The 57,671-nt window shown below is 62.3% G+C and carries 42 protein-coding genes and 5 pseudogenes (1 of these 47 running past the window's edge); 16 read left to right on the plus strand and 31 right to left on the minus strand.

The window, feature by feature from the left end:
* Positions 1-17 carry the end of a urocanate hydratase gene (hutU, locus tag X771_RS141635; protein ID WP_023689635.1) on the plus strand. 1,654 nt of this gene lie to the left of the window's left edge, so the window shows 17 of its 1,671 coding nt (coding positions 1,655-1,671); its start codon lies off the left edge, out of view; it ends in the stop codon at positions 15-17.
* Positions 18-29: 12 nt separating this feature from the next.
* A complete protein-coding gene (locus tag X771_RS141630; protein WP_023715241.1) occupies positions 30-608 on the plus strand; it encodes a HutD family protein in 579 nt (192 codons plus the stop codon).
* A 310-nt stretch (positions 609-918) separates the two neighbouring features.
* Here the strand turns inward: X771_RS141630 and X771_RS1000000169385 are convergent, their stop codons facing one another.
* Positions 919-2,001, minus strand: coding sequence for a hypothetical protein (locus X771_RS1000000169385; protein WP_023689637.1), 1,083 nt, complete (start codon positions 1,999-2,001; stop codon positions 919-921).
* A gap of 402 nt (positions 2,002-2,403) precedes the next feature.
* Positions 2,404-2,727 (minus strand): hypothetical protein, encoded by a 324-nt coding sequence (locus tag X771_RS1000000169390; protein ID WP_023689640.1) that lies wholly within the window; start codon positions 2,725-2,727, stop codon positions 2,404-2,406.
* 84 nt (positions 2,728-2,811) lie between these two features.
* Here X771_RS1000000169390 and X771_RS01000000165330 point away from each other — a divergent pair.
* The 5 genes and pseudogenes from X771_RS01000000165330 to X771_RS141610 all read left to right on the plus strand — a co-directional run bounded on the left by X771_RS01000000165330 (position 2,812) and on the right by X771_RS141610 (position 15,171).
* Positions 2,812-9,589, plus strand: a pseudogene (locus X771_RS01000000165330) (glucoamylase family protein).
* A 344-nt stretch (positions 9,590-9,933) separates the two neighbouring features.
* Positions 9,934-11,706, plus strand: a complete 1,773-nt coding sequence (locus tag X771_RS141625; RefSeq protein ID WP_023672897.1) for a glucan ABC transporter ATP-binding protein/ permease — start codon at positions 9,934-9,936, stop codon at positions 11,704-11,706.
* 172 nt (positions 11,707-11,878) lie between these two features.
* A complete protein-coding gene (locus X771_RS141620; RefSeq protein WP_023689642.1) occupies positions 11,879-12,640 on the plus strand; it encodes a heme ABC transporter permease in 762 nt (253 codons plus the stop codon).
* A 192-nt stretch (positions 12,641-12,832) separates the two neighbouring features.
* Positions 12,833-13,504 (plus strand): outer membrane beta-barrel protein, encoded by a 672-nt coding sequence (locus X771_RS141615; RefSeq protein WP_023689643.1) that lies wholly within the window; start codon positions 12,833-12,835, stop codon positions 13,502-13,504.
* A 35-nt stretch (positions 13,505-13,539) separates the two neighbouring features.
* On the plus strand, positions 13,540-15,171 hold the full coding sequence (locus X771_RS141610; RefSeq protein WP_023689644.1) for a sulfotransferase: 1,632 nt from the start codon (positions 13,540-13,542) through the stop codon (positions 15,169-15,171).
* Between the two features lie 47 nt (positions 15,172-15,218).
* Here X771_RS141610 and X771_RS141605 read toward each other — a convergent pair whose 3' ends face one another.
* From X771_RS141605 to X771_RS141600, 3 genes and pseudogenes are all read right to left on the minus strand, one after another.
* Positions 15,219-15,515, minus strand: a complete 297-nt coding sequence (locus tag X771_RS141605; RefSeq protein ID WP_023689645.1) for an addiction module antidote protein — start codon at positions 15,513-15,515, stop codon at positions 15,219-15,221.
* Positions 15,508-15,812, minus strand: a pseudogene (locus X771_RS1000000167250) (type II toxin-antitoxin system RelE/ParE family toxin). The gene X771_RS141605 and the pseudogene X771_RS1000000167250 overlap by 8 nt, the downstream one beginning before the upstream one ends.
* A gap of 69 nt (positions 15,813-15,881) precedes the next feature.
* Entirely contained in the window at positions 15,882-16,940 is a 1,059-nt protein-coding gene (locus tag X771_RS141600; protein WP_023689646.1) for a D-TA family PLP-dependent enzyme, read from the minus strand.
* Positions 16,941-17,090: 150 nt separating this feature from the next.
* Between X771_RS141600 and X771_RS141595 the strand changes: the two genes are divergently transcribed.
* Positions 17,091-17,777: a D-lyxose/D-mannose family sugar isomerase gene (locus X771_RS141595; RefSeq protein ID WP_023689647.1), complete on the plus strand. Its 687-nt coding sequence runs from the start codon at positions 17,091-17,093 to the stop codon at positions 17,775-17,777.
* A gap of 15 nt (positions 17,778-17,792) precedes the next feature.
* Here the strand turns inward: X771_RS141595 and X771_RS1000000168885 are convergent, their stop codons facing one another.
* From X771_RS1000000168885 to X771_RS141560, 8 genes are all read right to left on the minus strand, one after another.
* Positions 17,793-17,969: a hypothetical protein gene (locus X771_RS1000000168885; protein WP_023689648.1), complete on the minus strand. Its 177-nt coding sequence runs from the start codon at positions 17,967-17,969 to the stop codon at positions 17,793-17,795.
* 123 nt (positions 17,970-18,092) lie between these two features.
* Positions 18,093-18,491 carry a hypothetical protein gene (locus X771_RS141590; RefSeq protein WP_023689649.1) on the minus strand — a complete coding sequence of 133 codons (399 nt, stop codon included), beginning with the start codon at positions 18,489-18,491 and terminating at the stop codon, positions 18,093-18,095.
* Positions 18,492-18,553: 62 nt separating this feature from the next.
* Positions 18,554-19,414, minus strand: coding sequence for an RDD family protein (locus tag X771_RS141585; RefSeq protein WP_023689650.1), 861 nt, complete (start codon positions 19,412-19,414; stop codon positions 18,554-18,556).
* Positions 19,401-20,420: a stage II sporulation protein M gene (locus X771_RS141580; RefSeq protein ID WP_023689651.1), complete on the minus strand. Its 1,020-nt coding sequence runs from the start codon at positions 20,418-20,420 to the stop codon at positions 19,401-19,403. Before X771_RS141580 ends, X771_RS141585 begins: the two co-directional genes overlap by 14 nt.
* Positions 20,417-21,727 carry a DUF58 domain-containing protein gene (locus X771_RS141575; protein ID WP_023689652.1) on the minus strand — a complete coding sequence of 437 codons (1,311 nt, stop codon included), beginning with the start codon at positions 21,725-21,727 and terminating at the stop codon, positions 20,417-20,419. Before X771_RS141575 ends, X771_RS141580 begins: the two co-directional genes overlap by 4 nt.
* A complete protein-coding gene (locus tag X771_RS141570; RefSeq protein WP_023689653.1) occupies positions 21,724-22,680 on the minus strand; it encodes a MoxR family ATPase in 957 nt (318 codons plus the stop codon). The genes X771_RS141575 and X771_RS141570 overlap by 4 nt, the downstream gene beginning before the upstream one ends.
* A complete protein-coding gene (locus X771_RS141565) occupies positions 22,667-23,872 on the minus strand; it encodes a hypothetical protein (protein WP_023689654.1) in 1,206 nt (401 codons plus the stop codon). The genes X771_RS141570 and X771_RS141565 overlap by 14 nt, the downstream gene beginning before the upstream one ends.
* A complete protein-coding gene (locus X771_RS141560) occupies positions 23,869-24,501 on the minus strand; it encodes a DUF4129 domain-containing protein (protein WP_023689655.1) in 633 nt (210 codons plus the stop codon). The genes X771_RS141565 and X771_RS141560 overlap by 4 nt, the downstream gene beginning before the upstream one ends.
* A gap of 151 nt (positions 24,502-24,652) precedes the next feature.
* Here X771_RS141560 and X771_RS141555 point away from each other — a divergent pair, with 151 nt between their 5' ends.
* Together X771_RS141555 and X771_RS141550 are read left to right on the plus strand one after the other, a co-directional pair.
* Positions 24,653-25,435, plus strand: coding sequence for a hypothetical protein (locus X771_RS141555; protein WP_023689656.1), 783 nt, complete (start codon positions 24,653-24,655; stop codon positions 25,433-25,435).
* Positions 25,436-25,498: 63 nt separating this feature from the next.
* A complete protein-coding gene (locus X771_RS141550) occupies positions 25,499-26,377 on the plus strand; it encodes a hypothetical protein (protein ID WP_023689657.1) in 879 nt (292 codons plus the stop codon).
* Between the two features lie 72 nt (positions 26,378-26,449).
* On the opposite strand, the pseudogene X771_RS1000000169395 reads toward X771_RS141550, so the two are convergent.
* From X771_RS1000000169395 to X771_RS141525, 6 genes and pseudogenes are all read right to left on the minus strand, one after another.
* Positions 26,450-26,677, minus strand: a pseudogene (locus X771_RS1000000169395) (hypothetical protein); the annotation flags it as partial.
* A gap of 123 nt (positions 26,678-26,800) precedes the next feature.
* A complete protein-coding gene (locus X771_RS141545) occupies positions 26,801-28,441 on the minus strand; it encodes an ABC transporter substrate-binding protein (RefSeq protein ID WP_031203031.1) in 1,641 nt (546 codons plus the stop codon).
* 199 nt (positions 28,442-28,640) lie between these two features.
* A pseudogene (locus tag X771_RS1000000167260) lies at positions 28,641-29,615 on the minus strand (alpha/beta hydrolase); the annotation flags it as partial.
* Between the two features lie 3 nt (positions 29,616-29,618).
* Complete coding sequence (locus tag X771_RS141535) at positions 29,619-30,296, minus strand: isochorismatase family protein (protein WP_023672542.1); 678 nt, start codon at positions 30,294-30,296, stop codon at positions 29,619-29,621.
* Positions 30,297-30,633: 337 nt separating this feature from the next.
* On the minus strand, positions 30,634-31,896 hold the full coding sequence (locus X771_RS141530) for a Xaa-Pro peptidase family protein (RefSeq protein ID WP_023689660.1): 1,263 nt from the start codon (positions 31,894-31,896) through the stop codon (positions 30,634-30,636).
* Positions 31,897-32,221: 325 nt separating this feature from the next.
* Positions 32,222-33,118, minus strand: a complete 897-nt coding sequence (locus tag X771_RS141525) for a GlxA family transcriptional regulator (protein WP_245262749.1) — start codon at positions 33,116-33,118, stop codon at positions 32,222-32,224.
* A gap of 183 nt (positions 33,119-33,301) precedes the next feature.
* Between X771_RS141525 and X771_RS141520 the strand changes: the two genes are divergently transcribed.
* A complete protein-coding gene (locus X771_RS141520) occupies positions 33,302-33,799 on the plus strand; it encodes a GAF domain-containing protein (protein ID WP_023689662.1) in 498 nt (165 codons plus the stop codon).
* Here the strand turns inward: X771_RS141520 and X771_RS141515 are convergent.
* Both X771_RS141515 and X771_RS0134780 read right to left on the minus strand, forming a co-directional pair.
* Positions 33,796-34,872, minus strand: coding sequence for a YeiH family protein (locus tag X771_RS141515; protein WP_023689663.1), 1,077 nt, complete (start codon positions 34,870-34,872; stop codon positions 33,796-33,798). The genes X771_RS141520 and X771_RS141515 overlap by 4 nt on opposite strands.
* Before the next feature lie 206 nt (positions 34,873-35,078).
* The gene (locus tag X771_RS0134780) at positions 35,079-37,805 is read right to left on the minus strand and encodes an autotransporter domain-containing protein (protein ID WP_023689664.1); all 2,727 of its coding nucleotides are present in this window, start codon (positions 37,803-37,805) and stop codon (positions 35,079-35,081) included.
* A gap of 808 nt (positions 37,806-38,613) precedes the next feature.
* Between X771_RS0134780 and X771_RS141510 the strand changes: the two genes are divergently transcribed.
* From X771_RS141510 to X771_RS1000000165985, 5 genes are all read left to right on the plus strand, one after another.
* Entirely contained in the window at positions 38,614-39,084 is a 471-nt protein-coding gene (locus X771_RS141510; protein WP_023689666.1) for a GNAT family N-acetyltransferase, read from the plus strand.
* A 13-nt stretch (positions 39,085-39,097) separates the two neighbouring features.
* Complete coding sequence (locus X771_RS141505; protein WP_023689667.1) at positions 39,098-39,481, plus strand: ACT domain-containing protein; 384 nt, start codon at positions 39,098-39,100, stop codon at positions 39,479-39,481.
* Positions 39,482-39,603: 122 nt separating this feature from the next.
* Entirely contained in the window at positions 39,604-41,037 is a 1,434-nt protein-coding gene (locus X771_RS141500; RefSeq protein ID WP_023689668.1) for an aldehyde dehydrogenase family protein, read from the plus strand.
* Between the two features lie 145 nt (positions 41,038-41,182).
* Positions 41,183-41,836 carry a hypothetical protein gene (locus tag X771_RS141495; RefSeq protein WP_156936029.1) on the plus strand — a complete coding sequence of 218 codons (654 nt, stop codon included), beginning with the start codon at positions 41,183-41,185 and terminating at the stop codon, positions 41,834-41,836.
* A 746-nt stretch (positions 41,837-42,582) separates the two neighbouring features.
* The gene (locus X771_RS1000000165985) at positions 42,583-44,835 is read left to right on the plus strand and encodes a nucleoside triphosphate pyrophosphohydrolase (protein WP_198025856.1); all 2,253 of its coding nucleotides are present in this window, start codon (positions 42,583-42,585) and stop codon (positions 44,833-44,835) included.
* Between the two features lie 383 nt (positions 44,836-45,218).
* Here X771_RS1000000165985 and X771_RS141490 read toward each other — a convergent pair whose 3' ends face one another.
* The 10 genes and pseudogenes from X771_RS141490 to X771_RS1000000165990 form a co-directional block, all read right to left on the minus strand.
* Positions 45,219-46,529: an HlyD family type I secretion periplasmic adaptor subunit gene (locus X771_RS141490; RefSeq protein ID WP_023689671.1), complete on the minus strand. Its 1,311-nt coding sequence runs from the start codon at positions 46,527-46,529 to the stop codon at positions 45,219-45,221.
* Positions 46,526-48,262 carry a type I secretion system permease/ATPase gene (locus X771_RS141485; protein ID WP_023689672.1) on the minus strand — a complete coding sequence of 579 codons (1,737 nt, stop codon included), beginning with the start codon at positions 48,260-48,262 and terminating at the stop codon, positions 46,526-46,528. Before X771_RS141485 ends, X771_RS141490 begins: the two co-directional genes overlap by 4 nt.
* A gap of 35 nt (positions 48,263-48,297) precedes the next feature.
* Positions 48,298-48,720: a hypothetical protein gene (locus X771_RS141480; protein WP_023682883.1), complete on the minus strand. Its 423-nt coding sequence runs from the start codon at positions 48,718-48,720 to the stop codon at positions 48,298-48,300.
* Positions 48,721-48,792: 72 nt separating this feature from the next.
* On the minus strand, positions 48,793-52,134 hold the full coding sequence (locus X771_RS141475; RefSeq protein WP_023689674.1) for a M10 family metallopeptidase C-terminal domain-containing protein: 3,342 nt from the start codon (positions 52,132-52,134) through the stop codon (positions 48,793-48,795).
* 288 nt (positions 52,135-52,422) lie between these two features.
* The gene (locus tag X771_RS141470; RefSeq protein WP_023689675.1) at positions 52,423-52,926 is read right to left on the minus strand and encodes a hypothetical protein; all 504 of its coding nucleotides are present in this window, start codon (positions 52,924-52,926) and stop codon (positions 52,423-52,425) included.
* A gap of 285 nt (positions 52,927-53,211) precedes the next feature.
* Positions 53,212-53,388, minus strand: a complete 177-nt coding sequence (locus X771_RS0134795) for a hypothetical protein (RefSeq protein ID WP_023689676.1) — start codon at positions 53,386-53,388, stop codon at positions 53,212-53,214.
* A gap of 249 nt (positions 53,389-53,637) precedes the next feature.
* Positions 53,638-53,850 carry a hypothetical protein gene (locus X771_RS141465; protein ID WP_023672559.1) on the minus strand — a complete coding sequence of 71 codons (213 nt, stop codon included), beginning with the start codon at positions 53,848-53,850 and terminating at the stop codon, positions 53,638-53,640.
* A gap of 106 nt (positions 53,851-53,956) precedes the next feature.
* A complete protein-coding gene (locus X771_RS0134800; protein WP_031203038.1) occupies positions 53,957-54,583 on the minus strand; it encodes a hypothetical protein in 627 nt (208 codons plus the stop codon).
* A 1,691-nt stretch (positions 54,584-56,274) separates the two neighbouring features.
* Positions 56,275-56,802, minus strand: coding sequence for a DedA family protein (locus X771_RS141460; protein ID WP_023672568.1), 528 nt, complete (start codon positions 56,800-56,802; stop codon positions 56,275-56,277).
* 47 nt (positions 56,803-56,849) lie between these two features.
* Positions 56,850-57,156, minus strand: a pseudogene (locus tag X771_RS1000000165990) (CorA family divalent cation transporter); the annotation flags it as partial.
* Positions 57,157-57,671: the final 515 nt, after the last annotated feature.

Below are 57,671 nucleotides of genomic sequence, written 5' to 3' on the forward strand. Positions count from 1 at the left end.
CCGGTATTTTAGGCTGATTGGCTTAAATGATGCGCATCCTACGGGCCGCCGACTACCGGGTCATGCCGTGGAAGAATGGCGGCGGCACGACCACCGAGATCGCCGTCTCGCCGGACGGCGCCGGCCTGGACGATTTCGACTGGCGCGTTTCGATGGCGCGAGTCGAGGATAGCGGGCCGTTCTCGGGCTTTGCCGGCGTCGACCGCACGCTGGCCGTGCTGGAAGGCGAGGGCATCGTCCTCGACATTGCTGGCCGGCCGCCGGCCGAAGTGACGGCGGCTTCCGCCCCGCTGTCCTTCCCGGCCGATGTGCCGACCTCGGCGGCGCTGATCTCCGGTCCGATCACCGACCTCAACGTCATGACCCGCCGCGGGCGGGCCATGCACACGGTCGAGCGCCTGGTGATCTCGGTTCCGACCGATACCCGGCCGACCAGCGCTATGACCCTGATCCTGCCGTTCGACGGTGAGGTCGGCGTGACCGGCGCGACATCGTCGCGCCTTGGACCTCGCGACACGCTGTTGCTCGGACCGCAGGCCGCGAAACTGCGGCTTGAACCGGTGCGGCCGACGATCGTGTTCGTCGTCCGGATAGCCAGCCTGGGCTAGCCGCACCGCCAGCACAACGATTAACGCCTGTTGCCAAACATGATCGCACGCCGGAGAAATCTGGCGTAAGCTGTTGTCTGGATCACGAAAAAGCCCGAATCCTTCCGTCGTTCCAAGGCGGACGGGAGGGCAGGGGTGCTCGTCCTTGAGTTGTCGAAAGCCCCACTTAAAATGTCGAAGGGATAACGCCTCTGGCGTGGTGAGAAGCAAAACTTTCGGCCAGTGTAATCATGCAACCAATTGCATTTGAATCGGTTTTAGGGACATTGCCGTGGCGGTGGCGCCGCATCGCGTCCCCCATGCGGAATTTTCAATGAATATCCAGACAAATCCTGCCCATATCGAAAAGTCCAGCGCCGGCTTCCCGGTCATCACCGAAGAGCCGATACGCTCCAATTTCCTGCCCGAAGAGCGGCTGCGCGCGCTGGGCGAAAGCCTCGCCAAGGGCGACATCAAGGACCTGTTCGGCCTGACGCAGTTCGATTTCCAGGCCCGCATCCGCGACAGCGCCAAGAAAATCCTCGAAGTCTACCGCTCGACCAATGCCGCCCAGGCCAAGGGCGAAACCATCACGCCTGCCGCGCAATGGCTGCTCGACAACAATTATCTCGTCGAGGAGACCATTTTTCAGGTGAAGCGCGACCTGCCGCGTCGTTTCTACCGGCAGTTGCCGACCCTGGAAGTGGCCAACCGCGCCGCGGTGCCGCGCGCGCTGGCCCTGGCCTGGAGCTATGTCGCCCATTCCGACAGTTCGGTTTCGGCGACCATGTTCAAATCCATCGTCGAGGGTTTTCAGTCGGTCGAGCCGCTCAAGATCGGCGAATTGTGGGCGCTGCCGTCGCTGCTGCGCTTCGTTTTGATCGAGAATCTGCGCCGCATCGCCGTGCGCGTCGACCGCACCAGGCAGATGCGCCATATCGCCAACGAGGTCGCCGACCGCGTGCTGGCGACCGACGACAATGCAGACCGCCGGAAGATCCTGTCGGGCTACGGCGCGCATGCGCAGGACACCACCTTCGCCACCCAGTTGCTCTACCGCCTGCGCGACGGCTCGCAGAATGCCGGCAGGGCGCTGGAATGGCTGGAGGTCGAGCTCGAGAAAACCGGCTCCGACGCCGAGGAAATCATCATTTCCGAGCATCGCACGCTGTCCAGCGGCAATGTCACCACCGGCAACATCATCCGCGGCCTGCGCCTCATCAACGACGTCGACTGGACGGTGTGGTTCGAGGGCGTCAGCCGCATCGACACGCTGTTGCGCGAGCGCACCGATTTCGCCGCGCTCGATTTCTTTTCGCGCGACCAGTACCGCACGTCGATCGAGCAACTGGCGCGGCGCTCCGACCTGTCCGAATTCCGTGTCGCCGAAAAGGCCATCGAGCTGGCCAGCCATGTTCCCGGGGTCACCGATGCCTCCGGCGTGCCGGATGCATCAGCCGATCCGGCCATGCATACCGATGTCGGCTTCTTCCTGGTCGGCCCGCGCCGGCCGGATCTGGAAAAGGCGATCGGCTATCGGCCGCCCTTCCATGTGACCTTCAAGCGCGCCTTCACCGCCACGGGCTGGCTCGGCATCGTTGTGCCGGTCTTCCTGCTGACGGTGCTACTGCTGGTTGTCTCCGGCAATGCGCTTGCCCATCTCGGCCTGTCGGTGGAATCCATCACGCTGATGCTGGCGCTGTTTGCGGTGCCTGCCAGCGAAGGCGCGCTCGCCTTCTTCAACACCGTTGTTTCACTGTTCCTGAAGCCGACGCGGCTCGTCGGCTATGACTACAAGCACGGCATTCCGGCGGCATCACGCACCTTGGTCGTGGTGCCGTCGCTGATCGGCTCGCGCGATGATGTCGAGGAAAACATCCGCAACATCGAGGTGCATCACCTCGCCAACACGGCCGAAGAAATCCATTTCGCGCTGCTGTCCGACTGGCCGGATTCCAAGACCGAGATCGACGCCGCCGACATCGAGATCCTGCAATATGCGCGCGACGAGATCGCCAGGCTCAATGCCCGTTATCCCTCGGAAGGCGCGCCGCGTTTCTATATCCTGCATCGCCGCCGGCTCTACAACCAGGCGCAGGGCGCCTGGATGGGCTGGGAGCGCAAGCGCGGCAAGCTGCATGAGCTGAACCTTCTCTTGCGCGGCGACAGCGACACCACCTTCCTGCCGCTCGACGTGCCGCTGCCGGAAAAGGTCGTCTATGTCATGACGCTCGACGCCGACACGCGCACCACGCGCGACGCCGTGTCGTCACTGGTCGGCAAGCTCGCCCATCCGCTCAACCGCCCGCATTTCGACGCGACAAAGCGCGTCGTTACCGCCGGCTACACCATTCTGCAGCCGCGCATCACAGCCTCGCTCACCAGCGGCGACGACGCTTCTTTCTTCCAGCGCGTCTTCTCGTCCAACAGCGGTCTCGATCCTTACGTCTTTGCCGTCTCGGATCTCTACCAGGACGTCTTCAGCGACGGCNGACGTGTGCTCTTCCGATCTGTCCAACAGCGGTCTCGATCCTTACGTCTTTGCCGTCTCGGATCTCTACCAGGACGTCTTCAGCGACGGCTCCTTCACCGGCAAGGGCCTTTATCACGTCGACGCTTTCGAGGCGGCGCTGCAGGGCCGCATCGAGGAAAACACCGTCCTCAGCCACGATCTGCTCGAAGGTGCGCTGGCGCGCGCAGCACTTGTCACCGACGTCGAACTGGTCGAGGACTATCCTACCCGCTACTCGGTCGACGCCTCGCGCCACCACCGCTGGGCGCGCGGCGACTGGCAGCTGCTGCGCTTCATCTTCTCGCCGCGTTCCGGCGTGCCGGCGCTGTCGCGCTGGAAGATGGTCGACAATCTGCGCCGCTCGCTGACCCCGATCTTCTGGGTGATGGCGGCGATCGCCGGCTGGACGCTGCTGCCCTTCACGCAGGCCGCGCAGTGGCAGGCGCTGCTGATCCTGTCGCTGTTCATGGCGCCGACCTTCGATGTCGTCAACGCCATCCTGCCCAAGAGCGGCGACCAGACGCCGCGCGGCCATTTCTCCGCACTGGCGCACGACACCGTCTTCGGCACGGCCCTTGTGGCGCTGAAAGTGCTGTTGATGGCGCACAATGCCTGGATGATGGGCGACGCCATCGTGCGCACGCTCTACCGCCTGTTCGTCAGCCGCCAGAACCTGCTGGAATGGCGCACCGCGTCGCAGGCGCACAAGGGCGGCGACAACGATATCGGCTCCTATTACAGCATGATGTATGGCGCCGTGATCATCGGCGTCGTCGGTCTCGCTATCCCCGTGCTGGCCGATTCCACCGGTGCCTTCGTCGCCTTCTTCTTCGCTCTGTTCTGGATCGGTTCGCCGGCGGTTGCCTGCTGGATCAGCCGCTCGGCCGAGACCGAGGACCGCCTGCGCATATCGCAGGCCGACATCCACGCGCTGCGCACCGTGGCGCGCCGCACCTGGCATTATTTCGAAACCTTCGTCACGGCCGAGCACCACAATCTGCCGCCCGACAATTTCCAGGAAAGCCCGGCGCCGGTTGTAGCGCCGCGAACGTCGCCGACCAATATCGGCGTCTACCTGCTGTCGGTGGTGTCGGCACGCGATTTCGGCTGGATTGCGCTCTCCGACGCCATCACCCGGATCGACGCCACGATGACGACCATCGAGAGCATGCCGCGCAACCGTGGCCACCTCTTCAACTGGTACGACACCACGACGCTCAAACCGCTCTATCCGCTCTACATCTCGGCCGTCGACAGCGGCAATCTCGCCGGACACCTGGTCGCGGTGGCGGCTGCCTGCGCCGAATGGGCGGAAGCCCCGTCCGTTCACCTGCAGGGCGATTTCGAAGGCGTCCTCGACACGGTGAGCATCCTCGACGAGAGCCTCGAGGAATTGCCTGACGACCGCCGGCAACTGCGGCCGTTGCGCCAGCGTCTGGCCGATCGCCTCGATGGCATGCGGCGCGCCGTCATGACCATCAAGGCGCAGCCGGAGATGGCCTCGATCCGCACCATTAACCTGGCCGTGCTTGCCGGCGAGATACGCAAGCTCGCCACCGCCATCCACACCGAGGCCGGATCGCAGCGCAGCGACATTATCGCCGACTGGGCGGCACGGCTGGAAGCGACCTGCGAGGCGCATGTGCATGACTCGCACAGCGACGAAAACGCCGTCGAAGCCTTGCGCGCCAAGCTGCTGGCGCTGCGCGAACGCTGCCGCCGCTATGCCTTCGAGATGGATTTCTCTTTCCTGATGCGTCAGGAGCGCAAACTGCTCTCGATCGGCTACCGGGTCGAGGAGCACCAGCTCGATGAGAGCTGCTACGATCTGCTCGCCTCCGAGGCGCGGCTGACCAGCCTGTTCGCCATCGCCAAGGGTGACCTGCCGACGGAGCATTGGTTCCGGCTTGGAAGGCCGATCGTCGAGATCGGCTTCCAGGGTGCGCTGATGTCCTGGTCGGGCTCGATGTTCGAGTATCTGATGCCGCCTTTGGTAATGAAGGAGCCGCAGGGGTCGATCCTCAACCAGACCAGCAAGCTGATCATCAAGCGCCAGATCCAGTACGCGCGTTCGAAGAACGTGCCCTGGGGCATTTCGGAAGCGGCCTACAATGCCCGCGACCGCGAACTGACCTACCAGTATACCAATTTCGGCGTGCCCGGACTTGGCCTCAAGCGCGGCCTTGGCCAGAACACGGTGATCGCCCCTTACGCCACGATCCTCGCGGCGCAGTTCACACCGCGCGAATCCGTCCAGAATCTGGCCAGGCTGCGCTCCATCGGCGCTCTCGGCCGGCATGGCTTTTACGACGCCGTCGACTTCACGCCGCAGCGCGTGCCGGAAGGCACCGACCACGCTGTTGTCCTGAACTACATGGCGCATCACTCCGGCATGTCGATCGCCGCCGTTGCCGACGCCATCTTCGAGGGCCGGCTGCGCGACCGCTTCCACAGCGATCCGGTGATCGAGTCTGCCGAACTCCTGCTGCAGGAGAGGGCGCCGCGCGACATCCCGACCGCCACCGTCAGGACCGAAGCCGACGAGCGCTCGAAGGACGAGACCGAGGTCGAGAGCCCGGATTCGCGCATCGTCCTCGACCCGCTGAGGGCGTTGCGCGCCACCAGCGTCATGTCCAATGGCCGCTACTCCGTCATGGTCTCGGCCACCGGTTCCGGTTACAGCCGCTGGGGCGAACTCGCCGTCACCCGTTGGCAGCCCGACCCGACCGAAGAACGGCTCGGCTCCTACATCTTCCTGCGCGACGCCGGCAGCGGCGACTGGTGGTCGGCCACCGCGGAGCCGAAGCAGGCGACCGGCGAGAGAGTGCAGACGCTGTTTTCCGACGACAAGGCGAGCTTCGTCAAAACAGTGGGCTCGCTGCGTTCGGAGGTCGAATGCATCGTCATCTCGGAAGGCAATGGCGAGGGACGGCGCGTCACGCTCTACAATGACGGCGCCACTGACCGGCATATCGAGGTGACCTCCTTTGCCGAGCTGGTGCTGGGCAACGAAGCCTCCGACAATGCCCATCCTGCGTTCTCGAAAATGTTTATCGAGACCGAGATCGCTGCCAACAACGGTGCCATCTTTGCCACCAGGCGCAAGCGCGACAAGAACGAGCCTGACGTCACCATGGTGCATTTCGTCACCGATCCCTCCGGATTGGCGCGCGATGCCGAGGCCGAAACCGATCGCCGTGCCTTCATCGGCCGTGGCCGTACCATCGCGGAAGCGGCGGCCTTCGATCCCGGCGCCAAGCTTGGCGGTCACCACGGCTTCACCCTCGATCCGGTAGCGGCCCTGCGCCGCCAGGTGCGGGTGCCGGCCAACAAGAAGATATCGCTGACCTTCTGGACCGCCGTCGGCGCCAACCGCGCCGAACTGGAGGAGGCCATCGCCAGGCTCGACCATCCCGAAAGTTTTGCCCGCCAGGCGATGCTTGCCTGGACGCGTTCGCAGGTGCAGACCCGCCATCTTGGTCTCAGCCTGACCGACGCCGCCAATGTGCAGAAGCTGGCGCGTTTCCTGATCTATCCCGATCCGTTCCTGCGCCTGCCCGGCGAATCCATCGCTTCGGGGCTGGGCAAGCAGTCCAGCCTGTGGCCGACCAGCATTTCGGGCGATTTCCCGATCTTCCTGGTCCGCATCGGCGACGTGGCTGACCTCGAAATTGTCGCCCAGGCGCTGCGCTTCCAGGAGTATATGCGCGCCCGCGGCATGATGATCGACTTCGTGGTCGTCAACGAGCAGGCATCGTCCTATGTCCAGGACCTGCAGCGCGCGGTCGAGACGCTGTGCGAAAACAGCCGCCTGCGCGGCAAGGAACTCGGGCCGCGCCAGCACATCTTCGCCGTGCGCCGCGACCTGATGGACGAGGCGACCTACAAGACGCTGCTGGCGGTTGCCCGCGTGGTTCTGCACACGCGCAACGGCACCATCTTCGACCAGATCGAACGCGCCGAGGCGGCAGCCTTGCAAGCACGCGATGCCCTGCAGCCGGCCCCCGCGGCGCCGCGCGAGCCGTCTCTGCCGGTGCCGGCGGCGCCTGCATACCCTGCCGCGTCCGACAGCAGCGCCGACGGCAGCGGCCTCAGCCAATGGAACGGCTTTGGCGGTTTCGAGGGCGACGGCCGCCACTATGTCACCCGTCTTGCCGGCCGGCGCTCGACGCCGCAGCCCTGGATCAACGTCGTCTCGAACGCCTCGTTCGGCTTCCATGTCTCGGCCGAAGGCGCTGCCTTCACCTGGAGCCGCAACAGCCGCGATTACCAGCTGACGCCATGGTCGAATGATCCGGTCACCAACCGGCCGGGCGAGGGCATCTACATCTACGATCAGGCCAGCGGCAAGGCATTCTCGCCGCTGGCTGCCGTGGTCCGCGATCCCTCGATGACCTATGAGACATGGCACGGCCAGGGCTTCTCGACCTTCCGGTCCAAACGCGGCCCGCTGTCGATGGATCTGACGCACGTCGTCGATCCCGTCGATCCCGTGAAGATCACGCGCCTGCGCATCCAGAACTCGGGCTCGGCGCCGGCGCGGCTGCGCGTCTATGCCTATGCCGAATGGGTTCTCGGCAGCCATCGCTCGAGCACGGCTGCGACCATCATCCCGTCCAGGGATCCAGCGACCGGCGCGCTTCTGGCGCAAAACCCCTACGGTCTCGATTTCGGCGACCGGGTGGCCTTCCTGGCCGCCACCGGTCCGGTGCATTCGGTGACAGCCGATCGTGGCGAGTTCATCGGCAGGCACGGCACCAGCGCCTTCCCGCACGCTGTCGTCAGCGGCGCCGGCCTGTCGGGCCGCGTCGAGGCCGGCGACGATCCGTGCGCAGCTGTCGCCAGCGACATCGACATCCCTGCCAGCGGCGACGTCACGCTGGTCTGGCTGCTTGGCGACGCCGCCACATCAGCCGAGGCGAGCGCGTTGGTGCAGACCCATTCGGGCAAGGATTTCGACCAGCGGCTGGCCGACAATGAACGCGTCTGGCGCGGCTTCCTCGACACCATCCAGGTCGAGACGCCCGACAAGGCGCTCGACGCCATGGTCAATCACTGGCTGCCCTATCAGAGCCTGGCCTGCCGCATCCGCGCCCGCTCGGCCTTTTATCAGGCAAGCGGCGCGTTCGGCTTCCGCGACCAGCTGCAGGACACGCTGGCCCTGCTTGCGCATGATCCGAAACTGGCGCGCGACCAGATCCTCAATGCGGCGCGCCGGCAGTTCCCCGAAGGCGATGTCCAGCATTGGTGGTTGCCGCGCACCGACGCCGGCGTGCGCACCATGATCTCCGACGATGTGGTCTGGCTGGCGCATGCCACCAATCGCTACATCGAGGTGACCGGCGATACAGGGATCCTGAAGGAGCAGCTGCCTTTCATCGACGGGCAGGTGTTGGGCGAGGGCGAGCACGACGCCTTCTTCACGCCGGAAATCTCCAAGACGAGCGCTTCGCTTTACGACCATTGCGCGCGCGCGCTCGACCTTGCGGTCAAGCGCAGCAGCCCGGCCGGGCTGCCGCTGATCCTCGGCGGCGACTGGAACGACGGCATGAACCGCGTCGGCGAAGCCGGCAAGGGGGAGAGTGTCTGGCTCGGCTGGTTCCTTTTGAAGACGCTGGGCGACTTTACCACCGTGGCCAAGGGGCAGGGCGACACCAAGCGGGCGCAGGCCTGGACAAAACACGCCGATGTGCTGAAGCGGGCGCTGGAAAGCACCGCCTGGGACGGCCAGTGGTATCGCCGCGGCAGCTACGATGACGGCACGCCGCTTGGCTCGCACAATTCGGACGAGTGCAAGATCGACTCCATCGCGCAGTCGTGGAGCGTGCTCTCCGGCGAGGGCGACCCCGCGCGCTCGACCACGGCGATGCAGCAGGCGACGAACCTGCTGGTCGACGACAAGCTCAAGATCGTCAAACTGTTTACCCCGGCCTTCCAGAACACGAGAAAGGACCCTGGTTACATCAAGAGTTATCCGCCGGGCGTGCGCGAGAACGGCGGCCAGTACACCCATGCGGCGACCTGGTTCGTGATCGCGCTCGCCGAAATGGGCCGCACCGACGATGCCTATCGCTGCTTCTCGATGCTGAACCCGGTCAACCATGCGCTCGACGATGCATCGGCCGAGCATTATCGCGTCGAGCCGTACGTCGTCGCCGCCGACATCTATTCCGGTGAGGACAAGGGCGGTCGCGGCGGCTGGACCTGGTATACGGGCTCAGCGGGATGGCTCTACCGTGCTGCGGTCGAAGGCATTCTGGGCATTGAGCGGCGGGGCAAGCAGATCACGTTCCGGCCGAAACTGCCCAGCCATTGGGACGGCTATTCTGCAACGCTGAAGATGCTGGGGGCGGAGGTCAAGGTTCGCGTCATCCGCGACAAAAAGGCCAAATCCATCTCGCTCGAAGTCAATGGAACCAAGACAAAGTCTTCCGGTTTTCAGCCGAAGGCCGGCGACAAGACCGAGGTGGTCGTCAAGATACCCGCGTAAAATCAAGGGCTTCAGATTGTTGACGGACGCCTTTCGAGGCGCGCGTTTTCTACTTGGGCATGCTCCTGGCGCAGTACGGCGTGCCTTCCCGGATACCGGCGGGCCAAGCGTGCAGTGATTAAAAATGTGGCAGCGCTAGATGCTGCCATGATTTTGCCGCAAGACTGACATTTCACCTTTTATCTCAAACCGTTAGGTGATCACGGCAGATTTCGCAACGTCGTCATCTTTTGTTCGCAGAATGGGAACGGAAGAGGTAGACGGGCATTGTTTTGCGACCCGTTAACCGGTACGTGTCAAGAAATGGTGCGGTGCACAATAATGTTTTGGGCGGAGTAGCTGAAGTGTCACTTCTGCAAATCTACTGGAGAGCGCTGGGTTATCTCGCAGCCGACAGGAAGCGCGTTGCGTTTATCTGCGGTGCGAATGTCGCGCTCGCCATTATCGCCATCCTCGAGCCGATCATGTTCGGCCGGGTAATCGACGCCATCTCCGATAAGGGTTCGGTGTTTTCGACGCTGGCGCTGTGGGCCGGTCTCGGCGCCTTTAACATCGTCGCCTTCGTGCTGGTGGCGCGCGGCGCCGACCGTTTTGCCCACAAGCGGCGCAGCGAGGTGCTGTGCCAGTCGTTCGAGCGCGTGATCACCATGCCGCTCGCCTGGCACCACCAGCGCGGCACCTCCAACGCGCTGCACACGCTGCTGCGCGCCGTCGAGACGCTGTTCAGCCTGTGGCTTGAATTCATGCGCCAGCATCTGTCGACGGCGGTTGCGCTGGCTCTGCTGATTCCGACCGCGATAAGCATGGATCTTCGCATGTCGCTGGTGCTAATGGCGCTGGGCGTTCTCTATGTCGGCATCGGCCGGCTTGTGATGAAGCGCACCAAGGCGGGCCAGGCCGCGGTCGAGCGTCACTACCATCAGGTCTTCGCGCATGTGACCGACTCGGTCAGCAATGTCGCCGTGCTGCAGAGCTACAACCGTCTCGGCCACGAGGCCGATACGCTGCGCCGCTATGTCAAGAACCTGCTCGACGCGCAGAACCCGGTGCTCGACTGGTGGGCGATGGCCAATGCGCTGCACCGCCTGTCGTCGACCATTTCGATGATGGTTGTGCTTTTGATCGGCGCCTATCTCGTCACCCATGGCCAGCTCAAGATCGGCGACGTTATCGCCTTCACCGGCTTTGCCACGCTGCTGATTGCCCGCCTCGACCAGATGTCGGCTTTCGCCAACCAGATTTCGGAAGCCCGCGCCAAGCTCGAGGACTTTTATCACCTCGAGGATTCGGCCGCCGACTCCGCCGAGCCGGATGGCTTGCGCGACCTCACCAACGTCACCGGCCACGTCCGCTTCGAGAATGTCGGCTTCGAGTTTGCCAATTCGAGGCAGGGCGTCGACGACGTCTCCTTCGAAGTCCAGGCCGGGCAGACGGTTGCCATCGTCGGCCCGACCGGCGCCGGCAAGACGACGCTGATCAACCTCTTGCAGCGCGTCTTCTCGCCGTCTCATGGCCGTATCCTGATCGACGGCATCGACACCCGCACGGTGACCCGCAAGTCGCTGCGTCATTCGATCGCCACCGTCTTCCAGGATGCCGGCCTGCTCAACCGCTCGATCGAGGACAACATCCGCGTCGGTCGTGCCGAGGCGACTTATGACGAGGTTCACGCCGCCGCCAATGCGGCTGCCGCGCAGGATTTCATCCTTGCCAAGAGCGCCGGCTATGACACCGTCGTTGGCGAGCGCGGCGGCCAGCTTTCAGGCGGCGAGCGTCAGCGCATCGCCATTGCCCGCGCCGTGCTCAAGGACGCACCGATCCTGGTGCTCGACGAGGCAACGAGCGCGCTCGATGTCGAGACCGAGGACCGCGTCAAGGAAGCCATCGACGAACTGAGGCGCAACCGCACCACCTTCATCATCGCCCACCGCCTGACCACCGTCCGCGACGCCGACTTGGTCGTGTTCATGGACAAGGGCAAGGTGGTCGAGATGGGCGGCTTCGCCGAACTGTCGCTGCGCAATGGCCGTTTCGCCAGCCTGCTGCGCGCCGGCGGCCTGCTCAACGACGAGGAAGTCCGCCGCCTCAGCCGCACCGTGAATATCGAAGCGGCGTAGCTTTTTTACCTCCCCCTTGTGGGGAGGTCGGACCCGTAGGGTCCGGGTGGGGGTAGTGCCCCACCACCCCACCCCGCTGCTTCGCAGCGACCCTCCCCACGAGGGGGAGGGTAAATAAGACTGCGACACTCCCTCGATTGCCCCGAACGCGCCGCCGGTCTATCTAGACCTTATGAGCGATACCTCCTCACGCCTCGCCGGCTGGACCGACCTCGCCAACCCGACGCGCTTTGTCGGGCTGGCCGACAGGCTGGTGCCGTGGCTGGCGTCGATCGCCGCGATCCTGCTCGCCATCGGTCTCTATATGAGCTTTGCCGCGCCTGAGGATTTCCAGCAAGGCATCACGGTGCGCATCATGTATATCCACGTGCCTTTCGCCTGGCTCGCCATGATGTGCTACACGTTGATGGCGGTCGCCGCGCTCGGCACGCTGGTCTGGCGCCATCCCTTGGCCGATGTCGCCCTGAAATCGGCAGCCCCGATCGGCGCCACCTTCACCGCGCTTGCGCTGGTCACCGGCTCCATCTGGGGCAAGCCGATGTGGGGCACCTGGTGGGTCTGGGACGCGCGTCTGACCTCGGTCTTCATCCTCTTTCTTATGTATCTCGGCATCATCGCGCTGACGCGCGCGCTGGATGACGCCAGCCGCGCCGCCTGGGCTGCCGCCATCATCACGCTGGTCGGCTTCATCAACATCCCGATCATCAAATTCTCGGTCGACTGGTGGAACACGCTGCACCAGCCGGCCTCGGTGTTCCGGCTCGGCGGGCCGACGATCGATCCCAGCCTGCTATGGCCGCTGCTGGTGATGGCGCTCGGCTTCACCGTGCTGTTCTTCGCGCTGCATTTGACGGCGATGCGCACCGAGATCCGCCGCCGGCGGGTCATTGCCATGCGGCGCATCGCGGCGCGGCAGGCAGAGCAACGCGACTAGGCGGTTCTCTTTTCCGGCACTCGAATGACAACCGAAACAGCAGCCTTTGCCTGTCTCCGTCTAAATTAGAATGTGCTGCTATGTTGCTGTATAGCAACGAGGGTTCCTGAAAGAGTGCCCTGACTGCGTCTGCTTATTGACAGCTCCAACCGCAGGCGAGCAAGTAGCTGGAAGGCTACGAGGGAATCGACGATGAAACTGCTTCTACTGGCTGGTGTGTCGACAACGGCATTGGTGCTTGGCTGGAGTTCGGCGTACGCCGCCGACGCGATCGTCGACGTTCCGAGGGCAGAGGATCTCTGGTACGTCACGCTCTTCGGCGGCGCCAGTTTCCCGAACCATGTGAAAACGGACTACAATGGTACTGGGTATTCAGTCGATCTTGATACCGGGTTCGTAATCGGCGGCGCTGTCGGTCGGCGCATCAACGATGTGTTTCGTGTCGAAGGCGAACTGTCCTACGCGCGCTACAAGGCAAGCGAATACAGCTACACGGGCGTCGGCAACTATCCGGCTTCCGGCAATCTGTCGGCCACCTATCTTCTCGCCAACGTCTGGGCCGATGTTGCGCATTTTGGTGATGCCAAACTCTATGTCGGCGGCGGTCTCGGCGCGGCCTATGTTACCGCCGATACTCACTTTGATGGCCACGCCTTTGGATACGGGCCTGGCGGCTGGGGTTTCGCCGGCCAGGTGGGCGCCGGTGTTACCTACGCGGTAACGCAGAATGTCGACCTCGATTTCGGTTACCGCTTTAAGGCCGTGACAAGCGTGGATCTAGACGACAATGATGGCGGCGGCACATACGAGAACGCCAAATTGTACTCCCACAATCTCCAGCTTGGCGTTACCCTGAAGTTCTGATTGGTTCGTCGCAGGCCGCGACCGGGATTTGACGGATGCCGCTCTTGCCACGCCGGCAACCCCTGGGCCTGCCGGCAATGATCCCAGCCTCGCTGCCGACCGCCGGTGAGCCGGCGGAAAAGACATTGCAGCGCGGCATCGACCTGCAACGGCGCAAGCGTTTTCGCGAGGCCGAGTTCTGCTACCAGACGGTGCTTCGCACGCAGCCCAAAAATGCCATGGCGCTGAACCTGATGGGCACGCTCGCCATCGAGGCCGAGCATCATGACGCCGCCATTGCCTATATGGAAAGGGCGGTCAAGCTCGAACCGGACAACGCCATCTTCCGCAACAATCTCGGCAATGCCTACAATGTCACCGGCAACGTCGACAAGGCGCGCAGACATCTGAGAAAGGCGATCGAGCTCGACGGAGGGCTCATCGAAGCGCTGTGCAATCTCGGCCGCTCCTACCGCAGCCAGCTCGAGGGCGACATTGCCGAAGGGTTCTATCGCCAGGCGCTGGCTATCGACGGCCAGTCGGTGATGGCACTTGCCGGTATGGGCGATTTGCTCACCGACATTGGCCGGCCGGCCGAGGCGGTCGAATGCTTCAGCAAGGCCCTTGCCATCGACCCGGGCCATGTCGAGGCGCTGGCTGGAATGGCGCTTGCGCGCCGGGCGGTCAAGGACGATCCGACGTTGCCTTTGGTGCTGAAACGCCTGGAATTGCCGACAACCACCGATCGCGAGCGGGTAGTGCTGCACCACGCCGCCGGCAAGATGCTCAATGATCAGCGCGATTATGGCCCGGCCATCCGCCATTTCGCGAGGGCCAAGGCGATTTCCGGCAATGACTTCGACATCGACCGGCACACCCAGCTTTACGACAGCTTCATCGACACCTTCGACGCCGGCTTCTTCGAGGCGCGAGCCAATTTGGGAAATCCATCCAGACGCCCGGTCTTCATCGTCGGCATGCCACGGTCGGGAACGACGCTGACCGAGCAGATATGCGCCAGCCATCGCGATATCCATGGCGCCGGCGAGTTGTCGACCATTCGTTCACTTGCCGGCGAACTTGGGTTCGACAAGCTCGACCCAGCCATTTTCACCGAGGCCATGGCGGCGCTCACTGCGGCCAAGGCCAAGGAGCTTGGATCGAAATATCTCGACGCTCTCAAAAAGCGCAACAACACGGCGCGGCTTGTCGTCGACAAGATGCCGCATAATTTCGAGCTGCTGGCCTTCATCAGCCTGATCTTGCCGAATGCCCGCATCATCCATTGCCGGCGTGACCCGATGGACAATTGCGCGTCCTGTTTCATGCATAATTTTTCCGAGGCGCACGGCTACAACGCCGATCTGACCAAGCTTGGGCAGTATTACCGGCAGTATGAGCGCCTGATGCGCCATTGGGCCAAGGTCATCCCGCTGGATATCCACGACATGCCCTACGAAGAAACGGTCGCCGATTTCGAAAATCGCGCCCGCGGATTGATCGGATTCCTCGGCATCGAGTGGGACGATGCCTGCTTGCGTTTCAACGAAACCGAGCGCACCGTGCGGACGCCGAGCCGCTGGCAGGTGCGCCAGCCGATCTATTCATCCTCGGTCGAGCGCTGGAAGCTGTATGGCGACGCGCTGGATCCGCTGAAGGCGGCGCTGGGTCCGGTTTATCAGTCCTGATTTCAGTTGGCCCGAACAACCTCGCGCTCGACGCGCGCTGGCGTAGATTAGACCTGAGTTGCACCGTGCTTTGGGGCCAAATTAAAGCCGAATGCTTTCATGACCGCCAGTGTGGTTTCCAGCGTAGGATTACCGTTTTCGCTGAGCGAGGTATAAAGATGCTCGCGAGCCAAGCCGGTCTTTCTGGCAATGTTGCTCATCCCCTTGGCGCGGGCAACGACACCGAGGGCGGACGCGACGAATTTGGCGTCTCCGGTTTCCATTGCCTCTGCCAGAAACGCCTCGATTGCCGTATCGGAATCGAGCATTTCGGCGGGATCGAAATCATAGATTTTTTCAACCATTGTCGTCACTCCATTCTACGGCCAGGCGCTTTGCTGTCCGTATGTCGGTTTCTTGTGAACTTTTATCCCCGCCGCACAGGAGCAGGATGACCGTTTCACCGCGCTTGTGAAATAAACGCGATAGCCGGGCCCATAGTGAATGCGCAATTCACTGATGCCTTCACCCACTGGGGCCACGTCGCCGGGATTTCCTACAATCAAACGTTGCAGCCGAACGGCAATTGCCGCCTTGGCTCTTCCGTCTTTCAGCTTTTGGTGCCACCTCCGAAAGGTGGCTGTCTGCTTCAGGATTGCCATGGGGACTAGTAAGTTATAAATTACAATTCGTCAATGTCGAAATAGGGCGAGCCTCCAAAACGAAAAGCCTCACTCCATCCGCCCACGCGCTTCCACCTTCAGCGTTTCCAGCACCTTGTCACCGTCGATCAGATGCACCTGGTCGAACAGGTTGGTCACCACGCAGCAATGATCAGGCACCACGCGCACGCGCTCGCCAATGCGAAGCTTCGCACCATTTCCAAGCGTGACCGTGCCATGTTCCTCGCTCAAGCTGGTGACGCGGGCGCCGGGCATGCCGAGCAGCTCGCCAAAATCGGCGAGCCCCAGCGTGTCGCTGGACAGCGCCTTGCTGCCGCTGTCCAGGATGGCGCGGGCCGGCGTCGGATGGCTGACCACGGTGGCGAGCACCGTCAGCGCACAATCGTCGAGCGTGCCGACGCCTTTGGCGACCTGGTAGCGGTCGAGGTAGATGTAGGTGCCGGGGCGGTATTCGGTCACCACGCTGTCCTCGCCCGAGCGCCACATGTCAGGCGTGCCGCCGCTGGAGATGCGTTCACAGGCGAGGCCCGAGGCCGCGAGCGTTTGTTTGGCGCCGGCCAGCCAGGATTCAGCCTCGGCGGCGCGGCCGGCCGCGGGGTAGGTCATCAGCCCGCCGAAGGTGAGCCCCTTGGCTTGGTCGATCAACTTCGCCAGTGCCAGCGCCTCGGCGGCGCTCTGCACGCCGCAACGGCCCATGCCGGTGTCGCATTCGACCAGGACGGGCAGGGGGTGCCAGGTATCGGTGAAGGTGGCGGCGAGCCCATCCAGCGTTTCGAGGCTGTCCACCGTCACTGACAGTGTCACACGGCCATGCAGCGCCTTGAGGCGCTCCAGCTTGGCGCGGCCAAGGATGTTGTAGGGCAGAAAAATATCGGTCAGCCCGGCATCGGCCATCACCTCGGCTTCGCCGATCTTCTGGCAGGTGATGCCGACCGCGCCGGCCGCCACCTGCTTCTTCGCCCAATAAGGCAGCTTGTGCGTCTTGATGTGCGGCCTGAGTTTCAGCCCGTGGCGGTCGGCATGCGCCTGCGCTCGTGTGATGTTGGCTTCGGCGCGGGCTGCGTCGATGAGGATCGCCGGCGTGTCGAGGTCGTCTATGCCTTGCATGAAATATCACCCTGGGAAATCTGGCTGACTTATGGCCCCGATCCGCACGGATGTCATGGGGCCAGCACGCAGTTTGCGTCGACACCGCAGCGCTGTTCGGCTATGCGCTTCAGATAACTCCAGGGAACGCGACGCGAAGGGATCACGATCATGAAACGCTCCACCGTCAACGACATCATCCGCGATGCAGACGCCTTCATCCGCTCGTTCGGCTACATCATGCCGCCCTTCGCCTACTGGAGCCCGGAAGAGATGAAGGCGCGCAAGGCCGACTCCGCCGCCATTTTCACCTCGCGGCTCGGTTGGGACATCACCGATTACGGCCAGGAAAAATTCGACGAACTCGGCCTGTTCCTGTTCACCGTTCGCAACGGCGTCTATGCCGACATGAAGAAGGGCATGGGCATGCTTTATGCCGAGAAGATCATGATCTCGCGCAAGGATCAGCTGTCGCCGATGCACCGCCACAACATCAAGGCCGAGGACATCATCAACCGCGGCGGCGGTAAGCTCGTGCTGGAACTGTTCATGCACGATCGCGACGGCGGCATCGATCCGAAGGCCGAAGTGACGGTGCCGGTCGACGGCACCATCCACAGGCTGCCGGCAGGCGGGCTCCTGAAGCTCGACCCGGGCCAGAGCGTGACGCTGCTGCCCGGCGTCTGGCACGCCTTCTGGGCCGAGGGCAAGGATGTGCTGATCGGCGAGGTCTCGACCGTCAATGACGACCTTACCGACAACGTCTTCCGCGAACCGATCGGCCGCTTCTCCAACATCCACGAGGACATTGCGCCGGTGCACCTGCTGGTGTCCGACTATGAAAAGTGGGTGGGGTAGGCGGCCTCGCCGCTTTTACTTCGTTTGATTGAGAAGTGCGCCCAGCCTGCGCACTTCGGCGATCAGGCGAGGCATGTCCTGCCGCGCCGCAGCCATGAAATCCTGGTCTTCGGCCGTGGCGCTGGCCATTTCGATATCGTCGCCGCGATCCGCGCCTTCGTCGGTTTGAATGAAATTCGATCTGCTCAGCAAATCCCGACCCTCGACCCATGATTTCCATGGGCCGGGCTGAGCTGCGGCAGCACGCGCGCCTCCATTTCCTGGAGTTCGAGCTCGGATGGAGAGGTGTTCATGGTGACCGATTACTCGACGCTGTTAACGACAAAGCGAAATGCACTCTCGAACAGCACGCCCGAGATCCTCTGGCGTATCTGTTGAAGACAAGATCGTGTCCAGCGGCACGGCACTCTCTCTGTTGACTTTGGCATAGGGGGTAAGTGTGAATTTGTCGTCCCTTCCCTGGTCGACCGACATCTGACGGGATTTCCGAAGGAGGGAGTTGTACGACTTGAAGCCGAACCGCGAAGCCGAGCTGTCAAGAAGAACCGTGTGTACGATGTCGTCGGGCACATCGCTGGCATAAGCACCAAGCGCGTTGAGTGTTGCTAGACCGATCTCTTTGTCGGAGACCGAAGGTAGCTCGCCAATCAAAATGACGGGACCTGCGAACTTCTCCCAGCCGTCGCGGGTGGTAGCCATCGGAATTGCAAACATACTTTTATCAACTATGTTCAGGAAGCAATGTCTCATGTATCGACTCCCATCTGAGGCACAGCTCACCGCTGATACTTATCCGCCTTGCGGTTGCCCAACAGCAGCTTGCGTTCGAGCTGTGCCCGCAGCTCGCCATAATAGGCGGTGAGGAAGGCCCTGGAATCGACCGGCTCGATCGTCATGCCGATTTTGCGCCCGATCGTCTCGGCCACCGCTTTCAGCGCGAAATAGTCGTCGCGGCGCAGCACCTCTTCCAGCTTGTGCAGTTCGGCAATGCCATAGGCGTCAAGCTGCGCCTGGGTGAAGCGGAAGGCGCGAGCGTTCTGGCGTTGCGACAGGTCCTCGACCAGCGCCAGTTTCGGCGCCTCGACCACCCAGGTTCCGGCCAGCAGGTCGCCGATCCGCATACGGTCGCGGTTGAACAGCGGGAAGAGCGCAAACAGCAGCGTCCAGACCAGCCCGAAGATCGTCGACAACGTGTCGGCGAGCCCCATCTCGCTGCGGCCGAGGATGATCGACAGCGGCAGGAAGATCTCGATCTCGCGCATCAGATTGCGGGCGATGACCTGATCGACCGATAGGCCGGCGCCGCTGCGCGATGCCACCCGGATGCCGAGCATCCGCTTGCCGGGCGTGGCGGCGCGGCGGCCGGCCTCGAAGACGATGAAATAGGCGTTGCGCAGGAAGAAGATCAGGATGATCCAGACGACAAACAGCGGCTGCGCTTCCTCGCCGCCGAGGCCGCCCACGCCCAGCAGCGCGACGATCGTGATCACGATTGCGGCGACGACGATGATGACAAAGTCGAGCAGGAAGGCGGCGGCGCGGGTGCCGGCATCGGCGAGCTTTATCCGGAGATCGACGCCTTCGGGCGTGATCAGCGGCCGTATCGTCGAGACGGCGGCGCGCCTAACGGTCGCCATGCCGCACCACCCTGAACAAATAGAAATAACAGAGCCACAGCGTCAGCATGCCGCCGCCAATGGCATAGCGTGTGACGTCGCTGGTGATCACCTGCCTGCCGATGCCTTCGAGCAGGCCGGCGAACAAAAGCATGATCGTCACCCCGACCATGGTGGTTGCCGCCACGCGCCCGGCATCGGCTGCGGTCGTCATCCGCGTCAGTTCACCGGGGAAGGCGATACGCGTGCCGATACGCATGCCAGCGGCGCCCGCCAAGGCGATCGCGAACATCTCGGTGGTGCCGTGGATGGACAGCCATCCGCCCAGCTCGATGCCAAGCCCCTTGGCGACATAGATTTGGAACATCGCGCCGAGCAGGCAGCCATTCATCAGGATCAGGAGCACGCTCGGCACCGCGAAGGCAAAGCCGAGCGCGAAGGCCAGGATCGCCACCTGGACATTGTGCGTGAACAGATAGGCGGCGAAGCCCGACAGGAAATTGCTGTCGGCGCCGTCATAAAGCACCTGCCGCAGCACTTCCGCCGATGCATCCGGGTTGCGCCCGCCGGCCAGGCTCGGCGGAATGATGGCGTCGAACCAGCCCTTGTCCTTCGCCACCAGCCAGTAGCCGGCGCCGAGACCGACAAACGTCAGGACGACCGACAGCAAGGTCTCGCGCCACAAATCGCGAATGGCATGCGGCCAGTCATGCAGGAAGAAATCGCCGATGCGCTGCCGCAACCCTCGGCGTGCGCCATAGAGGTAGAAATAGCCGCGCAGGCACAGCGCCTCGAGATAGCCGACCAAGGCATTGTCGAGCGAGGTCGCCCGCGCCACCGAGAGCGAGGACAGCGCCGAGCGGTAGAGCAGCGGCAGCGACAGCAACTCGTCTTCCGAGAGCGTGCGCGGCGCGCGTTTCTCGACCCGGGCGAGCAGCGCCTCGAACGCCTTCCAGTCGGCCTCTCGCTCCGAACGGAAGCTCGCCAGCGACTGGCGCACGGCATCCTTGCCGACCAGCGCGTTCACAACAGATCCTCCCGCTTGAACTCGAGATAGCGCTCGACCAGCGCCGGTCCGAGCCTCTGGTGGTCGGCTTCGATGACGTGCGCGCCGAGCAGCCTGAGCCTGCCGATGACGACCTGCCTTTCGCGCAGCAGCCCGCCGGCGACGACGGAGCGCGCCACATCCTCCGGCGTGTCCGGCGGCATGTCGGCCAGTGTCTCCAGCTCGACATCCTTCATCATCATGAACAGCACCAGATGCCGTTCGGTGAGCCGGCCTACGGTGCGCAGCATCAGTTCGGCGCTGATCGGATCGACAAAATCGGTGAAGATGATCACCAGCGAGCGCCGGTCGAGCCGCGCCGCCAGCGTCGTCAGCGCCAGGGTGAAATTGGTCTCTTCGGTAGAATAGTCGATCTCCGCCGCCCGCTTCTGGATCATGGCGAAGCTGGCCGAGCCGCGCACGGCGCCGCTGGAAACGCGCGGTCGCGCGTCGAAGCCGAACAGGCTGACCATGTCGCCGCCCTTCAGCGCAATGAACGCCGACAGCAAAGCGGCGGTGACGGCGCGGTCGACCTTCGGCACGCCGTCGACGGGCTCGCACATCAAGCGGCCGCTATCGATGGCCAGCACGATGTTGTTGTTCTCCTCGATGCGGAATTCGCGCGCCAGAAGCCTGCCGTGGCGGGCGCTGCGCTTCCAGTCGATCATGCGCCGGCCCATGCCGGGCTGGTAATCCTTGAGCGCCTCGAATTCGCGGCCCTGGCCGGCTCGGCGCTGCGCATGGCCGTCGGGCAGCGCCTGTCGCTGCAAAAGCGTGATCGCCTCGTCGCGGGCGCTGCTGACGTCGGGCAGCACCGCCACCTTGCTGTCCATCGGCAGCACGACCTGGTTCCAGACCAGCCCGAACGGCCCGCGCCAGCGCACCCACAGGCGATCGAACCTGGCGATGCCGCGCCGCAGCGCCTGAAATTTGAGATCGAGCGATGCGCTGCCGGCCTCAGCGGTCGATGCGCCGCCGGTGCCGCCCAGCGGTTCCAGCCGCTCGTCATGGCCGAGACGCGCCTGCACCGCGCGCGACCGTCCGCTGAGCCTGGCGGTGACATTGACGGTGAACTGGCTGCCGACGCTGACCTGCGGCGGTGCATGGATGCTGGCGTTCAGAGAAGCCCGACCGCGCCCGGCGGCCGCGTCCACGGCCAGGAAAGCAAGCAGCACGCAAATCCACAAAAGACCGAGATACCACAGAGACGGCAGCGCGAGCGCGATCAGGAAGGCCGGTATTGCACCGGCCGCACCTGCCCAGACTGCCCGGCCGCTCGGATAGATCAACGTGGCGCTTCCGTCTGGTCGACGAGGTCGGTGACGATCTGCTCGACCAGGCGGCCGTCGATCTGCGCCGCAGGCGACAGGATCACCCGGTGGCGCAGCGCCGGCACCGCAAGCGCCTTGACGTCGTCGGGGATGACATAGGCGCGTCCGTCGAGCGCCGCCCGGGCGCGCGCGGCTCTCGCCAGCATGGCGCCCGCGCGCGGGCTGGCGCCGACTTCGAGATCGGGGCTTTCGCGCGTAGCCCGCACCAGCCTTGCAATATAGTCGACGACATCGTCGACCAGCGTGACCTCGCCGACGGTCGCCAGCGCCTTTTCCAGCGTCTTGCGGTCGGCCTGGGCGGTGATGCCGTACTGCTTGATGTCGTGCGAGGCGGTGCCGCCGCCGTGGTGGATGATGATCGTCTTTTCCTCTTCGGGGCCGGGGTAGCTCACCCGGTGCTTGAACAGGAAACGGTCGAGCTGCGCCTCGGGCAGGGGATAGACGCCCTGATGTTCGATCGGGTTCTGCGTCGCCACCACCATGAAGTTCGGGCCGAGCGCATGGGTGGTGCCGTCGAAGGTGACGGCATGCTCCTGCATCGCCTCCAGAAGGGCGGCCTGGGTCTTGGGCGGCGTGCGGTTGATTTCGTCGGCGAGGAGCAGGTCGCAGAAGATCGGACCACGCGTCAGCGTGAATTGCCCGGACTGGAAATTGTAGATGTTGGAGCCGACGATATCGCCGGGCATCAGGTCGGGCGTGAACTGGATGCGGCCATAGGCGACGCCCAGCGCCTGGGCGAAGCAGCGCGCCGTCATGGTCTTGGCCGTGCCCGGTGGTCCCTCAAGCAATATATGCCCGCCGGCGAACAATGCCGTCAGCATCAGATCGACCGTATCGTGTTGCCCGGTGATGGCCTTGGCCACCTCTTCCCTGATCTGTGTCGCCAGGGCCTTCACATCATCGACGTTCACCGAGCCTCCTTGCCGTCCAGTCGTGCAGCTTTTCGGCTGCATCATGCATCTGTGTCAGGGTTTTTGCCGCGTTCGCCGCTTGCAGGCGGGTCGTGAAACCGCCGGTTTCGCCCTTATCGCGGGAATCGAGCCAGCGGTCGAGCGCTTCGCCCTGCAAACCATGCGGCGCGCCGAGCAGTGCGCCGGAGCGCACCCGCGCCAGGGCTCCATAGCGGTCACCTAGTTCTTCCAGCCGGCCGGCGCGGCGCAACAGCATCGCCGTGGTGTCGACCAGCGCGCGTTTGCCGAAGGCGATGGCGCGCTGATCGGCCCGTGGCGGCCCGAACCGGCCAAGGCCATGCAGGAAGGCAAGTGCCGCCGCCGCCAGGATGGTCAGCGTCAGCGCCAGGAAAGGCGGTTCGACCAGAAGCTTGGCGAGATCGTATTTTCGCCCGACGCCATGCAGCGTCAGGTCGAACATGACGGCACCCTCTTCCGGCTGGAGGAGCTCGATCAGCTTGAGCGCCGCCGCCGCCTTGTCGGGATCTTTCAAGCCAGCGTTGTTGATGAGATCGGGGTCCGTCAGAATGTAGAACCGCTCGTCTTCGACCTCGGTCAGCACGGCCTTGCCGTTGCCGGCGGCAATCAGCGGGTGTTCGTCGGCCACCCATTGCAGCTGGCCGGGAACGCTGACCATTTGCCCTGCGACGTCGAGTTGCTTGGCCATGGTCTCACCTTCGCCGAGCGTCGCCTTGGCGATGCGGCCGAGCCAGTCGTTGACCACCACATCCGGCAGCCGCTGGATCTTCATCTCCCAGCCCTCATGCTGGAACAGCGGCAAGGTCGCCCATTTGGGCAGAACGAACAGCGTATCCAGGCCCTTGCGAAGCTTGATGATGTTGGCAAGCGCATCCGGGTCGCTGTCGGGTGAAATGGTGACGATCAGCAGCATTTCGGTCTCGAGATCGCTGTCGGACCGCGCCATGTCGGGCGCTTCGCCGGTCAGCTTCAGCCATTGCGCCAGACCGGCATAGCCGATGCCGCTCTTCGACAGCGGCGTTGCGCCACCGACGCTCGGCTGGCGAAAGTCGGGCGCATAGGTGGACAACAGGAAGAAGCCCGCCGCCGCGAGCAGGCTGGCGAAAATGCCCCAGAACAGCGTCCTGCGGCTGAACGGTTCCTGCTGGGCGATGTCGGCTGTCGTGTCACTCACATCCAGGCATCCCTGAAGACGAATCGCTCATAGGCGCTGCGCGCCTCCTGCCAGCCCTCTGGCCCGACCGGCCGGCGCGCGAACAGAGCGGCCTCGACGATGCGCGCGATCTGGGTAAAGGCGCCACGCGCCCGCGTTGGCAGCGACGCCGCTCCCGCGATATCGCGCGCGGTCAGCGACGGGCGCAGAAAGTCGGGCAGGCGGCCGGCAATGTCGGCAACGCTGCGGCGCAGCAGGAGATGCACCGCCTCGTCATACTCGCCCCGGGCGGCGAGCGCATCGGCTTCCGACAACAGGATCTGCGCGGCGCCAACGTCGGGGTGCCATATCGCTTCCGCCTCGGTCACGCTCTTTTTGCGCCACCAGGGCAGGCGCCAGGCGACGCCTTTCACTTCAAGGACAATCAGCAGCAGAATGATCGCGGCACCTGTGATCACCGCGCCCCAGAACAGGTAGATCATGTACGGGCCGAGCGATTTCAGGAACTCGCCCAGCGGTCTCAGCCACTCGGGTGTCTCGGGTGGTCTGTAGGCCGGCAGGTCGAACTGGATCGAATCGTCTGACAGCAACTGCTTGTGCAGTTTGGCCAGCCATTCGGCTTGCGCAGCGTCCGGCTGTGCAGCAGTCACCTTCTCGCCCCCCCTGCAACCTGCGGTTCGCGAGCCGACACTGGCAATGCAGCGTAACTTTTGCAAGTGGGCTAGACGCCAGTCGTTAATCTTGGCAAATTTACTACTGCGGCTGCCGGACAATATTCGGCGGTGGAACAGGGGGCGCATCATGACTTCGGCAACATTTGCACGGCCTGAGAAATTTCAGATCGGCAGGGTCTTCAACAACAGCTTCTCCGTCATCGGCCGCAACGTCATACTTTTCGTGGGGCTTTCGGTGCTGTTTGCGGGGGTGCCGGCAGTTATTCTTCGGCTATGGACCGAATCGCGCATGCAGGCGCTCCTGACGGCCAATCCCGGCGCTGCGGCCGACCCCGCCCCGGTGTTTAGCAACATTTGGGTGACGCTCCCGGCCAGTTTCATTGCCTCCCTTTTCGTACTGGTGCTGCAGTCGGCGCTCGTGCGAGCCACAATCGAGGATTTGAACGGCAAGCGGCCGACCTTGGGCGATTGCCTGCAGATAGCCATCCGATATTTTCTGCCGACATTGGCGATCGGCCTGCTCGTCGGCCTGGGCGCAGGCCTAGCCGCGCTTGCGTTGCTGGTGCCCGGCATCATCTTGTGGCTGGGCTGGTCGGTTGCGATACCGGTTCAGATCCAGGAGCGGCTCGGCGTGTTCGGCTCGATGTCGCGCAGCCGCGCCCTGACCAAGGGCAGCCGCTGGTCGCTCTTCGGCTTGTTCCTTGTCCTGATCATCATCGGCATGGTCATCCAGGGCGCGGTGGGCGTGTTTGTCTACCTGTTTCACGACATTGTCGCTACTGTCGTGGCGGCACTGGTGCAGAGCGTGATGTCGATGTTGCTGTCGGTCGCCGCCGCGGTCAGCTATGTCGAGCTGCGCCAGGTCAGGGAAGGCACCAGCGTCGACGAACTGGCCGAGATCTTCTCGTAAGCCGACGGGTTTGCACCGCCTTGACCCGGTCAGGTCAAGGCGGGTGCCAGGGCAGGAGGCATCGTGACGTCACTTGCGCAGGACCGACCGGAAAAATTCCGCATCGGCAGGGTTTTCAGCAACAGCTTCGCGGTCATCGGCCGCAATCTGGGTTTCCTTGCTGTGGTCGTCGGACTTTTCTCAACCCTGCCCGCACTGCTGTACAACCTCTGGAACCTGTCCCGGGTCGCTACATTGGTGAACGTCGACAGCGCCGGGAACGCCGCCGCTTTCGAAACGTCGGCCATGGGAGACTACTCGGGCTTATCGATAGTCGCTTCCTTGATCATTTTCGTTCTGGCCTTGCTGGTGCAAGCGGCGCTTGTCAGGGCGGCAATCGAGGATTTGAACGGCAAGCGGCCGGTCATCGGCGACTGCATCCAGATAGCATTGCGCAGCTTCTTGCCCACGCTGGGCATAGGCATTCTGATCATTGTCACTCTGGTGGTGGCTGTTTTTGTGATGGTTTTCATCGCTTGGGTCATTCCCCCTATCGGGTGGCTGATCGGGCTTGCCCTGGCGTTTATTCCCGCTTTCATGTGGCTGATTTCCGTATCGGTTTCCGTGCCCATTGCGGTTCAGGAGCGGCTTGGCGTGTTCGGCTCGATATCGCGCAGCCGTGCCCTGACCAAAGGCAGCCGCTGGTCGATATTCTGGCTGCTGCTGATCATTGGCGTGGCGGCGATGCTCATCCAGGCGGTGTTCTCGTTGTTTTTCGGACTGGCGCTCGCCACCGCCGGCGGCGTCACCGGTGTCGGTGTTCTGGTCGGAGCGATTGGCAGCACTCTGGTGTCGACGATCTTTTCGACGATGCTGTCGGTGACCATTGCCGTCACCTATGTCGAACTGCGCCAGGTCAAGGAAGGCACCAGCGTGGATGAGTTGGCGGAGATTTTCTCGTAGAAGGCGAAGCCGACTCGGATGGTCGGGCGGCGGGATCTCAGTGACAGCAAGCGTGTTTCGCCTGCACGCTCGTCCGTGCTCCTTCCAGGTGAGGTTGTAAAAAGGCCCGGCGGCATAGGCGATGCCCCAATGCACGAAGGCGCAATCGGGGTCCGTATCCAGCGTCTTCTCGAAGCACTTTATGCCTTCCTCATGGTTGAAGCCGTAGCACCAGTTCAGCCCGATATCGAACCAGCGTTGCGTCTCGGCCGAGGTGGTGGAAATGGGGCGGCGATAGGTGCCGAGGTCGAAATGATCCATGCCTGATTCGCTGGGCCGAAAGTCGGTCAGGCGCAATCTGTGCCAAAATTCTTGCGCATGGCAAATGGCATTCGGCCGGCGTGGTCCCCCGAACCACCCCAGCCGTTTTCGTTCTGGAAAGGATCACCCCTCCAGCCACACCTTCTCAAAATGCTGTTCCAGCGACTGGTGCTGTTCGCAGCCTTGCACGCCCTTGCGGTAGGTGCGGTAGACCGAGCGCCAGTAGGGCTGGATGATGATGCCGGCATCGCGCAGATTCTGCTCGATCCTGGCCATGATCTCCTTGCGCTGGGCGGCGTCCGGCGTTGCCAGCGCCTTGTCGAGAAGCGTGTCGAATTCCTTGTCGGCATAGGCGCTTTCGTTCCAGGCGGCGCCCGATTTGTAGGCGAGCGCCAACACCTGGACGCCGAGCGGGCGGCCCAGCCATTCGGTTGTGGAGAAGGGGTATTTGCTCCAGTCGTTCCAGAAGGTCGCGGCGGGCAGCACGGTTCGCTTGATCTTCAGGCCGGCCTCACGCATCTGCGCGGCGATCGCATCGCCGGTGCTCTTTTGCCATTCGACGTCGACCGAGATCAGCTCGAATTCGTGGTCCGTCTTGCCGGCCTCGGCGAGCAATTTCTTGGCCTGTTCCGTGTCGCGCTTGGCCGGGCCGATATCGGCAAATTCCGGGTGCATCGGGCCGACATGGTGATTGTCGGCAGGCTTCCCGCGGCCGCCGAGGCCGAGCGCCAGCACGGCCGAATTGTCGACCGCAAGCTGGGCGGCGCGGCGCACCTTGACGTCGTCATAAGGCGCGTTGCCGACATTGAAGCGGGCAACGATGGTCGAGCCGGTGGCGATCTCGGAATTCAACAAGCCCATCTGTTCGGTCTGCGACACGGCGTCGGACGCGGTCTCATGGTCGGTGTCGATCTCGCCGGATTCGAACGCCGACAGCATCGCGTTGGGGTCGGAGCCGTAATCGACCCATTTGATGCCGTCGAGGTAGAAGTCGCCCTTCCACCAGGGCTTGTCCTTGCGCTTCACCTCAGCACTGGTCTCGGCATTCCAGCTGACCAGTTCGCAAGGGCCGGTGGTGATTGCGAGCGCCTTCATCGGATCGTCGCCGCCCTCATAGGAGCGGTGCATGATCAGCGCGGGATAGTCGGCCATCCCTGCAATCAGCGAAATGTCGGGTTTCGGCAGATTGAGCTTTACGGTGAAATCGTCGACCTTCTCGATGCCGCCATCGACCGGCTTCTTGGTGTCGGCATTGACCAGCGCGCCCATGCGCGCGGCGACCGAATTGCCGGGGACGGAAGCGTCGCACCAGCGGTTGAGATTGTGGATGACGTCATCGGCGTTGAAGGCGTCGCCATTCGACCAGGCGATGCCCTTGCGCACATGCAGCGTCAGCGTCTTGGCGTCGTCGCTGGTTTCCCAGCTTTCGAGCAGCCACGGCTCGAAGGTGAAGTCGCGGTTCCAGCGCACCAGATATTCGTTGCAGTGGCGCGCCACATTGGACATTTCGACACCGTCGAAAATGCGCGGATCCTTGAACCCCTTGACGTTCATGGCGACGCGCAAGGTGCCGCCGCGCTTCGGCTCCTGGGCCCGGGCAGGCGACGCGCTGAGGCCGCCCAGCGCCAGCGCTCCGGCAGCACTGACGCCGAAGCCGGCCATGATGGCAAGATATTCGCGCCGGTTGACGCCGCCTTTCCTGAAATCGTCGGCAACGGGCTTCGCCTGCGGGTGCAAATTGCGGTCGGTCAGCATGAATTTCATCGTCGTTCCCTCTTTTGTTGGGCGCCCCGACGGTCCGTCTCCGCTGGGGGCGGAGGCGACCATCGGGCGCGCCGTTGCCTGAGCAGGTGATGATAAAGCGGGCCCACCCAGGGAAATGTTCTCTTTTCCGCAATTCTTGTGCACTGCTCCGCAGAGGTAGACTGCCAATCTCCCCCCTTGTGGGGGAGATCAGCGCTTCGTCGTTCTTGCCGAGCACGGCGACGGCGGCGATGGCTGCAAGCGTGCACACGAACGCCTCGCCGGCGCGCGGAACATTTTTGCGGGCGCGCAGAAAACTGTGCACGAGGCGGTTCTCCTCATACCACCAGGCGCGGCCGCCTGCCGCAACGATGCGGTCGCGATAGGTCTCGCCGTCCGATGACAGCGGATCGCATTGGGCCGTAATGATGACAGTCGGCGGCAGGCCGGAGAAGTCATTGTCGCTCAGCGGCGAAAAAGTCGGGTCGTCGGGCGACTGTGCCGGGGCAGCGCGAATGGTGCGGTAGAACGCGATGTCGCGCAGTGTCAACAGCGGTGCCTCGGCATGTTCGACATAGGAGCCGGCACTCTCGTCGCCGCCAAGGCCGGGATAGATCAGCACCTGGCCGACCGCCCGGCGCAGGTGGCGGCGCGAGGCGTGCGCGACCGCGGCGGCAAGGTTGCCGCCGGCGCTTTCGCCGACAAGCACGATCGGCAGGTCCGTTGTCACCGCCGCCCATTCGAACACGGTCAGCGCGTCGTCGAAGGCGGCCGGGTGCGGATGCTCCGGCGCCAACCGGTAGTCGGCCGAGACGACGTCGAAACCGGTGCCGGCGCAGATTTCGGCGCAGATGTCGTCATGGCTGTCGAGCCCGCCAAGCACAAAGCCGCCGCCATGATAGTAGAGGATGACGGCGCGCACGGGCTTGCCCGCCATCCGGTAGTAGCGGATCGGGATGGCGTGTCCCTCATCGGCGGCGATGATGCCGTCGCTGGCCGAAACCCCCTTGGGATAACCCTGATGGAAGGCGCGGCACATCGCATCATAGACCGACCTTTGCTCGGCGATGGGAAGTTCGGCGATTTCTGGCGGGAACCAGTCATTGACTAGGTCGATATACTCCCACAGCGCCGGATCGAGCAGGGTGGCGTATTTCCCCCGCCTGGCGATCTTGAGCTTGTGGACCGTGCCCATCTCTCAGAGCTCGCCGTAGAGCCGTTCGGCGTTTTCAAAGGTGAAGCGCAGCGGCACCGAGCCCTCGACCCGCCATGCATCGACGGTGTCGCCCGCCATCAGCCGGCACGCGTCTATCGTGTTGGTGACGGCGCCGCCATAGAGCCGGTTGGCAAGGTTGAGGATGGCGGTCTGGTGCATGGCGGCACTGCCGCTGCCGCAGGCATCCTTGACCAGAAGCACACGAAAGCCGGATGCGACCGCGTCCTTCACGGTGGCGTCGATGCAGGCCTCGGTCCAGACGCCGGCGACGATCAGCCATTCGATGCCGCGCGCCTTGAGTTCGGTTGCGCCAGGTCCGGCGCCGAAGGCGCTGGCCTGCGTCTTGACCAGCATCGTCTCGCCGGCCGCGGGCGCCACCTCGTGGCAAATCTCCGTCAGCGGATCGGTCTTGTCGGAAAAGGCGGACTTGCCGTCGGCGTCGAGCGGATGGAACGGACGGGCCTTGGCGGTATCGACGATATAGGCCCAGTGATACAGCGGCACGAAGTTGCGCCGCGCCGCCGCCTGCAGGCGCTGGACGTTGGCAAGCACCTCGCCAAAACCTTCGACCAGATAGCGCTTGTCCTGCCGATGCTCTTCCTGGAGGTCGATGAACGCCGCGGCGACCGTGCCGCGTTTGATCGAGATCCGGCTTTTCATGCGGATAGGCCTTGGTTCGCGACCAACGCTATTCCGTTCAGCGAAGTGGCGCCAACAGTGGTGATTGGCCGGTGCCTCCCCACCTTCGTCATCCACGGGCGAAGCAGGAGCGAAGCTCCGTCGCGGAGACCCGAGGATCCATGCCGTGACGCTGGTCGGAGAGTGCGGCGGAGCAGAACTTGCACCGTTGCGGCGCGGATGAGTCCCGGCATGGATCCTAGAGTCTGCGCCGCGTCGCTGCGCTCCTTGCTTGGCCCTAGGATGACGAAGGCATAGCTGCCGCGACTATTCCCGAAGGTTTGCGATACCGCGCTGACGTTAGTGAGGGACGCTGCGATCAAACCTGCTTCTCCAGAAACTCATCCTCGTAGGGAAAGCGCGACAGAAGCTCGGTGCCGGTGTCGGTGATCAGGATCTCGTCCTCCAGCTTGACGCCCTCGCGGCCGCCTTTCTCGCCGATATAGCTTTCCACGCTCACCACCATGCCGGGCACGACAACACCGTCGCGGCCGTAGGTTTCATAGTCCATGGCGTGCGCTATGAACGGCGTCTCGCCATGCATGCCGACGCCGTGCATCACCGAGGTATAGCGCTGGTCGACGAAGCGGTCCGGGATTTTCCACGCCTTTTCGGCGATCTCGCGAAAAGCCATGCCCGGCCTGACGATCGAAATGTTGTGCTGAACCTGGTCGTGTGCCATGCGGTAAAGCGATTTCTGATAGCCGGTCGGCTTGCCCGGCCCGCAGCGGAAGGTGCGCGAAAAATCGGAATAATAGCCATAGCAGCCGATCGTGTCCGTATCGAGCGCCAGAAGCTCGCCCGGCCGGATCTTGCGGCCGCTGGCCTCGTTGAACCAGGGATTGGTGCGCTGTCCCGAGGTGAGCAGCCTCGTCTCGATGAACTCGCCGCCCTGGCGGATCACCTCGCCATACATGATGGCGAACAGATCGTTTTCGGAGACGCCGGGCTTGATCGCCTCGCGCACGGCGTAGACGGCGGCTTCCGCGCCGGCCATCGACACCTGCAGGCATTTGACTTCCTCGGGCGTCTTGACCGCCCGCACCCCCAGGATTTCGCCCTGGCAATCCCTGACGTCGCAGCCGCGCTTTTCCAGCGCCAGCGCCTGCAAATGGCTGCAGCGGTCGAGCCCGAGCTTCATCGAGCCGCCGCCGTGCTTCGTCAAAAGCTCGGCGATCTCGTCGGCGAAGGGACCAGCGGTTTCGTCGTCACGGCCCGACACCGAAGACCACACCAGCTTGGACGGCCGCGCCTCGTCGATCGTGTCGAGCACCATCGAGACATGGTAGCTCTGCGGGTACTCGAACAGCACGATCGGCCCGTCGGTCGGGATGAAGAAATACCGCGTCGAGTTGCGCAGGAAATAGCCGAACATGTTGCGCGAGCCGGTTGCGTAGCGCTGGTTGTAGGGGTCGAACAAAACGACGCCCCCATAGCCCGCCTCGCGCATCCAGCCGCGCAGCTTGGCCANAGACGTGTGCTCTTCCGATCTGCCGGCGGAGTCGGCCGCGACCGGGTGGCGCATGCGGTCCTTGAAATCCACATCCTCGGTGCTGTCGGGGTCGAAAACGACGATGCTCATTGGGTGCGCCTCCTGAAGGGCTAGACCATAGCCATGCGCCGAAAAATGTCTGTGCGAGAATCCGCAGATGTCGTGCGAAATGCCGCAAGAAGGGCATGGATACAAAGGGCAATGTTGCGATCCTTCGCGCCCCCCTCTGTCCTGCCGGACATCTCCCCCACAAGGAGGGAGATTAGCAGCTTTCGCGTCCCGCTCGCCCTGCAACGTTGGTGATTGGCGAAAGCCGAGGCGACATCTGATCTCCCCCCGTGTGGGGGAGATGTCCGGCAGGACAGAGGGGGGCGCTGTCCCGCCAGCATCTCACCGCGTTAGCGCGCAGCGCCCTCTAATGCCGCCGCATCGCCTTCGGCGCGTGCCCATGCTCCTCGCGAAACGCTCGGGCAAAACTTGACATGGACGCGAAGCCGCAGGCCAGCGCCACATCTCGCACCATCAGCGTCGAATGGGCCAACAGGTCGGCGGCGCGCCGCAGCCGGAGCCGCCGGTAATATCCATTGGGCGAAATGCTGAGCTGGGCGCGGAAATTGCGCTCCAACTTGTCGGAGGAGACGCCGAGCCTTGCCGCCAGTTCCGTCATGCCAAGCCGCTCCTCGACCGCATCCTCCATGATGGCGATGGCCGACAGCACCAGTTCGTTCTGGACGCCGGTGCGCAGCCTGAGCGGCATCAGCTTGCGGTCGACGCTCGAGCGCAAGGGGCTGTGCACGAACCATTCGGCAACGCCCGCCGCGAGCTCGCCGCCATAATCGTTGGTGATGATCTCCAGCATCATGTCGAGGCTGCCGACGCCGCCGGCCGAGGTGAAGCGCTTGCGGTCGATGACATAGAGGTCGCGCCGAAGCTCGATATCCGGGAAGGCCTCGGTGAAGGCGGCCTGGCTGGTCCAGTGCAAGGTGCAGGCATGGCCGTCGAGCAGGCCGGCCCGGGCGAGGAAGAAGGCGGCGTCGGCCACCGCGCCGATATGGGCGCCGGCGCGCAGGCTCCTGCGGATCCAGGCAACCGCATCGTCCGCGACAAGCAAGTCCGCATTGCCGCCGGAGCAGACGACGATGCGGTCGACCTTCGGCGCGCCGGAGGCCGAGAACCCCGGTTGTATGACAACCCCATTGGACGCCTCGGCCGTGCCCTGGTCGGCGCCGACGATCACCCAGCGGTAACAATCGCGCTTGGCCAGCACGTTGGCGGCGCGCAATGGCTCGATCACCGAACTGAACGCCATCATCGGAAAGCCGGGAAAGACCAGCACGGCGAAGGTGAGGGGACCTTCGCTCGCTGCGGGTTGCGCCCGGTCGTGTGTTTGGCTGGCACGGTCGGTATTCACAATTGTGTATTTCCTGGGAGCGTCATTGGTGGCAGACAGGAAATGTAGCGGGCTTTTTGGCCCGCCGGCAATGGAGACGACGCCATGTTTGCGGCCCAGACCATCGACAGCACCGACAAGCCGGCCTTCTACCGCGAACTGGCCACCCAGTTGAAGGCGCTGCTGGAAGGCGAGAGCGACTCCGTCGCCAACGCCGCCAACACATCGGCGCTGATCTTCCAGATGGTGCCCGATCTCAACTGGGCCGGCTTCTATTTCCTGGCGTCCGACGAGGAGCTGGTGCTTGGACCGTTCCAGGGCAAGCCGGCCTGCGTGCGCATCGCCGTCGGCAAGGGCGTGTGCGGCACCGCGATCGATCTCGAAATGTCGATGCTGGTCAAGGATGTGCACGAGTTTGCCGGCCACATCGCTTGCGACGCCGACTCGCGCTCGGAACTCGTCGTGCTGCTGAGGGACAATGACGGCGTCTTCGGCCTGATCGACCTCGACAGCCCGACGCCCGGCCGCTTCGACAAGGACGACCAGGCCGGCATCGAGGCGCTTGCCGCGATCTATGTCGCGGCGAGTTCGTTCGAGGACTAAGCGAACTTCACCAGCATCAGGCTGAAGCAGCCGATGAACAGGAAGGCGCAGGAGGCGAGCGCCAGCGGGCGAAGGCCGCGCGAGCGCAGCTGCGAAATGTTGGCCTGCAGACCCATGGCGGCGAGCCCCATGGTCAGCATGATGGTGGTGGCGAACGCCATGGCCGACTTCACTTCGGCCGGCACGGCAACCAGGCTGTTCAGCGCCACGACGGCGATGAAAGCGGCGACGAACCACGGCATCGGCGGCCGCGCACCGGATTGGTCGCTTGGGCGATCGCCATTGCTCTTGCGGCGCGCCATCAGGCCGAGCGCGATGACCATCGGCGCCAGCAGGGCGACGCGGGTCAGCTTGGCGACGGTGGCGATCTCGCCGGACTGGGCGCCGTTCTGGAAGCCGGCGCCGATGACCTGTGCCACCTCGTGGATCGAGGCGCCGGCCCACAGGCCGAATGCGTGCTGGTCGAGGCCGAGCACCGGCGCCAGCAGCGGAAAGCCGAGCATGGCGACGGTGCCGAACAGCGTGATCGAGGCGACGGCATAAGTGACGTCCTCGTCGCGCGCATCGGTGACGATGTTGGTGGCAACGATCGCCGAAGCGCCGCAGATCGAGGTGCCGGCGGCAATCAGCTGCGCCAGCTTGGCGTCGACGCCGATCAGCCGGCCAAGCGTGATGGTGAAGACGAAGGTCGCTCCAAGGGTCAGCGCCACGATGCCGACGCCGCCGGCGCCGATGGAGACGACCTGGCCGAGCGTCAGCTGAAAGCCGAGCAGCACGATGGCAAAGCGCAGCAGGCGCTTCTGCGAGAATGCAATGCCGGCCTTGGCGTGGGCGGGCGTGCCGAGCACGTTGGAATAGATCAGGCCGGCGACGACGGCGAAGATCATCGGGCTGAACAGCGCGAAGCCGGAGACATTATGGGCCGAGAAGGCCATCCCCGTAATCATCGCCACCAGCACGATCCCGGGGATGACGCCATTCCACACGGAACCGAGCCGCTTCCGGCCCACGGCCAGATCGGCGGAAATCATGCTGATCGGAATGTCGTTCGCTAGCTGGGCGGCGGAAGACAATGCAATTCTCCACGCAAGTACCTCAGGAGAATGTCATTCCAGAATCGATCTTTCCAACGAATTGTTTTTGTTGAAATGATCGATTTTTGTGAACGTTTAGGGCGGCCGAGGTCAGAATGAGAAAGAGCGCCCGGGCGAAACCTGGAGCCGCCCTAGATCATGATGAATTCCCATCACGATCTAACCCCACTTTTTGGGATCATGCCCTAGTATTTCATCCCAATTCGCGCGGCGATCGTATGGTCCTGGCTGTCGCCGTTGCTGCCGACCGCGGTGCTGTAGTTCAGCCCGAAGGCAATACCGCCGATTTGCGCATCGACGCCGAGCCCGATTGACAAATAGTCGTTGGAAAAGGCATCTGCGTCCAGCGCGTAGGGCGTGGTGCCGATATCGGCATAGCCGAGGCTGACGCGGCTGGAGCCGGCAAAGTCGTGCGTATACTCAAAGCGCGCGCGCGGTGTGAGCAGACCCCAGCTGGTAGGAATGTTGTTCTCGATGCGCAGGCCAAGGGTGCCCGACAGCGTGTCGACGGTCTGCTTGCCGAAGGTCAGATTATAGATGTCGCCACCCGTCTCGGTGAAGCCGCCAAGCGTGGAGTGGGACCCCGACAGACGTCCATAGGGTGATATCAGAGAGTCCGGCCGGCGAAATTCGTAGCCCGCCGTCAGCGACCCGAAGACCTGGCTTCCGTCGCGCGTTCCAGACGCGAAATCGCCGGTATCGGTCACATAGCGCTCACTGTCGAAATTGAGGGCGCCATAGCCGGCAAGGCCATCGACAAAAAAACCTAGCGCCGGGCGGTAGCTGCTATAGGCGGCGACCGAGATGGCATGGGCGCGGCTTTCGGTGCCGTTGCTCCCGACGTCGGTGACGTCATGGCCATAGCCAAACCCGAGACCGGCGGTGAAGGTCGGGGAAAAGCGGTAGTCGGCACCGACGCTCACGCCGACCAGCGTATGGTCGAGCTTGATGGCTCCATCGTCATCGGTGCCGAAATTGACGTAGCCGCCGCTCCAGAAGGCCAGTTCGCCAAATGGGTTCTCGGCCGGCAGTGACGACGTCTGGGTGTCCACGTCCGTGCCAGTTGAAGACTGTCCGGTTTTGATCGGCGACGCGCCGGTCGAGGTCCTGTCCTGCTTTGCGTTGGCGTTGGGCTGAATGCGCTCCGGATTGGGCGCTCCGTAAGTGGACTGCGACGATGCCGTGGCGATTGCGGCGAGCGCCGGATCGTTCGCCGCATTCTGCTGCTGAGCGTATGCGTCGGGATTGTCCGACGATTGCTGGACGGCAACGCTGAGGCCTATCGAATTGTGGCGCTGGTCGCCCTCATTGTGGAGCTGTTCCAGCCTCTGTCCAAATCCCTGGATCTGAATGTCGGCGAAGTGCTTTGCCGCCTCCACCTGTGCCCGAATCAGGCCGATCACTTCCGGATCGCGGGAGGGGTCGGGCCGTGCCGTGACGTTTATGGTCACGGTTGCCGGAGGTGACGTTCCGTCGGCATTCGAGAGCGTGTAGGTCAGGCTGGTTGTGCCGGCAAAGGTGGCTGCCGCGGCAAACTGCAGGATATAAGCGCCGCCATCGGGCACAATGGAAGCCGTGCCAGCTTCGCTCGGCGGCGGCGAGGCAATCGTGGCGCTGGTAAACGGCCCATTCGTAGCCCCTTGCGTCAGGTCGAGGGACCCGGTCGTTCCGGCCATCACGTCCAGCGTGTGGTCCTGTGCCGACGGCAAGTGGATCTCGACGGCCACAGTGTAGTCACGTTGGCCCGTAACGCCGTTGCTGTCCGTGGCCCGCACCGTAAAATCGTAATTGGCCGCGACAGTGGGTGTGCCAGCCAGCGTACCTCCAGGCGAGAGCGCGAGGCCGGGAGGCACTGAGCCGGAAATCACGGTGAAGGTGTAGGGTGCGGCGCCGCCATTGGGGCTGCTTGCCGTGATGGTCTGGCTGTACGGCGTGCCAATATGCGCATTCGGCAATGTTGCCGGCGACAGCTCCACCGTGACCGTGGTGCAGGACAGGACAAGATTGGTCACGTCGGCTCCCGCCACCGTGCCCGAGGCCGTCGTAACCGTGCATGTCTGGTCGGCCGGCTTGGCAGTAACCTCAACGCTCCAGTTGGAGCCGGTCAGCAGGCCATCCGCAAAGGCAAAGGTGGTATCGCCGACATTCACGTCCCTGGTTTGCGTCCCTGCCGGCGAGCTTGATGTCAATTTCAAACTCACCGTCCCGGTCTGACCGCTCGCCGTGCCGCTGATCACATAGAGCGGCTCATCAAAACAGATCAATGCGGACCCATCGCCTGAATTGACGCCTTCCGCCACCGCAGCCGATTGCAGCGAGCCGGCATCCGATGATCCGCCGCCGCCGCCGCCGCCGGCGCCGTTCCAGTTCTGCTGGCACGAGGTCGTGCCGACGCCTGCGCCGCCACCACCGCCGCCGACAGTAGCCCCGCCACCGCCGCCACCAGCATATCCGGCGCCCAGGAAAGACCCTGAGAAATTTCGTGCAGTTCCGCCTTGGCCATTTGCCTGACCGGCCGTGCCAGGAAAACTATCGCACCCAGCGCCGATCGCGCCACCGGCACCTACAGTGCCACCTTCACCGCCGAAGGGGCCAAGGCCGCCCGAAACATCAGTTCCTGCCGAGCCGGATCCCCCGCTCTTGCCACCGGCGCCACCAGCTATCGAATTTGTAGTGTGCCAGCCCCCGTTGCCACCGCCGCCACCGCCGCCAGCAATTGCCAGGCGGGTTCCGCCCAGCCGCAGGTCGGTCGCCCCGCCACCATTGCCGCCGTCGGGAGTGCCGCTCGCGCCACCGGGATTGACCGCGAGCGAGCCACGGCCGCCAACGCCGACAGAAAGGATGTCACCCGGCGCGACAGTCAAGGAACCGCTCACCTGGCCGCCGAGCCCGCCGGCGCCGCCTGGGCTCAATGGGCTCCCCCCGATGGTGCCGGCGCCGCTCTTGCCAACCCCGCCTTGCGCTCCCTTGAGGTATACTGTGGCGGAATGGGTGTTGCCAGGAACCGAGATGGACTGGTCGCCGCCAGTAAAGCTAAAAGCATGAGCTGTCTGTGTGGGACTACAAGACTGCGCGAGCGCTGACGTCGTGCCCGCGAGCGCGTAGACGACCGTCATCGCGCCTAACAAACGTGAGATTGTACGCTTTGCCAGCCCTCGATGCATGGCGCCCCCCCCCCCCCCCCCCCCCCCCCCCCCCCCCCCCCCCCCCCCCCCCCCCCCCCCCCCCCCCCCCCCCCCCCCCCGTCAGCCCGTCCAGTGCTTCTCCGCTTATATTATGATGACAAGACTAGATCAAATAGAAATTTGAACCAGTGATAGGTTGAATGTCCAACAATATTAGCTGTTGCTGTTTTTTTGTACGCGTACGAGAGCCCTACTCGACGGCAGCAGTTTAGGGCGAGCAACCACCGCGCAAGGTGAAGACTGGCGTTGCCTGGCAGTACACTTATGGCCTTGCCGGCGCCGGCCGCTCTGCCGCGCGGGTCAACTCGGAGGCTGGGCCAACGCCAAAATCTTGACAGCGCCGCGCTTCCTGCTCCAGCGTGGCGTCATGTTCGTTTTCTCGTTCGCCATCGCCAAGCGACGCCGTTCCTGCACCACGCAGCGCGGCAAGCTGTTTGCGCGACGAAAAGGACCGGCCCAATAAAATTCCGGTTCGTTCGTTCCAGCCCCGCCCGCGACGTCTGCCGGCGGGGTTTTCATGTCTGGAGCCTTTGCCATGTCCAATTCTTCCATCCTGTTTCGGCCGGCCCAACCGGCGGACGCTGCCGCCATCAAGGACATTGTGCGTGCCGCCTATGCCAAATGGGTGCCTCTGATCGGCCGCGAGCCGCTGCCGATGCGCGCCGACTATGACAAGGCGGTCGCCGAACATCCGTTCGATCTCGCCATCGAAAATGGCCGCATCGTCGGCATGATCGAGACCATCCTGGCCTACGATCATCTCTGGATCGAGAATGTCTGCGTCGCGCCAGAGGCGCAGGGCAGGGGCATCGGCCGGCTGTTGCTTGAACGGGCGGAGCAGAAGGGGCGTGAGGCCGGCCGCTTCGAACTGCGCCTGCTGACCAATGGCGCCTTCGAGGCCAATGTATTGTTGTACAAACGGCATGGCTATACGATCGACCGGGAGGAGCCGTTCATGGACGGCATGACGGTCTATATGAGCAAGAAACTGGGTGATGGCCGATAACAGGGAGGATCGGATGGCAGTCAGGGTCCGGTTGAAGCCGCTCTCGGGGCGGTATGCGGTCTCGCGCCTCGAAGCAAAAGACAGCATTCCCGGCTGGGCGGACGGGCCGGGCTTCGTCAGCATCACCAGGACCGACGACGAGCTTTCGGTCGTCTGCCTGCAGGATCGGGTGCCGGACGGGGTGAAGCATGACAGGGACTGGGTCGCCCTGAAACTCCAAGGTCCCTTTGCCTTCGACGAAACCGGCATCGTGCTGTCGGTGATAAAGCCATTGTCGGAAAACGAACTCGGCATTTTTCTGGTATCCACCTTCGATGGCGACCATCTGCTCGTCAAAGCCAAGGATCAAGCCGCGGCAAGGGGGCTTCTGGTCGCGGCGGGGCACACGCTTCTGTAGCCGTCGGCTCAATCGCCCGCCCTTGCGTTTGACATCGCTCTTGCCCCATCGTTATCCCTGAACCGATACGACGATCTGGCGATCGCCCCCCATCAATTCAGAAATCCCCCGAGGAGAAGCCCATGTCACACAATCTGCAGTTCTATATTGACGGCGTGTGGGTCGATCCTGTCGTGCCCAGCACACTCGACGTCATCGATCCGTCAAACGAAGATGCTTTCGCGCAGATTTCGCTCGGCTCAAAGGCCGATGTCGACAAGGCGGTTGCGGCCGCCAAGCGCGCCTTCGAGACATTCGGCTTCACTTCGGTCGAGGAGCGCCTCGATATCCTCACCCGCATAATCGAGGTCTACAAGAAGCGCAGCGCCGATCTGGCGCTGGCCGTATCGCGCGAGATGGGCGCGCCGCGCCAGATGGCACTCGACAGCCAGGTCGGCATTGGCCTGGCACATCTGCGGAAGATGGCCGAGGTGCTGAAGTCGTTCGAATTCCGCCACGTCAAGGGCTCGTCGCTGATCGTCAAGGAGCCGATCGGGGTCGTCGGCCTGATCACGCCGTGGAACTGGCCGCTGAACCAGATCACCTGCAAGGTCGGTCCTGCGCTCGCCGCCGGCTGCACCATGGTGCTGAAGCCCTCGGAAATCGCGCCGCTCGACGCCATCATCTTTGCCGAAATCATCGACGAGGCCGGCGTTCCCAAGGGCGTCTTCAACCTCGTCAATGGCGACGGCCCGGGCGTCGGCCAGGCGCTGTCCAGCCATCCCGATGTCGACATGATGTCGTTCACCGGTTCGACCCGCGCCGGCATCCTGGTCGCCAAGGCGGCCGCCGACACGGTCAAGCGCGTGCATCAGGAGCTTGGCGGCAAGTCGGCCAACATCCTGTTTCCCGATGTCGATCTTGAAAAGGCCGTCAGCAAGGGCGTCGCCGGCTGCTTCAGCAACTCGGGCCAGTCCTGCAACGCGCCGACCCGCATGTTCGTGCCGCGCGACCGCCACGACGAGGCGACCGGCTACGCCAAGACGGCGGCCGAAAAATTGACCGTCGGCCCGGCCGATGCGGCCGGCACCAAGCTCGGCCCGGTGGTCAGCCAGATCCAGTACGACAAGATCCAGGACCTGATCCAGGCCGGCATAGATGAAGGCGCGACGCTCGTTACCGGTGGCCCCGGCCGTCCGGCCGAACTCAACCGCGGCTACTATGTCCGCCCCACCGTGTTCGGCGATGTCACATCAGAAATGCGCATCGCGCGCGAGGAAATCTTCGGACCGGTGCTGGCGATCATGCCTTACGACACAGTGGAAGAGGCGATCGGCACCGCCAACGACACCGTCTACGGGCTGGCGTCCTACATCCAGGCCAAGGATATCGAGAAGGCCCGCGAAGTTGCCGCCCGAATGCGCACCGGCAACGTCTACATCAACTATCCCCAATGGGACGCCGGCCTGCCCTTCGGCGGCTACAAGCAATCCGGCAACGGCCGCGAATACGCCGAATACGGGCTCGAGGATTTCCTCGAGATCAAGGGCATCGCCGGCTACGAGGCGGCGGAGTAGGGCCGACGTTTCAAATGCTCATTCTGTTGGTTTTTTAGGAAAAAAGACCTATCTAGCTACCTGCGTCGCAATCTGGTTGCACGACAACGATAAACCGTATGTGCTATTATGCAGGCGATTGAATCGCTTAGAAGTGGATATTGCAGTGAGCGGGGCACCCACGATACCTAAAAGTCGGTTCTCTGACGCTTTGGCGGATTGCGTTCAGAAATTGGAGGACAAACCGCTTGTGCAAGGATTGCATAATGTAGTCTTGCCAACGATTGGTATGATCGTACCAAATTGGTTTTTGGTCGTCCCAAAAGTGCATTCCTTTAATTTCGGCCAGCAGGGCATGGGCACTCGCGAAGAGCTCTCAAGTATCGCGTCAAGCATATTTGAGGCAGTCTCAAAGCCTGGCGATGAGATGCTGGCCTTCGAGCACGGGGCGCTGCGAGCTGGGTCAAACATCGGATGCGGTGTGGACCACGCCCACCTGCATATAATTGTGTCGAGCCGCAACTTTCTCGCATGTGTCTGGGACGGCATGAGCGAGGAGTTGGACGCTTGCGATGGCGCTGCGCCAATTGGTGAAATGTATAATGGTGTCTTATCCGAAAAACCTTATTACCTGGCATGGATGTCAGGGAAAACGCTACTAGAGCAGCCTGCCAAAAACGAAGTTTCGCAAAGGTTTCGTCGAGTCATAGCTAGTGCTGCCGGAACCCCCGATAGTTGGAATTATCGGGAGCATCCCTTCTACGACAACGTCCTTAAGACGATATCCAATTTTCACAAGGGGAAGCGGCAAGCCGCTTGAGCGAAGAAACCGACATTCCCGTAGAAAACCCGGTTCCGGTGCCGCCTCCAGTGGCTCCGGACAATCGGCAGTTGTGGGAGTGGAGAACGAAGTACGAAGATGCCGCGCCACAGATAAGGCGAGAGGCGTCTATTTTGGGTTTTTATCTGCTCTTTTTTGGCATCTCTGCGATAGTGGCTTTTTCCTACGCTGGTGATTTCACGATCAATAAAGGCGATCCTCCACAGGTCCTATTTTCATTTAGAGCGCCGAGATGTGCTGTGTTGGATAGTTGGATCGGTCGGCGGCACCGTATTTGCTATCAAATGGCTAGTTCATTCTGTGGCGAATGGTATCTGGCATCAAGACAGGTTTCTGTGGCGTGTTTTTGTTCCGTTGACAGGCGGTATTTACGCGCATGTAGTCCTAGCATTGATGCAAACTGGTTTTATGGGTGGAAAGTCAGTTGAGTTGGAACCGAATCTAGCAAGGTCATTAGTGGTAGCGTTCCTTGCAGGGTATTTTGCCGACGGCGTGAGCGGTCTCCTCACCAATGTAGCGAACGCAATTTTTGGTAAAGTAGACAAAAAGTGAGGCAGGTATTTTCGCCCGGGCCGTTGCCTAGGTTGGCGACCGAAGGGGCCGAACTCGCAAGAGACTTTGGAACAAAAGGTGGATATCTAGCCACGCTACCACCAATGTGGACGCCCGAGTATCTCTTGCTCTCAACGGCTTGGGTAGACTCTCTAGCCGACGGCCCCGTGTCGTTGGATTTGCCTGAGGGATTGAAAAATCGGCCGCTGATTGTGCGTTCAAGTATAGTGGGCGAAACGATCTGGGACCGCGGAACCTTTCTATCGATTTCCTTTGATGATCCCCCCGATCAAAGTGCAGTCAGGGAGGCCATCTCAAAAATACGAGATCATGCAACAGCGATTCGACCTGGTGCGAAGGTAGCTATAATTCTGCAGCGATTCTTGCCAAATTGTATCAAGGGCACTTTGGGGAATCTGAATCGTCTATCCAGAACGAGAGAGCATTGGACAAGATTTACTGAAGTCGATGGTTACAATTTAGCGCCCGACCGCTTTAATTCTCAGCGTGACGCGCCCGCCCAACACCAGACTGAATTAATTCCGTCTGCGCAAAAGCCGATCGACCGCGTTTTCGCATCTACCTGTCGGTGGTTAATTGATCACTTTAGTCCGGTTCTGCGCCGTGACCGGATGCTCTTGGAGTGGGCCGAGGCGGATGGGCGGCTTTACCTCCTTCAATGCGACCTGGACGATGACAACCTTGAAGGAGTCGATCCAAATGACTTGCCGATTTACTCGAAATTGATTGTATCGGACACGCCACCGGCGATCCTTAGCGAGGCCAATGACGATAACATACCAATATGGGACAAACTTAAAATACTAGAAGAATTGTCTATCGACTACGCTCCTCTCCCCCAGAAGCTATACGTGCTTTCCTATAGAGACGCCTCAAAGATTCTTACTGAAAGGAGTCAGCGAGAAAGCCTGATCGCTGAATTGCAGAAATTTTTCGAGGAAATGGCTGTCATCCGTGTCAGCCGCCGATCTGGCGCAGATAAAACGACCAACCTGCCGTGTACGAGCAGCTGTCTCGACCCTATTTCGGCTGCAGCCTGGATGCACCAGCAATTAGAGGCGCATACTTCTCAAGGAGGGGAGCTAGAGGATCTCGCCTTCATTTTGCACAAATACATTGGCGCTCGTGCTGGGGCGTGGGCCTTATATGACCCGGATTCTCCTTACATACAGGTTCACGCCAATTGGGGCTTGCCGGACTCTCTTCAGTTCTATCCCTACGACGCGTGGGATGTGCATACGATCACCGAAGAGGTTACAGCATACCCCAGCTACAAATCGCATTTTCTCTGGCCGAATGAGAAGGGAGAGTGGACCTTTAAACAAATACGAAATGGAATAGGCCGTCATCAGTGCCTGCGGGCGAATGAAGTTTTGGAAATCGCCCGCAAGACAAACATCATAGGCACGAAGCTCGGAAAGCGAGTCGCCATCATGTGGTTTGCCGGCGTCGAGCTAGCATCGGGTGGCGTATTATGCTTGCCGTGGTATCGTACATACGAATATTCCAACCCAGACTTAGATTCGGCAATAGGGCAAGATCATGTTGTCGTGCCCGTTCGCGCGCCCGGTGATTTGGAGAACGTAAAAGCAATCGTGCCGATCTTGCCGTCAGGCAAGAAGGTGGCGATGGATATTCAACCTAGTGAACATCTCGTTCGGGATCACAAATTTCTGGGCGAAATTATATCGCTTGCCCAAACGGTGGGCTCGTCTGTGATCTATTCGGGCTCGCCTCTGTCGCACCCGTATTTCCAGCTTCAAGGGAAGGTTCCTGTATATCTTAGGTTGCACAGGAAGTCGTTCCGCACTCGCGGTCGAATTAAGTATCAGAAGCTCGTGCGTGATCGCATACCTGAGCGGATAAGATCGAAGCGGGAGCGGGTCGTATTCGCGAATTTGAAACCCGATGAAATCCTGCAGTTATTGATCGGAAAGCTGATCGAAGAATCTCAGGAACTGCTGGCCGCTGAAGGACAGGATGCAACTGCTGAGGAGTTGGCGGATGTTTACGAGGTTCTTCGCGGCATTATGCATCAAGCAGGCGTTGATGAGAAAAAGGTTCTCGAAATTGCGGATGCAAAGCGCGAGAAAGTGGGCGGTTTCGACCATGGCGTTTTCTTGCTTGAAACGAGCCTACCCAAGCCGGGTGAGCCGACGATTGAGAACCGTGATGTGAACTTCGGCACGCTCGTTGGTGAAGAGTATGCCGGGGATCGTGTGCGCGTACCATTTTCGCTCCTCGGTAATTTGAGTAAATCAGGTGAGCGTCTATTTAGGATTCCTGGGTCGGACAAAGGGGTTCGTCTGTCCGCTGGTCGCGATGGATTCGAGCTCTCACTAGAGCAACTAGAGCATCAATTGGATATCAGTTTTCTGGACGACGATATGGGCCTAGATGACTAGCTGGCCGGCAAAGCCAGACCTTGAGTCTCTGAGGGCTTTTATTGATTTGGTCGGACCTTACCCGCGGCCTATCTCGATGATTCCAACTATCGCCCGCGTAAACTTGACCATGCTGTTTGCCGTCAGCGCTGCATTGTCGGGACTCTGGCCGATATGTTCGGCGGCTCCGCAACATGACCGGCGGATGTTGTCGTAGTGCGGGTCTCTTTCATCATCCGGCAACGTCGCCAGATTGAGGTCGCGGCAACGGTCGCGAATACGGACTGGAGGATTTCCTGGAGATCGAGGGTATCGCAGGCTACGAGGCGGCGGAGTAGGGGCTCGGGATCGGCAACCAGCCGGTCCCGGTGCCGGCCACAGGCAAGACACGCCGCTTGCCAGCTTCATTCTTCGCGGAAGGCTTTCTGGATCTGATCCGACAGCGGCTTCACCAGATAGGAAAGCATCGTCCGGTCGCCCGTCGGGAAGAACACTTCGGCCGGCATGCCCGGCGCCAGCGCCAGCCCCCGCAGCTTGGCGACCTCGGTTTTCGGAAGCGTCACCCGCGCCACATAGAAGGCTGCTCCGGTACGCTCTTCGATGGTGAGATCCGCCGAGATCCGCGACAGCGTCCCGGTCAGCTCCGGCGTGGTTTGCCGATTGAACGCCGACAGGCGCAAAATCGCATTCTGGCCCATCGTCACCTGGTCGATATCCTGCGGTGCGATATGCGCTTCAACGGTCAGGTCGTCTGTCACCGGTACGATCTGCATCACCTGTTCGCCGGGGGTGATGACCCCGCCGATCGTATGCACCGCCAACTGCAGCACCACGCCATCCTGCGGGCTGCGCAGATCGATGCGCTTCAACTGGTCCTCGGCCGCTACCTTGCGTTCGACGAACTCGGAGATCTTTCCCTGGGTATCGCGTAAATCGGTCGCGACCTCGCTGCGAAGATCCTGGTCGATCTGGATGATCTGCAGTTCGATCTCGGACGCCTTGCCTTTCACTTGGGCAATTCCCGCGGTCAACTGGCCATGCTCGCCTTCGAGCCGCACCGCGTCCCGTTCCAGCGACGTCATGCGGTCGATCCCTATCAGCTTGCGATGCCAGAGCGACCGCACACCTTCCAGCTCGATCTGGATCAGCTCGATCTCGCGGCGTTTCGCCTGCAGCTGCTCGGTCAGGCCGGCACTCTCCTGCTTCAACTGCGCGATCCGTTCGCGCAATTGCGATCGCTGGCCAGACCGCGCCTGGTGCCGGAAATCGAACAGCGATTGTTCTCCGGCCATCGATGCGGCGACACCGGCTTCGTCGCGCCGCGATGTCAAAACGTCCGGAAAGCTGATCGTGTCCTTGCCGTCACGCTCCGCCTCCAGGCGCGCCAACCGTGCATAAAACTCATCCAGACCTTTTGAGACGATCGCCAGATTGGCGCGCGTTGTCGTCTCGTCCAGCCGCACCAAAATATCGCCCGCCTTGACCCGGTCGCCTTCACGCACCCTGATCTCGCCGACCACGCCGCCCGTCGGATGCTGAACTTTCTTTACATTTGAATCGACCACCAGCCGGCCAGCTGCGATCACCGCACCCGACATCTTGGTCACTGCCGCCAGGCCGCCAACACCTCCGACAAGCAGCAGACAGGTAGCAACGCCAGCCACGAGATAGCGGCGGACCTGCCGATGATGCAAAGCGGATCTGTCCTCGCTCATGCAGGAACGCCTCTCTCTGCGGCGGCAACGACCTTGAGCGGTGCCGCCGATCGGAAGACCTTGTTCAGCACCTCATCCTTCGGACCGAAGGCCTGCACATGGCCATTGGCCATCACCAGCACGGTGTCGACATTGGCCAGCACACTGGATCGGTGCGCGACGACGATAACGATGCCGCCGCGGTCCCTGATGCCCTGGATGGCGGCGGACAAGGCCACTTCACCCTCTGAGTCGAGATTGGAATTCGGCTCGTCCAGGATGACCAGGAAGGGATCGCCATAGAGAGAGCGGGCAAGGGCGACACGCTGCCGTTGCCCCGCCGACAGCGAGGCGCCGGCTTCGCCAACCTTTGTGTCGTAACCGTCGGCCAGATGCACGACGAGATCATGCACGCCGGCGGCCTTGGCTGCCGCAAGCACCATGTCGGACGACGCATCCGGGTCGAAGCGGGCGATGTTCTGCGCAATCGTGCCGTCGAACAACTGCACATCCTGCGGCAGATAGCCGATATGTTTACCCAGCTCGTCGGCCGGCCACTGGTCAAGCGTCGCGCCGTCCAGCCGCACGGCGCCGCGCGCCGGAAGCCAGACACCTGCAAGCGTACGCACCAGCGATGATTTGCCGGAAGCACTCGGGCCGATGACCCCCAGGCCCGCTCCCCTGGCCAGTGAAAAACTTGCATCCCACACCACCGGCGTGCGTTCGCCCGGCGGCGCGACACTGACATTCTCGACCGCCAGCGCGCTGACAGGCGCGGGCAGGGTCACGCCGGTTGCGCCTTCCGGCAGCGCGGACAGAAGCTGCTTCAGGCGTGCCCAGCTTTGCCGCGCTGAAATGAAACCCTTCCAATGCGCTATCGCCAGTTCGATCGGAGCCAGCGCCCTGCCCATCATGATCGAGCTTGCGATCATGATGCCGCCGGTCGCCTCTTGCTGGATGACCAGATAAGCGCCGATCGCCAGCATTGCCGATTGCAGCATCAACCGCAGGATCTTGGAAATCGTGCCAAGCGTTCCCGCGACATCGCTGGCCGCCGCATGGGCGTTCAGGTACTCGGCATTGACGGCAGACCACCGCTCGGCGATACGCCCGCCAAAACCCATGGCCTGCATGGCTTCGGCATTGCGCCTTGTCGCCTCGGCCAACGTGCTGCGAACGGCCGCGTGCTGTCCGGCGATCCTTGTCGGGCCGCGTGTCCGGAATTCGGCCAGAAGCGTCAGTGCAAACAGGACAACGGCGCCGGCAAGCGCGGTAACGCCGATCCAGAAATGAAAAATGAAACAGATGCCGATATAGAGCGGCATCCATGGCAGGTCGAATAAAGCGGTCGGTCCGGCACTGCCGATAAAGGAGCGGACCTGATCGAGATCCCGTAGGGGTTGCAGCCCGTCGCCGGAAGGCTTGGCGCGCAGCGGCAGGCGCATCAGCGCCGAATAGACCGACGGGCTCAGCTTTGCGTCCAACCCCTGTCCCAGCCGCACCATGAGGCGAGAGCGGATCAGCTCCAGCACTCCCTGAAACACGAACAATGTTCCCGCAAGCACCGCCAGGCCGACCAGCGTCGGCACGCTGCGACCCGGAACGACGCGGTCATAGACTTGCAACATGAAGAACGAGCCGGTCAGGGTCAGCACGTTGACGACCCCGCTCATCAGGACGATGCCCGAAAACGCACGTCGAAAGGACGCCAGGATTCCGACCAGCGTAAGCGGCGTCGATGGCGTCAGCTGCATGCAGGCTCGCAATCAGGATATGGCATCTCGTCCCTTCAATAGATAACTGCCTTGAGTGTGACATGGACGGGCAAGCCGGCCTGGAACTGCGCGCTGCCCCGCGCCACCAGCCAGCCGTCCGCACGCTCCAGGCGCGCAACGACCTGCAGCGTTGGTGAAGCGGTCGAGCTTGCGGGCAGGGGCAAGGAAAATTCTATGGTCTTTGAGCCGCCCTCGCTCTTGAGGCTGGTTTTGGCGGCGCGGCGTCGCCCACTGTCCTGAATGGCGGGATCCTCAAGATAGATCTCGAGATGACCTTCCGGGATAGCCTTGCCCCCCACAAAGGTGACGGCGCCGCGAATATCTGTTGCGCGAATATCTGGCGCGCGAATATCTGGCGATTGCGCTGCCGCCGCCCCGGTGGCCGCGGCGACTGCCGCAACTCCGGCGGCCATTAACACTGTGCGGCGGTCGGTCATCGCGTCCTCTCCCTTTTCACTGCGCTGGGGTATGCGGGAGGGGAGCCTGACGGCACCCCTCCCGGCAACGCGTTAGATGACGATGAAGTCTGCAGCCGAAAGGTCCAGATTTGTGTTCAGGTGTGCAAACTGTACGGCTGCTCCCTGTCCGGAACCATCGGCGTCGTAAGACAATATTCCACTGTCGGTGTCGTAGATGATGCGGTCGTCGGCATCATGAGCAGCACCGGCTGCGCTCTTGTAGAATGAGCCCAAAGCGAGGGCGCCGTCGCCGCCAACGCTGGCAAAGATGAGGTTGTCCAGCAGGATCGTATCGTCGGCGACCTTGAAGTCCTTGATCCAGTCGATATTGCCGTTCCCGAGTTCTGTCGAGAAGCGGAAATAGTCGTCGCCGGCGCCGCCGGTCAGCGTATCGGCAGCCAGCCCGCCATCCAAAAGGTCGCTGCCGCCGCCGCCGTTGAGCGTATCGGCGCCCGCAACGCCCGGCTGAGCTGGTGCCGGCGGGAATTCGACCGACACGTTCAGCTTGTAAGTCGAGCCCTCCGGCACGGATTCGACCCAGCCATCGCCAGGAGCCGAGTCCGACCATTCGCCCTCCACAATATAGTAGGTTCCGGTTTCCTGAACGATGAAGCTGGTGCTCGAATCGCGGCCGTTGTTGGAGCCGGGGTCGTTGCCGCCATCGTCGTTCTGGGCGACGATATTGCCATCGCTGTCCAGCACCCTGACGATGCTGTCATGGACATTGGGGTCGGCAATGCCATCGATGTCGATGGTGATGATCGTGCCGGCCGCCAGGTTGATGCTGTAATATCCGCCCAAGCCGTTTCCGGTGGCATTGACGGTGGTGTGAAGGGTGGTCGTCGAATCGAAGATGTCGGGGTCGGCGGTCAGCGAGAAGTTGTTCGAGATGTCGAAGGCAGTCGAGACCGAATTGTTGGTCGCGTCCGGTCCGAGCGTGGCGTAGCCGGTGCCCATGCCCGGGCGTGGCGGAGCATCGCCCTGATAGGCGAAATCGCCGAGCAGGGTGTCATCGCCGCCGCCGCCGTCGATCTTGTCGGCGCCGCCCTGGCCGGTCAGCACATTGGCCGCGCCATCGCCGGTCAGGTGATCGTTGAAGCCCGAGCCAGCCAGATTTTCGATCGAGATATAGGTGTCGCCGCCGGATTTGCCGCCACCCAGTTTGAGGTTTTGCCCGCTGGCCGCGTCGGCGTAGTCCGCCGTGTCGCTGCCGGCGCCGCCATTCAATATATCGGCGCCGCCACCGCCGGTCAGCGTGTCGTTGCCGGCGCCGCCGGAAAGTTTGTTGGCCTGGGCGTTGCCGATGAGATGGTCGTCGAAGAACGACCCGACAGCGTTTTCGAAGCCGACCAGGATGTCGTGCCGGATAACGGTGCCGCGCCCGACGATCTGCACCGGGCCATCGCCATCGCCGCCATTGGCCGTGCCATTGGCGAGGTCGATCGTCACGCTGGCGGAGCTGCCTTCGTAGACGACCGTATCGATGCCGGCGCCGCCATCCAGATAGTCCTGGCCGGCGCCGCCGATGATCGTGTCGTTGCCGGCTTCTCCGTACAGGATGTCGCCGTCATTGCCGCCATCCAGTATGTCGTTGCCGCCGCCGCCGTTGAAATAGTCGCCGCCGCCCCGGCCCCAGAAATGATTTGCCGCCGACGTACCGATGAAACGGTCGATGCGGTCATCGGAGCCGATCAGGTTCTCGATGCTGTAGAAGGTGTCGCCCGTGGCGGTTCCGCCGCTGGCCACGTTCGTCTCGAGATTGACGAGCAGCTGGAAGGGGCTCTCCTTGCTGAAGTCGACCGTGTCGACACCGGCGCCGCCCCTGAATATATCGACGCCATCCTGGCCGCTCAGCGTATCGTCGCCGTCGCCGCCGTCGAGGATGTCGTTGCCCTGGCCGCCCAGGATCGTGTCGTTGCCGCGGCCGCCATAGAGCGTGTCATTGCCGTCGTCGCTCTCGGTCTGGTCTGGAAGGTCGGCGACATCGATGGTGTTGTTGATGTCGCGGCTGGCGAGCGAGTCGCGGCCGCCGATGATGAGATCATCGCCGCCCTGGCCGAAGATCGTGTCGTCGCCGGCGCCGCCGTCGAGCGTATTGTTGCCATTGTCGCCGAAGATGACGCTGGTCAGCGTGTTGTCGCCGATGATCGGCAGGGTTTCGGTGCCGCCGCCTCCAGGCTGGAGTGTCGACTCGTCGGCGTAGATGATGTGTTCGACGTTGGCGATTTTCCGGATATTCAAGTTCCGGTTCAGCAGAACGACCGTGTCATTCCCGCCATTCGCTTCCTCGCGCACGATGTCGTCGAGGGAGTCGACGAAGTAGGTGTCGTCGCCGCCATTGCCGGCCATGCGGTCGCCGCCGCCGCGGCCATCCAGCACGTTGGCTCCGTCATTGCCAATCAGGACGTCGTCATAGCTGCTGCCGATGCCGTTCTCGATGTAATAATCGGTGCCATCGGCGTTGTGCCCGGCGAAGATCGACACATTGTTGCTGTGGCCGTTGACGCTGGAGAACTGTCCGGCGCGCAAATCGAGAATCGTCCCGGCAGTCGAGCCGGAGAAGTCGATCGTGTCGGTTCCGCCGGTGTCATGGATGACAAAACCGATATCGTGCTGCATGCCCGAGGAGGTCAGCCGGTAGCCATCCACAGCACTGCCGAAGCCGTAGACGTTGTCGCCCGTGTTGAGATCGATATGCTGATAGGTGCGCACGCCGTTCTCGTCGACGGTGGAGAAAAAGCGGCGGATGACCGCCTCGATGTCGGCCATCATCGGCGTTGACGCCGACCAGCGGCTGGTTTCACCGACATCGATCCCGTCGAAATAGGACATGACGCTGTATTGCTGACGGTCGTAGGTCCAGGTCGCATTGTTCAGATAATTGATCTGTACGCCGCCGGGGCCGCTGTAATTGTAGAGCCCGGGGTGGTTCAGCCCGAACTCATGACCGAATTCATGGATGAAGGAATCGAAGACATAGCCGCCAATATCCGTCTTGTTGACCTCGGTGTCGTGGAAACGCTGGCCGATGCTGACATAGCGGTCGTTGGAATAGGCGCTGCCGTCGTCCTCTTCGCCCAGTTCGGGGCTGACAACCTGCATCCAGTCCGTTGCGCTGTTGTATGGTGCATTGTCGACGATTTCGAACTTCAAAGGGGTGACACTGGCCCACATCTGCAAGGCGCCGATCGCGGCGGCCTTGTATTCGGGATGGTCATTGAGCTCGGAGACATTGATTCTCAGCGTTCCCGCCGCGATCGCCGGCGTTATCGACCGGTCCAGCGCTCCAAGGTAGGTGAGGAAGGCTCCGTAATCTTCGCTTTTGCCGTACGGGTTGTCCGGCGTCTGGTCGTTGACCCACCATTGATCGCTGGTTTGGCTTGGGTTCGGCATCCTTGGGACTCCTTGGTCTCGCAGCCGTGGCAATTGCGGCTGTACGGTTTAGCAGTTGCCAACCACCGACAAGCATCGTTTGCGCTTGCCGGTCGAGCCCCGTCCCAGTGCCAACAATGCTATTGGAATCTTCACTTGTCTAGCCTCAGTTCGCGCTCGGTACATATGAAGGTTCTTGGGCGCGCTTGTACCGGCGATTTGAGATACTGGTTTGGTGTTAATTGAGCTATCGCTAATCTATGGTCGTACCTCGCCCGTAGGCACGAGGGCGGAACGCGCAGGCGTGCTTCAGAAACCCGCCCGGCGGGCGAAATGTTCATAGGTCACGCGCCAGGGGTCGCTCTCCGCGCGTCTCTCCTCGCCGATCCAGTGAAAGCTGTCGGCGGTGATCTCGGTGAACCGCCACCGCGCCTGCAGGCCGCGCGAGTCGGCGCCCATCTGGACGATGTCCTTGCCTTCGGCCCGCCCGATCTGGCGCGAGTAATCCTGGTTGAGCGGATCGCTCCAGATAATGTGCCAGCCACCGATCCCGGGATCGAAGACGCGCAAGGTCGTGCCATACATGGTGGACGGGGCAGGGCGCCTGGGCCTGATCCAGATGTCCTGAATGGCGCGGCCTTCGAGCACCCAACCAAAGTGACACTCGCCATCCCATTTCTGAATTGTGCCGTCGTTGCGGTGGTGGAGCGTCTCCATGTCCCAACTGCCGATCAACCATCCATACAGGTCCATGTCTTTCGCCCGGTCGGCTGGCGGACCTTCGGATGCGAGAGCGGTAAGAAACGTCGCCATGATTGTCTCCAGGCAAGCCGCGCCGAAACGCTGGGCGTTCCAACCCTTGCACCGTTGCGGGTTCCTGGTCTTGGGAAAAATTGCGGTAATGCTGCTGTGAAGGCAGCCGACCTTCCGCGTTCGCGCCATACCAAATCTATGCGTGAATGCTAATGTAGCGTCGGCGGGTACCCCAATGCCCGCCTGGCCGGCGCCTCCTCAGGCCATCTCTTGAATGAGCGGCGCCGGCCGCTGATTTGGGCGGCGACCAAATTCCCGCCGGAGGAATATGAGGCGGGTAGGCGATTATTGCTGGGCAGTTTTGGCAGGCGTTCCGATATCGGTCTGTATCCCCAGAACGTCCGCTGCCCAATCGCGCAGTTCCGGAGAGGCATCGCCGGATTTCATGATCGACACGGCCAAAGCGGCCATGTCCGCGGGCGGCTTGCTGTTTGAAGCCACATAGGTGATATAGCCGGCCATGATGGCGCATCCCACCGAAATGACCGGTGGGACGATTTGGAGTGCCGCCAAAGCTATTGCGCGCCAGCGGCCTGATCGGCTGGGTGCCGGAAGCTCATCCTCATCCACAAGGTTAGTCCATTCCACACTGCTCACCAGCCGGGAGAACGTTCTCCGTGAGGATTGTCTACATTAGTTAAAATGCGGATAGATCCGCGTTGGGATGCCGAGGAACTTCGTCAAAGCGCACCGAGGGCAATGCCCACTGCGCTAGGCGAAATAGATCAACAGGGCGAGGAGTCCAAAGACAACGATAAGGCCAACTGGCCAATACCGTACGATCTGATCAGGATATTTCTCGCTCAGGCTAAGCAACCGGTCCTCGTAAGGGAGACGACTAAAGCCTGCCGGGCCGTTCTGTTGCTTGATGTCCCGGAGGATGCGGCGCGATTCCCTGATATCTCTGTCCTCTGGTTCGGCCATTGCAAAAGTCCTCCCTGCCGGGACCGATCTTAGCTTGTTTACGTGAAGTGCCCAACAGCGTCGACCGGATCGCACGCCAGCGGCGCATGACATCGTTGGAACCCAATCAATTCTCGGGTGGCGCTTCATCTTCCCAGCCGGCCAGCTCCGGCAGGTCGTCAAGCCAGCTTTTCTCTGTGATCGAGGTTTCGCCGGTCTGCGGCACTTCCTCAGTCGCGTTTTGAATAAGCCAGTCCATCCACTTGCGATAGGCAGCCGGCGCCAATTCGGGCGGCAGCACCTTGGCCTTGGCCAGCATGCGTTTGCGGAAACTGAGTTGCCGGCGCAGTTTGGTCGTCGTGAATTTTATCGCCTTGCCCTGGTATTCCACCGTCCAGCGCCCATCGCCGTGGCTGGTCAGCCTGTCGATGGCAAAACCGGCATCGACGGGCCTGTCCCGCCAGGGAAGCTCGATGGCATTCCGCCTCAGATCGAGAGCCCATCGCCGGTAGTCGGCCCCGGTACGCCGCGGCGGCAGCACGCCAGCCTGTTCGAGGATTTTCCTGCGAAAGGTCGGCTGCTTCTTGATCTGGCCGGTCGTCAGCTCAATGCGGTGCCCGCGCAATTCGACATGCCAGCGGATCCTGCCGTTGCCGACATATTTTGCCAGCCTGTCGATGACGAACTCGTCGTCGGACAACTCCACGCATCCTTGGCGGATGCGTTCGAGGATGTACTGGCTGTCAGTGGGCATGACGTGCCTTGGCTGGGGTTCCTGGAAGCTTTTCGAACTTTCTGGGTCAGGCCTCAGCCCGAATTGCTGGCACTTGTGAAGGACGTCGGGGCGCATGTATTTGCTCTGGGGCAGGCTTGATCGACGTATGTCGGATTTCGTCCCGGGGATGAACTGGCCCCGCTTCATCGCCCCTTCGAGACTCTTTGGGAGAGCCGTCAGGGTGAAACTTCCGAGCTGCGAGACTTGGACGCCGGCATGATAGCCAAGCGTCGCCGCTCTAAGCCTGGGCAACGTCTGCCCCCGCGGCGCCTTGGCATCCCGCGCCAGAGTCTTCGTCGCTACAGCCACTCGCAAGCCGTTCAGCGATGAGGTGCCGGTGGCGCCATGGATGCGGTCGAAGAACCCCACGCCGGTTGTGCGCGCGGCTGTCGGCTTCGCCTTCGCCTCAAAGGTCGGCATCTCCAAGGCTTGGTCCAGAGGCGTGGGGAACGAGACTAGCAGCCTCTCCATGTCCGCGCCGCTGCATCCCCAAACACGTTGGCCGGCCGCCGGTTGGCCATGTCGCGCGACGTTACCGACTTGGGCGGCAATGAAGATTGTTCCGGCGATGCCTGTTGGGCGCAGCGCCGATTTTCCGTCGCTAAAGCGGTTCAATGGGCAGGTTGACATTCTCGTATCGGGCTCCTTCCGGATAGACAATCTCGGCTGATCTCAGCCACTTATCCATTCTAGTGATGTAGTGGGTGATGCTCTCGCTCGATTTCAACGCCTGAATAACGGCAAGAAGCTCAAGATATACCATGTTAAGTTGAATTTTTTCTTTCCTTGGTTTTCAATTGTGATCGACATGTGAGACCACGCTCTGTCGATTGCTTTCTCGCTCAAGTGTTTCCGATGATCCGAAACATGCGCGGCCTTTCTTATCCGCGACGTATTTAATGACTCCCTCCGCCGCACCGGTGTTCCATGTACCGCGATCGCGAGACCTTTCAGATATTCCGAGAGGGAGACGTCGGCGTCGTCCCGAAATCGCCAAGGGGTCCCAGTCAAAGGAGGTTGCCCCTTTAGCGAGAACACAGCAGCGATATTTCGGGAGCCGATCCCCGGCCCAAGGGTAGTTACCGCACGTCAAAAGCACGGCGGGGTGAATAGGGTCGAAATCCAGCATCCGCGCGAGAACTCTCAGGCCCGAACTCGGGATCAAGAGGCGTCCCGCGTTGAACAAGTCTCTCTCCGATAGCAAACGCCGCAGAATGGTACTGCGACCGCGGATTTCAGCGGGCAGTTCCGCCACATTTGTGGTCATCTCCCTGGTCACGAACCGAAAATCCTCCACAGTTATCCGGGCAAGATCAAACTCCGCTTCAGAGAGAAGGCGATCCGGCGATTTTAACCGAAAGTGCGGCTTGACCAAATATGAGAACAGTGGCGCTTTGGCTGGCTTGTCCATTAGCAATCCTCAAGGACCAAGCATGCAGCATACACGTCTCTGGTCGGGCTTATGGGTCGAAAAGTTCGGCGAAATCGCCATTTTCTAGCGACGGTTGTCGAGGTTCGGCCATGTGGGTGCCACCCGGCCCTCCGGCGGGTGGCCAGGGGCAATCGCTAAGGCCGACACTGTGCACTGATCGGGGCGAGCGGCTTACCGCGCCTTCAAGGGTAACTGCTTGGAAGGCGGATCGACAAGCTGCTCGCCCGGCGTGAGTCGCCTACATCCAAGCCTGCAGCCATTTGAGGCCGAACGCACCGGGCGCGAGTATCCCTGTCGCCCAGAGGATCGCCGAGGAGACGTTGGCGATCTGGAATGTCAGGACGCGCATTTCGCAGATACCTGCAACCAGCGGAACGGATGCCCGCAACGGACCGGAGAAGCGGCCGATAAACACCCCAAGCCCACCCCAGCGTTCGAAGAATCTATGGCCACGCGGAAGCAGATCTGGGTAACGCTTCAGCGGCCAATAGTGCGAAACCCGGTCTCCCAGCCGCGTGCCAACCCAGAAAGACAGCCAATCGCCAAGTGCCGCGCCGACGATAGCGGCGAGCCACAACGGCCAGAACGCGATCCCACTTTCGCCGATCAGAAAACCGATGCCAACGAGGATCACGGTCGCGGGAAGTAAGAGCGAGATGAAGGCCAGCGATTCGCCGAAGGCCAGCATGGTCACGAGCGGAATGCCCCATGCCTCATGCGCCCGCATAAAAGCGATGGTCGCTTGCGTGATCTCGTCGAGCCTCATTCGTTGGTTTCCTGCTTCACCCCTACCAAGGCGACAAATCCCGATATTTAGAACCAACCCCGCCACTTGAACCAACCAACGGAATGATAGCGCTGAAAGCGATCATGGCCAGTCCATAGGGGTAGCCGAAGGCCCAGTCGTATTCGGGCATGGTCTTGAAGTTCATGCCGTAGATGCCCGCGATTAGGGTCGGCGGAATGCCAACGATCGAGACGATGGTGAGGATTTTGAAGATGTCGTTCTGGGAGATGCCGATCAGCCCGACCATGGCATCGAGCAGGAACTGCACCTTATCGGAGAGATGGACCTCATATCGTCCAGCGAAGCCACGTCTTGCTTCAGGCCGTTCATTCGTGACGCTACCTTCTCGTCGCCCCAGTCCCCGGTCATCGCGGACGCGAAATCGATGGCGCGCCCCAGGGCAAGCAAGGCAAGGCATCGCGCTTTTCCGAGAGATAGTCACCCAGCCGGCCGACATGGCGCAACTGGGCGCGAATAACCTTGTTTGAGCGGATCGCCTTACGGCCCTGGCTGTCCGGCACATGGAAGGCGGCGGCAGAAAGGGTGCGCAGGTCCGTCGACTTCGTCGCCCGGCGAGGCGCGCGGCACCGTCGAGACCTGCAGCGGCTCCAGCGTCTCGCTGCCTTGGCGCCTGATCTCGAATTCGAGGCTGGCGTCCTCCGACGGAAGCGGTCGCGAGCCGTGAAAGCCCAGCAGCACTAGGAAAACGTGGCGCCGGCTGGTCTCTCGCATCCTTGACCGCGCCGGCAGCGGAGTGGCAGCAGTCACAAAGAGCCTGATTGTCACCCTGAAACAGCTGAATGAGTAACTTATCTCGGCTTGTCGCAACCATAGTGTGGTTGACCCGG

The organism is Mesorhizobium sp. LSJC269B00, assembly GCF_000502815.1.
Taxonomy (GTDB): Bacteria; Pseudomonadota; Alphaproteobacteria; order Rhizobiales; family Rhizobiaceae; genus Mesorhizobium.

Excerpts from the sequence above, each read along its gene's own strand:
- X771_RS141595 (WP_023689647.1), top strand. The coding sequence starts at position 17,091 with ATGAAACGCTCCACCGTCAACGACATCATCCGCGATGCAGACGCCTTC.
- X771_RS141520 (WP_023689662.1), top strand. The coding sequence starts at position 33,302 with ATGTTTGCGGCCCAGACCATCGACAGCACCGACAAGCCGGCCTTCTAC.
- X771_RS141555 (WP_023689656.1), top strand. The coding sequence starts at position 24,653 with ATGACTTCGGCAACATTTGCACGGCCTGAGAAATTTCAGATCGGCAGG.
- X771_RS141615 (WP_023689643.1), top strand. The coding sequence starts at position 12,833 with ATGAAACTGCTTCTACTGGCTGGTGTGTCGACAACGGCATTGGTGCTT.
- X771_RS141525 (WP_245262749.1), bottom strand. The coding sequence starts at position 33,118 with ATGATGGCGTTCAGTTCGGTGATCGAGCCATTGCGCGCCGCCAACGTG.
- X771_RS1000000169385 (WP_023689637.1), bottom strand. The coding sequence starts at position 2,001 with ATGGCTGGCCAGCTCGATGGCCTTTTCGGCGACACGGAATTCGGACAG.
- X771_RS141480 (WP_023682883.1), bottom strand. The coding sequence starts at position 48,720 with ATGACCGACCGCCGCACAGTGTTAATGGCCGCCGGAGTTGCGGCAGTC.
- X771_RS141505 (WP_023689667.1), top strand. The coding sequence starts at position 39,098 with ATGGCAGTCAGGGTCCGGTTGAAGCCGCTCTCGGGGCGGTATGCGGTC.
- X771_RS141610 (WP_023689644.1), top strand. The coding sequence starts at position 13,540 with ATGCCGCTCTTGCCACGCCGGCAACCCCTGGGCCTGCCGGCAATGATC.
- X771_RS141535 (WP_023672542.1), bottom strand. The coding sequence starts at position 30,296 with ATGAAAAGCCGGATCTCGATCAAACGCGGCACGGTCGCCGCGGCGTTC.
- X771_RS0134800 (WP_031203038.1), bottom strand. The coding sequence starts at position 54,583 with ATGCCCACTGACAGCCAGTACATCCTCGAACGCATCCGCCAAGGATGC.
- X771_RS141500 (WP_023689668.1), top strand. The coding sequence starts at position 39,604 with ATGTCACACAATCTGCAGTTCTATATTGACGGCGTGTGGGTCGATCCT.
- X771_RS141590 (WP_023689649.1), bottom strand. The coding sequence starts at position 18,491 with ATGTTTGCAATTCCGATGGCTACCACCCGCGACGGCTGGGAGAAGTTC.
- X771_RS141470 (WP_023689675.1), bottom strand. The coding sequence starts at position 52,926 with ATGGCGACGTTTCTTACCGCTCTCGCATCCGAAGGTCCGCCAGCCGAC.
- X771_RS1000000169390 (WP_023689640.1), bottom strand. The coding sequence starts at position 2,727 with ATGCAGCTTGCCGCGCTTGCGCTCCCAGCCCATCCAGGCGCCCTGCGC.
- X771_RS141585 (WP_023689650.1), bottom strand. The coding sequence starts at position 19,414 with ATGGCGACCGTTAGGCGCGCCGCCGTCTCGACGATACGGCCGCTGATC.
- X771_RS0134795 (WP_023689676.1), bottom strand. The coding sequence starts at position 53,388 with ATGGCCGGCTATATCACCTATGTGGCTTCAAACAGCAAGCCGCCCGCG.
- X771_RS141545 (WP_031203031.1), bottom strand. The coding sequence starts at position 28,441 with ATGAAATTCATGCTGACCGACCGCAATTTGCACCCGCAGGCGAAGCCC.
- X771_RS141460 (WP_023672568.1), bottom strand. The coding sequence starts at position 56,802 with ATGAGGCTCGACGAGATCACGCAAGCGACCATCGCTTTTATGCGGGCG.
- X771_RS141605 (WP_023689645.1), bottom strand. The coding sequence starts at position 15,515 with ATGGTTGAAAAAATCTATGATTTCGATCCCGCCGAAATGCTCGATTCC.
- X771_RS141600 (WP_023689646.1), bottom strand. The coding sequence starts at position 16,940 with ATGCAAGGCATAGACGACCTCGACACGCCGGCGATCCTCATCGACGCA.
- X771_RS141510 (WP_023689666.1), top strand. The coding sequence starts at position 38,614 with ATGTCCAATTCTTCCATCCTGTTTCGGCCGGCCCAACCGGCGGACGCT.
- X771_RS141620 (WP_023689642.1), top strand. The coding sequence starts at position 11,879 with ATGAGCGATACCTCCTCACGCCTCGCCGGCTGGACCGACCTCGCCAAC.
- X771_RS141475 (WP_023689674.1), bottom strand. The coding sequence starts at position 52,134 with ATGCCGAACCCAAGCCAAACCAGCGATCAATGGTGGGTCAACGACCAG.
- X771_RS141490 (WP_023689671.1), bottom strand. The coding sequence starts at position 46,529 with ATGAGCGAGGACAGATCCGCTTTGCATCATCGGCAGGTCCGCCGCTAT.
- X771_RS141485 (WP_023689672.1), bottom strand. The coding sequence starts at position 48,262 with ATGCAGCTGACGCCATCGACGCCGCTTACGCTGGTCGGAATCCTGGCG.
- X771_RS141465 (WP_023672559.1), bottom strand. The coding sequence starts at position 53,850 with ATGGCCGAACCAGAGGACAGAGATATCAGGGAATCGCGCCGCATCCTC.
- X771_RS141630 (WP_023715241.1), top strand. The coding sequence starts at position 30 with ATGCGCATCCTACGGGCCGCCGACTACCGGGTCATGCCGTGGAAGAAT.